Below are 55,602 nucleotides of genomic sequence, written 5' to 3'. Positions count from 1 at the left end.
TAACCATGCCCGCGTGCGTCCGGTCGGCTTCGCTCTCCCGGCGGCGCCACGCACGCGAGGAGCATGCCATGAGAGGTGCGGACAAGGTGATCTGCCAGGCGGTCGCCGTGCTGCTGCTGTTTTCGGTCGCGAGCTCGCCCGCGAAGGCGCAGTTCGCAGGCTTCGGCGGCGGCGGAGGTGCCGGCGGCGAGGACATGATGACCCAGATGGCGCCGATGCTGGAGATGATGAAGGCGAAGATGGGCAAGCGCCGCTTCGCCATGCTGATGCAGACCATGGGCCCGATGATGAGCCGCATGATGGAGAATGGCGGCGGCGGCATTGGCGGCCTGGCCGGCGGCGGCTTTGGTGCGCCCAATTACGGCGGCTACGCGCCGATGGGCGGAGGCGGCACCATGCCGACCGGGATCGGCGGCATGGGAGGCGGCGACATCATGGGCATGCTGGGTGGTTCCGGCGGCGGCGACATGATGGCGATGATCCCGCAACTGATGCGGCTCGCCAATGTCGGCGGCGGTGGCGGCCATCGCCGCCACAAGCATCGCTAAGGCGCGCCGGCTTACCGTCGCCGCGTTTTAGCTTTTTTAGTTGATGCGTCGCCGATATCAGATCCGATCGTTGATCAGGACCCCGGAAATCGATGGGTCGTTTGGCTTCGTCTGGTCGCCTGGTCGCGTCGCGCTGTAGGTCGAATCCGCGAGCGAGCTCTTCAGCGACTGAAGGAACTGTTCAAGCAGGTCCGTCGCCGAATTGCCGCTTGACGAGCTGCCCGTGGCGCTGGCCGAAGAATTTTCGCCGGCATTCGTCGTGTCGCCTGATCCCGTCGCGCTGGAGGAGGTCGAATCCGTGAGCAGGCTTTTGAGCGAATCGAGAAATTGTTGAAGCAGGTCCACCACCGAATTGCCGCTTGATGAACTATCCGTGCCGTTGACGGGAGCAGGCCCGTCGGGCGGCGGCGGTCCACCTGCTCCACCCGATGCATCGGGTCCATGGGAGAACGCCGCCTTGAAGATACCTTGCAATTCGGTGGCCTGCTGGTCGGTCAGCTTGCCAGCCGAAACTTCCTGCTGGATCAGACCATCGATCTTTGACTTGAACGCGTCAGGCGATGATCGGCTGCCGCTGGATTGATCGCTCGCCCCGCTCGGTTGCAAGGCGGTGTCGATGTCGCTGAGTGCGGACGACAGCGCCGACTGATCGGACGAATTAACCGCGCCGGAACTGACTTCCGCCTGCAGTTCATCCTGTAGTCGCTGCAATGGTGATGCGTGGTGGTGGGAGGAGAGCGCCGAAATCGAGGTCATGGTGGCTGTCCGTGCTTTGGTGAACTCGAGGTGACGTTGCCCCCAGGAGCTGGCGCGGAGCCTTCGGCAAGGAGCAGCTCAGGTTGCTCAATATTGCCAATTGAGCGGCAAGAAACATTCAGAAACAAAAATCTGACGGGTGCGCCTAGTCCGCCGCGGCTGACAGAGCCGGCCTGATTGCGGACTTGCTCTCGCACGGACCCCAGCGCGTCAGCACCACGCTGGAGCAGGACAGCAGGCCGAGCAGGACCATCGAGCTCGCAGCGAGCCAGAAGAAATTTTGTGCGGTGGCCTCATACATCGACAGCCACCAGCCGCATGTCGCGATGTAGGCGAGCCGCGCGGTCTGCGCCAACACCGGACCGATCACCTTCGCCGCACCTTGCGAGGAGAAATACATCGTCGAGGCGAGGCCAATGAAGGCGTAGAACGGCGCCACCGTCGACAGATATTGATGGCTGGTCGCGCGCACGGTGGCGCTGTCGGTGAAAATGTTGACCCAGAGATCGGGGAAGATCGCAACCAGGCACGCCGGCGCCCCGACGGCGACGAAGGCGCTCGCACCCGCGATCCAGGCGATGCGCCGCGCCCGCGCGATGCGGCCGGCGCCGACCGCCATGCCGATCATCGGCACCGAAGCGATGCCGAACGAGAACGCGATCGAGGTCAGCAAAAATTCGAGCCGCGCGCCGATGCCATAGCCGGCGAGGATCGCGGTGCCGAATTTCGCCAGCATGTGGGTGAAGATCGAGATCGTCAGCACCGATTGCAGCGGCGAGAAGCAGGCGATGGCGCCGACCTTCAGGATGTCGAAGAACATCGCCCATTGAATGCGCAAGCCGCGCAGTTTCGGCACGATTCGGGCGCGGCCGGAGAACAGGTACCAGCCCATCACGCAGATGTTCATGGAGTAAGCAATCCGCGCGCCCGCGGCGACACCACGCATGCCGAGCTGCGGCACGGGCCCGAGTCCAAGGCCCAGCGTGCCGCCGAGCACGATCTGCCAGACCGCGGAGTTGAGGATCAGCAGCGACGGCAACTTCATGTTGCCGGTGCCGCGCAGCACGCCGGCCATGGTGTTGAGCAGCCACGGCAGCACCGCGCCACCGAAAAACACCTGCGTGTAGGCGATCGCATGCGTCAGCACGTCGCCGCGTCCGCCGAGCATTTCCAGGACCTGCGGTCCGAAGATCAGCATGCCCAGCATGAAGACGACGCCAAAGGTGATACCGATCAAGAGCGCATGCGCCGCGAGCGTGCCGGCGCGTTCGCGGTCGCCGGCGCCAAGCGCGCGTGCGATGGCGGACGCCACCGCGCCGCCCATGGCGCCGCCGGACATCGTCATGGTCAGAATCACGGTCGGAAACACCAGCGCCATCGCGGCCAGCGCTTCGACACCGAGACGGCCGATATAGGAGGTCTCCGCGATCACCACGCAGGTGCCGGCGGAGAGCGCAACCACATTCGGCCAGGCGAGCCCGAGCAGCGTGCGCAGGATCGGTCCGTCGGTCAGCGCGCTCCTCACCGGCCGCGGAGGCGGCGGCAGCGGACGCTCCTGTTCATCGACCGGGATTTCGGCGATGTCGGACATTTCTTCTCCCGGGCACGGATCGCCAAAACGGCGCGGCAATAAATGCGTGTGCCAATCGAATTATTCGCGCGAAGGGCGCGTCATGCGCTTGTTAGCACGGCAGCCCCCGATTCCTCCTGCGTCAGGCGCAGGCGTCCCCTGCGGCAGCGCATTTCAATAGGTGGAATTACCCGATGGTCCAAACCAGCGGCGGCCTGCCGCCCTCGGAGGGGTGCAGATGCACGCCGATGTGCCGGCCGCAGCCCGCAGCCAGTCCTTCGAAAAGCCCCTCCAGCACCTTGGCGCAGGCGCGGTGATAGTCGGCGACGTCGTCCATCAGCTTCCAGCTCTGCTGGCGAATTTCGAACGTACCTTCGGATCGCGTCGTCTCGGCCGCATCGTCCTGCGCGGCAAACAGCGCGTTGAGGAAAGATGCGAACTCGCGCGCACCGCCGCGCGTCGCTGTCAGAGCGGCCGCGACTTCATCGAAATATTGCATGCCGATCAACTTGCCGGTGAGATGCAGGAGATAGCCGGCATCCTCAGGCCCAAACAGTTGCACCATCACGGGTGCGGCGGTGCGCACATATTCCATGGCGTAGTTGCGATAGGCTTTTTCTAACCGCGGCTTCGGCCAGCTTGAGATCGGCAAAGCCGGCGCGGTCTTCGCATCGAACAGCGGCGCTTCGAGATGGCGCGCGAACACCAGGCGCTGGTCGAGCTCGAGCGGGTGCTCGTACTGATGGTAATAGCCTTCGAGCCCATCCTGGCCGTCGACGCTCTGCTTGGTGCAGACGAAACCGAGCCTGAGATCGCCGAGCGCGACGCCGTTGTTGGCGTGCCAGCCCCGCAGCATCGCGCGCGAGACTTCGCCCGGCACGCCGCAGATCGCAGTACCCTTCCAGATCCAGCGCGGCGGCGGATAGCGGATCCAGGCTTTGGCGTCGTTCTCATACATGTATTCGACATGTACGCCGCCGATCCAGTTGGAGAGGTAGTGATATTGCGCGGCGGCCACCGCCGGCGGCAGATGGCTAAGGCCGAGCTTCTCGAGCCCGGGCAGGAAGCGCTCCTGCTGCTGCCGCCGAAACACGCGAAAGACGAACTCCGCCGCGTCAGTCGTGCCGCGCCGCGTGACGACAGTGAGGATGAGGCCGGTGAAATAAGCGTGATAGAGATCGGCGACCGTGCGCCAGCGTTTCCATTGGGCTTCCTGCGTGGAGTTTGCTGCGGCGGTCATGTTCGCTCCCGGCTTGTTGTTATCGTTGATGCCGCAACACACTACCCCGTCGTCCCGGGCAAGCGAAAGCGCAGACCCGGGACCCATAACCACAGGATTGAGTTTGACGAAGACTGGTAACCAGGATTTCGCGCCAAAACTACTCCCTGGGGTTATGGGTCCCGGCCTTCGCCGGGACGACACCTGAGGGCGGAGTTAGCAGCTACACGCGAAAATGCTTCGACAGCTTCAACCCCTGCGCCTGGTAGTTGGAGCCGATGCGCTGACCATACATCGCGTCGGGGCGCGCCAGCATCTTCTCGTAGACGAGGCGGCCGACGATCTGGCCGTGCTCGAGGATGAAGGGCACTTCGCGCGAGCGCACTTCCAGCACGGCGCGCGAGCCCTGCCCGCCGGCGCCGGCATAGCCGAAGCCGGGATCGAAGAAGCCGGCATAGTGCACGCGGAATTCGCCGACCAGCGGATCGAATGGCACCATCTCCGCGGCGTAATCGGGCGGCACCTGCACCGCCTCTTTCGACGCGAGGATGTAGAACTCGCCGGGATCGAGGATCAGGCTGCCGTCGGGACGTGCCGAGATCGGCTCCCAGAAGTCTTGCACCGAATAGCCCGAGCGACGATCGACGTCGATGACGCCGGTGTGGCGCTTGGCGCGGTAACCGACGAAGCCGGACCCCTTCTCGCCGGAAAGATCGACGGAGACGGCGACGCCGCCGGAGAGATCGGCATCGTCGATATCGACGAGACGCTCGGACGCATGCAACGCGTCGAGCTCGTCGGCATTGAGGATGGCGTCACCGGTGCGGAAGCGCACCTGCGACAACCGCGAGCCCTCGCTGACCAGCACCGGAAATGTCTTCGGGCTGATCTCGGCATAGAGCGGGCCATGATAGCCGGCGCCGATCATGTCGAAGCGGCGGGTGCCGTCGGCGATCACGCGGGTGAAGACGTCGAGCCGGCCGGTCGAGCTCTTCGGATTTGCGGCCGCGACGATCTCCGGCGGCAGCGCAAGACTTTCCAGCAGCGGCACGATGTAGACGCAGTTGGTCTCGAGCACCGCGCCGTCGGCGAGGCTGAATTCGTGCAGCTTCAACTCGTCAATACGCTCGGCGACGGTGGCGCCGGGGCCGGGCAGGAAGCTTGCACGGACGCGATAAGCGATGTCGCCGAGGCGAAGGTCGAGGCTCGCCGGCTGGATCTGGCTTTCGACGAAGTCATAGGCGGGCAGGATAAGCCCCGCTGCCGCCATCGCCGCGATCATGCGGTCGGGCAGGATACCATTGGCGTCGGCGGCGACCGTGAACGTCAAACTTGGGTCCTCGTCAGGGGGCAAATGTATCCGGACATGCGGAAAATACAGTTTTTTACGGCTATCCGATGGACGCCTTGACGAAAAGGGCATTGCGGAATATGAGCATGACTTATCCCGTGGTGATTTGAGCCGGCCGGCTTGCAGCCACGTTAAATAAGTCGCTAAACAGGCCGGGGACCTCTGTGATCCCGGCCCGTGGAGATATCCAGGCCGGTTTTTTTGTGACCGTTTTCGACGAGACGGTCATGCGGAGGTACCTATGTCGAAGTCGCCTGCCAACTACCGTCCCGAAACCCGTCTGGTCCATTCCGGCACCCTGCGCTCGCAATATGGCGAGACGTCGGAGGCGCTGTTCCTGACCCAGGGCTATGTCTACAACAGCGCCGAGGAGTGCGAGGCGCGGTTCAAGGGCGAAGATCCCGGCTTCATCTATTCGCGCTATTCCAACCCGACGATCGCGATGTTCGAGCGCCGCATGATCGAGCTGGAGGGTGCCGAAGCCGCTCGCTCCGCGGCGACCGGCATGGCGGCAGTGACGACCGCGATCCTGGCGCCGCTCAAGGCCGGCGATCATTTGGTGGCCTCGCGGGCGCTGTTCGGCTCGTGTCTTTACGTCATCCAGGATCTTCTGCCGCGCTATGGCGTCGAGACCACGCTGGTCGACGGCTTCGATCTCGACCAGTGGCAGCGCGCGCTCAAGCCGAACACCAAGACGTTCTTCCTGGAGAGCCCGACCAATCCGACGCTCGACGTGCTCGACATTCCAGCGATCGCCGAGATCGCGCACGGCGGCGGCGCGCGGCTCGTCGTCGACAACGTGTTCGCCACGCCGATCTGGCAGAGCCCGCTCGCGCTCGGCGCCGACGTCGTGGTTTACTCCGCGACCAAGCACATCGACGGCCAGGGCCGCTGTCTCGGCGGCATCATCCTGTCCTCGGAAGCCTTCATCGCCGAGCACATCCACAATTTCATGCGCCAGACCGGCCCGTCGATCTCGCCGTTCAACGCTTGGGTTTTGCTCAAGGGCCTGGAGACGTTGGCCGTGCGCGTGCGCGCGCAGACGGAGACCGCGGCGCGGATCGCGGACGTGCTGGCGAGCCATCCCAAGATTTCGCGGCTGGTCTATCCCGGCCGCGCCGATCATCCGCAGGCGGCTCTGGTCAAGAAGCAGATGCGCGGCGGCTCGACGCTGGTCGGCTTCGAGGTCAAGGGCGGCAAGCAGGGCGCGTTCCGCGTGCTCAACGAACTCAAGCTCGCCAAGATTTCCAACAATCTCGGCGACGCCAAGAGCCTGGTGACGCATCCGGCCACCACAACGCATCAGCGCCTGAAGCCGGAAGATCGCGCAGCGCTCGGCATCAGCGAGGGTTTTATTCGCTTCTCGGCGGGGCTGGAGCACGCGGATGATCTGATCGAGGATCTCACCGCGGCGCTGGAGAAGGCGTAGCCACGATGTCGTCCCGGCGATGGGGAGAGGCCACTTACATCGGCCGATACGTCCGCACATCCGCCGGCACATTCACCCCTAACTTGATCTGGCCGACGGAGCGGATGATGTCGTCGCCGAGGAGCTGGGCGAAGCAGGCGTAGCCCCAATCGTTCATGTGCAGACCGTCGGCGATGACGAAGCTCTCGACCGGGAGCGCCTGCTTCTCATGCCAGTCGCGCATCACCTCGAAGCGCGGGAAGATGCCGACGTGACGGAGCTCGGCGACCTTGCCGAGCAGCTTCACCATCTTGCCGGCGCTTTCGGCGCGTTGCGTCACCTGCGGCGAATATTGCGGATCGACCAGCACGACGTCCGCACCGCCGCCAGCTTGGATGCGTGAGATGCCGTCCTCGACCATTTTGGCCGTATCGCCGGGATCGAGGTTGCGGAGCACGGCATTGGTGCCGACCTGCCAGATCACGAGATCCGGATGCACGTCGATCACCTGCTTCTGGAGGCGCTTCATCATCTCGGGCGCGTCCTCGCCGCCGACCCCGGCATTGATGACGGAGATGTCGGCGGTCGGATATTGCCGGCGCAGCTGTGCGGCGAGACGGTTGGGATAGTTGAAGTCCGGCGAGCTCGCGCCATAACCCGCGGTCGACGACGAGCCGAACGCGACGATCACGACGGGCTGGCCGGCGACGAGCTTGTTCGCGACATGCGGCAGCGATCCCATCGCCTTCGCGCTGCCCTTCGGCGGCAGGCAGGGTACGCGGCTAAAGATGTCGCCGGCGGATTTCGCGACCTGCTTCACCTTGTCGACGGCACGCGCGGTGATGCCGCGCTGCTCGGCGGGCGGGTGGGTCGCCGCGACCGTGGTCTGGGAGGGCGATGCGGGAGCGGGATTAGCAGCCTGCTGCGGAGCGGGCGTTGCCTGCGCGGCTTGCGCAAGCACCTGAGACGCGGGCGTCAACACCAGCAGCGCCGCCGCTGCGGACGCGGCCAGCCATGCCGTCAGGCAAAAAGGGCGGAGAGAACTCATTAACGCTAGACCTCAATTTTGCTGCTGGGCCGGCCCCAGATGGGCAGCGTCGATCACGAACTGTGCCAACGCCCGGCCAAGGCAATCATGGACCTGTTTCGCCAGTTCAGGGCCGCGGGACGGGCTGAACAGGTCGAACTGACCCTGATCATTCCATTGCCGCATGATCGCGAAGCGATCGAACAGCGGGATGTCATGCTCTTGCGCCACCACCCGCATATTGTCGAGATAAGGCGGCGCCGAGATCATGGTTTCGGTACGCGGGCTGTACTGCAAATTCATCAAGACGACGTCAGCCCCTGCATTTTGCAACGCAGCAACCCCATCGGTCACCGCGCCGCGAAAGTCGTCGGGATCGATGGATCGGATAGCATCCACGGTCCCGGTCTGCCAGATGACCAAAGTAGGTGCTTTTGCTTCCATCAGCTTAACGAAGGTGGTGGCGGCCTCCTCCGCCGTTTTCTTGCTCTGTATTTCTACGGAGACGTGCACAACCTCCGACGGGGGCAGCTTTTCCTTCAAAATTGCCTGCATCCGCGCCGGATAGGAGCTGTCCTCCGAGGCCGGAATGGTCGTTGACCGGCTGCCGATGACCAGAATTTCAAGCGGTTTGCCGGCTTTGACGGTGTCGGCGACCTTGTGGAGCTGGCTTTCGGTGGTGAGCAGATAGGACGGCAATTCGCAGGCTGGGGGGGCCGCAGGCACAGCATCGCCCGCGCGCGCCGGGGGCGCGGCGAGGTTACCGCACAGCAGGATCAGGCTCAGGAAAACCTTCGCCTTCATCAGCCCCCTCCCGCCATATCGGCGCTGCCGACGGCGTTTTTGGTTTTCGAACCGCTCTTGTCAGCTACGCGCTTGTACCACGAAATCACCCAAGCCACGGCCCACATGATCAGGATTCCGGAGAGACTAATCAGCGCATGCATGCCCGGGCCGCCCGAGACCTCGGCCAGGATGAAGTGGCCGGCGAAGGCCAGGAAGACGCCGAGGCAGAAGATCTCGAGGGAATGCTGGCCGCACAGGATCAGCGGCCGCAGCCAGGGCGATTTCAGGCCCGGCCAGTCCCGCGGCAGGAAACGCACGGTGAGCGCGGCCAGCGCCAGGAAATGGGTGAAGCGCAGCACGTCGAGATCGGTCTTGTCGATCGGATACATCCATTGCTCGATCCGCTTCGGCATGAAGTGGCCGAGCTGCGGCACGTACCAGGTTAGCGTCACGCAGAACGCCGCGGCCAGATAGGCGATCGAGATCCACATCGTCACCGGTGAAGCCAAAATGCGCGACATGCGTCGCGCACCTCCGAGCGCACACCATGCACCGAACACGAAAAGCAATTGCCAGGCCAGAGGATTGAACGCCCAGAAGCCGTTCGGATAGGCCGAGAGATAGAGGTCGTATTCCCAGGTGACGGCGTAGAGCAGGACCGAGAAGCCGAGCGTGACGTCGGGCTTCCACTTCATCGACCACAGGATCAAAGGCAGCGCCAGCATCAGAACGATGTAGAGTGGCAGCACGTCCATGTTGACGGGACGAAAGCGCAGCAGCAGCGCCTGCACGATGGTGACGTCGGGCTGCTTGAGGAAATCCATGATGCCCATCTCTTCGGTGTAGAGCGGGTTCTCGAAACTGGTCGCGACGTAGGAGATTTCGGCAAGGAAGATCGTGAACAGGAAGACGTGGGCGACATAGATCTGCCAGACCCGGCGCAGGATGCGCGCGGCGCCAATGACGAAGCCGGACTCCAGCATCGCGCGGCCATAGACGAAGGCGGCGGTGTAGCCGGAGATGAAGATGAAGATCTCGGTGGCGTCGCTGAAGCCGTAATTGCGGATCGTGAACCAGGTCAGAAGATTCGGCGGCAAATGGTCGATGAAGATCAGCCACAGCGCCAGGCCGCGGAACAGATCGAGCCGCAGCTCGCGTTCACCGATGACAGGCAGCGTGATGGCCGGCGCGGCCGCACGCGGCTTTGCCTCCACGGGCTTGGCACCCGCGGTTCCCGCAATCGTCGATCCCGTCACTTGATCGGCAATGGTCATCGGGGCCCAAAAACCCTTCGGCAAATCGCGACGTTCAAAGGAGTGTACCGGTCCGGTCCCCGCCTCGCAAAGCGGCCGGATCACATCGAGGTGTATTTCCTTGGGGGTGTACTTCCTTGTCAATTCTGGCGGCACGATGTCGCGAAAGCCGCCTGCGGCGTTTGGTTCCCGGCCAGATTTCGTTATGATGGCAACCATGTACCGCGCCGTGACCCGCCAGATTGAAGTGACCGTCGAGCCGAACTTTGTTCCGGAGCAGTCGTCGGCCGACCGCTCGCGCTATTTCTGGTCCTACACCATCGTCATCACCAATTCCGGCGACGAGACCGTCCAGCTCAAGACGCGGCACTGGATCGTCACCGACGCCACCGGCCGGCAGCAGGAGACCAAGGGCGAGGGCGTGGTCGGCGAGCAGCCCACGCTGGCCCCCGGTGAGCGCTTCGAATACACCTCCGGCGTCCCGCTCTCGACCGCCTCGGGCTTCATGACCGGCCGCTACCAGATGATCAGCGAAAGCGGCGAACGTTTCGAGATCGACGTGCCGACGTTCTCACTGGACAGCCCGGACAACAGGCGGGTGTTGAATTAGGGCTGCCGTGCAGCCTCGTCATAACACCCACAACTGTACCGCACTCCCTCTCGTGTCCCGGACGCGCTGCAACGCCCCATAACGCGTCGAAGACGCGCGTAAACGCGCTTATGGCGTTGGACCCAGAAGGCAACGCGGTACCGCGCGGGTATATGGGCCCCGGCTCTGCAGCGCACCGCTGAAGCAGCGCTGCGCTGCGTCCGGGGCACGAGAGCGGAATCCATCTTTGCGTTCGTTTTCGATCGCAGACATGGCTTCGTAGCCTCGCGGCGCATTTCGCCCGAGCTTTGCCTCGTCTCTCCACCCTCACAATCAAGAGGGCGCAGGGAAGGCCGGGTGCCGGCTGGCACCCGCGGTCTGCTGCGCGAAATGGTGCGCAAAAAGACCGCACAGCAGCATACAGGTGTAGCCAATCACACGGCCTTCCCTGCGCAGTGGGTTGACGGCTTATGCCGCGCTCTCCCGGGAGCCGAATTCCTTCTGGCCTCCCTCGCCTCACGAATTGATGGCGTAGCTCACCCGGTCGAGCTCGCTTACGCCTCCGCGAAAGCTTGGCCGTAGCGACGACGGCCAGGACCACACGGTTTTGCCGTACGCGCATTCGCTGACCGCCACAGGGTTCTCCCGCACTGTCGACGTAGCGGGAAAAATGTTGGCGAGACGAACCTTCAGCGTCGCTCATCCGCACGAAGCCTCGGGCTCACGGAGAGCAATCCGCCCTGCCCTTAACCTCTCGTGCCGACGCTGCCGCGTCCACCGCAACCCGGCTCGCGAAAAACGACGACACATGATCGCCCCTCAAGGTCGAGCCGGGATGGGCGACACATACGACAAATCCGAATTTCGGTAAAGTGGAATATTTTTGGGATGGCGGATTGACAGAGGGGCGAAACAGGCGCTGCCGTAGGGTGGGTTAGCCGAAGGCGTAACCCACCAAGGTCTATCCTCGCCGAAGCAGAGGGTGGGTTACGCTTCGCTGACCCACCCTACGATCAACCACCACTTACGCGTCCTCCACACCCGCATCATGCGGCGTGAACTCATACACCGACGAGCAGAACTCGCAGGTCACGACGACCTTGTCGTCCTTGACCATGGCGGCGCGGTCGTCGGGCGAAAAACTCTTCAGCATGGACGCGACCGCGTCGCGCGAGCAAGAGCATTGCGCCTTCAGAGCCAGGGGATTGAACACGCGTACGCCGCGCTCGTGGAAGAGGCGGTAGAGCAGCCGCTCGCCGGAGAGATCCGGATCGATCAGCTCGACGTCCTCGACGGTTTCGATCAGCGAGCGCGCCTCGACCCAGGCATCGTCCTCGGCAACAGCGTGCACTTCGGTGCCTTCGGGCGCATCGCCGGGATGCAAATCGGCTTGCTGCGCGCGCTCTGGCGCCTTCGGCAGGAACTGCATCAGCATGCCGCCGGCCCGCCAGCGATGCTTGCCGCCATCGCTCGAGCGCCACTCCTCGCCGACCGCGAGGCGGACGCGCGTGGGGATCTGCTCGGAGCGCAGGAAATATTCATGCGCGGCCTCTTCCAGACCGCCGCCGTCGAGCGCGACCAGGCCCTGATAGCGGCTCATGTCGGGACCCTGGTCGATGGTCATCGCGAGATGGCCACGGCCGAGCAACGCGCCGGAATCCTTCGCCTCGCCAAGGCGCGACGCGTCGTAGCGGGCATAGGCGCGCAAGCGATCCGGCGCATTGTAGTCCACCACCAGGAACGACACCGGACCGTCGGTCTGGGCCTGGAGGATGAAGCGGCCCTCGAATTTCAGCGCCGAGCCGAGCAGCGTCGTCAGCACGATCGCTTCGCCGAGCAGCTTGCCGACCGGCGCGGGATAATCGTGCCTGGTCAGGATCTCGTCGAGTGCAGGACCAAGCCGCACCAGGCGCCCGCGCACGTCGAGCGCGTCGACCTCGTAAGGCAGTACGGCGTCATCGATCGGAACCGCTGATGGCGCGCGAACCGGGCCTTCGGGCCCGGTTTTCATGTCAGGGGATTGGGAAACCATGGCACTTTATCTGGGGTCGGAGGTTGGAAATGGAAGGGGGGTGCGAGGCAGCGTGTTCCGGATTCAGTTAGGGTTGCACAACGATACCGCAAATTCGGTGTCGTCCCGGCGAAGGCCGGGACCCATCACCACAGGCTTGAGCTTGGCGAAGACCATTGGCCTCAACCATCCTGCCACACGAGAGATTCCGCGGTATGGGTCCCGGCCTTCGCCGAGACGACGAATGGCTAATTCGTCGCGTTACTTCACCGCGTCAAAGCACCAGGCCAAGATGCCCTTCTGCGCGTGCAGGCGGTTTTCGGCCTCGTCGAACACGACCGATTGCGGGCCGTCAATCACCTCGTCGGTGACCTCCTCGCCGCGATGGGCCGGCAGGCAGTGCATGAACAGCGCGTCGGGCTTGGCCAGCGACATCAGCTTGGCATTGACCTGGTAGGGCTTGAGCACGTTGTGGCGATGCTCGCCTTCCTTGTCGCCCATCGACACCCAGGTGTCGGTGACGACGCAGTCGGCGCCGCGCACGGCGGCCTCCGCATCGGTGCCGAGCATAATCGGCGCGCCGGTGGCCTTGATCCAGTCGCGCATCGCCTTCTTCGGCGCGAGCTCCGGGGGCGTAGCGACATTGAGCTGAAATTTGAAGCGTTCGGCCGCATGCGCCCAGGACGCCAGCACGTTGTTGTCGTCGCCGGTCCAGGCCACTGTCCTGCCCTCGATCGGGCCGCGATGCTCCTGATAGGTCAAGAGATCGGCCATCACCTGGCAGGGGTGCGAGCGCCGCGTCAGGCCGTTGATGACGGGCACGGTCGCGTTGGCCGCGAGCTCCAGCAGCGCCTCGTGGTTGAGGATGCGGATCATGATGGCGTCGACATAGCGCGACAGCACGCGCGCGGTGTCGGCGATGGTCTCGCCGCGGCCGAGCTGCATCTCGGCGCCGGTGAGCATGATGGGCTCGCCGCCGAGCTGGCGCATGGCGACATCGAACGACACCCGCGTCCGCGTCGACGGGCGCTCGAAGATCATCGCCAGCGTCTTGCCTTCGAGCGGCCTGACCGGCTGATGCGCCTTCTGCTTCGCCTTCATGGCGGAGGAGGCGTCGAGCATGCTCTTGAGCTCCGACAGCGGCAGCTCGTTGATGTCGAGAAAATGCTTGGGCGTCTTGCTCATCAGCTTGCCGCCCGCTTGGTCCGACTGGCCGAGATCGCGGCGCAGGCGCGTTCGAGCCGCGCGACGCCGTCCTCGATCTCCGCCTCGGTGACGATCAAGGGCGGCAGGAAGCGCACGACATTGTCGCCGGCCCCGACGGTGAGCAGCTTTTCATCGCGCAACGCCGCAACCAGATCTCCCGAGGGCACCACCGCCTTGATGCCGATCAGAAGCCCCTCGCCGCGGACCTCGCTGACGACATCGGGATGACGGTCGATCACGGAGGCGAGCTTCTGCTTGAGCAGCAGCGACATCTTCTGCACGTGGTCGAAGAAGCCGGGCTTGAGCATGACGTCGAGCACGGCGTTCGCCGCGGAGACCGCGAGCGGATTGCCGCCGAAGGTCGAACCGTGCGAGCCGGGCGTCATGCCGGAGGCCGCTTCCGCGGTCGCAAGGCAGGCGCCAATCGGGAAACCGCCGCCGAGCGCCTTGGCCAGCGACATCACGTCCGGCGCGACGCCGAAACGGCGATGCGCGAAGAGATCGCCGGTGCGGCCCATGCCGGTCTGCACCTCGTCGAACGCCAGCAGCATCTCGCGCTCGTCGCAGAGCTGGCGCAGCGCCTTGAGGAACGCCGGCGTCGCCGAACGCACACCGCCCTCGCCCTGGATCGGCTCGATCAGGATACCGGCGGTCTGCGGGCCGATCGCCTTCTTCACAGCATCAAGGTCGCCATGCGGGACCTGGTCGAAGCCGTCCATCGGCGGACCGAAACCTTCGAGATATTTTGCCGAGCCGGTCGCAGCCAGCGTCGCCAGCGTACGGCCATGGAAGGCACCCTCGAAGGTGATCATGCGATAGCGATCGGGATGGCCTTTCATGGCCTGGTAGCGGCGCACGACCTTGATCACGCATTCCAGCGCTTCGGCGCCGGAATTGCAGAAGAACACGAAGTCCGCGAAACTCTCGTTGCAAAGGCGGGCCGCGAGCTTCTCGCCGTCCGGGCTCTGGAACAGGTTCGACATGTGCCAGAGCTTTGTGGCCTGCTCCTGCAACGCCTTGACCAGCGCGGGATGGGCATGGCCGAGCGCATTCACCGCCACGCCCGAGGTGAAATCGAGATAGCGATCACCATTGGTCGCAATCAGCCAGCAGCCCTCGCCGCGTTCGAAACCGAGATCGGTCCTGGCGAAAACGGGGAGCAAATGCGGCGCTGCGCTGTTGGTCATGACGGTCACTTGGGTGTTGAGGACAGCCTGTACGTGCTTCACGCAGCGCACCATTGACTGGCCCGGAAAACGAAACGTGCCGCCTTTTAAGGGCGGCACGCACCACCATCTTATGCTTGGCACCACGGGTGTCAATGCCGCCCGGAAAGCCTCGCGAAACGCTGAATCCGTAGTCTTGCGGTGACGAATTTGCGGGGTTTTGGCCACGGAACATGTGGAAGCGAGTCGGCGGACTCTTGCGCGCGAGTCACGCCATATTGTAGCGTTTGGCTTGTCAGATACGACATCTCGTGCAGCAGTTCTGATCCTCTAGGTCCTCATGTACCGGCGTAAACGTTCGGGCGTTATTGGCGCGCCCGGCGAGCCTTAAGGGATTCTGACGGCACGGGTTTTTCGAGGCTTAGGCATTCGTTGTGCAGCCCCAGAATGGCAGGCGCGCGACGAAGGAAAGGGTGCAATGACGGTTTTGACCTGGTCCGACGATCGCGTCGAACAGCTGAAAAAGCTCTGGGAGGCCGGACTTTCGGCCAGCCAGATCGCAGCCGAGCTCGGCAATGTGACCCGCAACGCCGTGATCGGCAAGGTGCACAGGCTCGGGTTGTCCGGCCGCGCCAAGAGCCCGTCTTCGGCGGCGCCGAGGCCGCGCAAGGCGCGTCCCGCGCAGCACATGATGCGGGTGACCCGGCCGATCGCGCGCGGCAACACCGCGCTGGCGCAGGCCTTCGAGGTCGAGGTGGAGCCTGATCCGGTCACCTACGACAACGTGGTGCCGATGAGCCAGCGGCTGTCGCTGCTCGAATTGAACGAGGCGACCTGCCACTGGCCGGTCGGCGATCCTTCGAGCCCGGATTTCTTCTTCTGCGGCGGCAAGGCGCTCTCCGGCCTGCCCTATTGCGCCCAGCATTCGCGCGTCGCGTACCAGCCGGCGGCGGATCGCCGACGGGCGGCACCGAAGCCCGCGCGGTGAGTCAGTTCTGAAATCAAGATGGAGCCGTCACACGATGACGGCCCAGCAAACTCGATGTCGTCCCGGACAAGCGCGCCCTAAGCGCGCGCAGATCCGGGACCCATAGCCACTGCAAGATGTGGCTACGGAGACTCGGGGTTACCTTCTTCGCGCAACAACTACGCCCTGTGGTTATGGGTCCCGGATCTGCGCTTACGCTTGTCCGGGACGACACTGAGAACGTGGCTGCAATCCGCTAACACAACGCCCCCAGCCTTACGCCTGCTCCGCCTTCGCAAAGCGATCATCTAGCGCATAGCCCGCGCCGCGCACGGTGCGGATCGGGTCCTGCTCGCGGCCGAGATTGAGCAGCTTGCGCAGGCGGCCGATATGCACGTCGACGGTGCGCTCGTCGATGTAGATGTCACGACCCCAGACACTGTCGAGCAACTGCTCGCGCGAGAACACGCGGCCGGGATGCTCCAGGAAGAACTCGAGCAGGCGATATTCGGTCGGGCCGAGATCGATCGGCCGGCCCGAGCGCGCCACGCGGCGTTTTTCCCGGTCGAGCTCGATGTCGCCAAAAGCCAGTACGGTGGCGAGCCGCTCGGGGCTTGCGCGCCTGAGCAGTCCCTTCACGCGTGCCAGGAGCTCCGGCACCGAGAACGGCTTGACGATGTAGTCGTCGGCCCCGGTCGCAAGTCCGCGCACCCGCTCGCTCTCCTCGCCGCGCGCGGTGAGCATGATGATCGGGAGCTGCTTGGTGTCGGACCGGGCACGCAAGCGCCGGCACAACTCGATCCCGGAGAGGCCCGGCAGCATCCAGTCGAGCACGATCAGGTCGGGGATGTGCTCCTTGAGGCGGGTGTCGGCGTCGTCGCCGCGCATCACCGTCTCGACGTCATAGCCGTCGCCTTCCAGGTTGTAGCGAAGCAGCTCGGTGAGAGCTTCCTCATCCTCAACCACCATAATGCGTGCGCCCATCGGGTCGTCGCTCCTTAAGTGTTCAAGTATTCGGAACCGTCGTGGCGAAGGTCGTCATATCACCCTTCGGGCGTTTGTCGGTCATCGCCTGACCTTCGATCATGTAGAACACGGTCTCGGCGATATTGGTGGCGTGGTCACCGATCCGCTCGATGTTCTTGGCGCAGAACATCAGGTGGATACAGAACGAGATGTTGCGCGGATCCTCCATCATGTAGGTAAGGAGCTCGCGGAACAGCGAGGTGCAGATGGCGTCGACTTCCTCGTCGCCCTTCCACACCGCCATCGCCGCCGGCAGGTCGTGCGCGGCATAGGCGTCCAGCACCGATTTGACCTGCTGCTGCACGAGGTCGGTCATGTGCTCGAGGCCGCGGAACAGCTTGAGCGGATGAAAATCGGTCTCCAGCGCCGCGACGCGCTTGCCCATGTTCTTGGCGAGGTCGCCAATGCGCTCGAGATCGGTCGCGACGCGCATCGCACCGACGATCTCGCGCAGGTCGATCGCCATCGGCTGGCGGCGCGCGATGGTGAGCACGGCGCGCTCCTCGATCTTCTTCTGAAGCGCGTCGATCTCGACGTCGGTTGCGACCACGCGCTGGCCGAGCGGGACGTCGCGGCGGATCAGCGCATCGACGGAATCGACGATCATGCGCTCGGCGAGGCCGCCCATCTCGGCGACCAGCCGAGTGAGTTCCTGGAGGTCGGTGTCGAAGGCCTTTGCGGTATGTTCGGAACCCATGTCCTGTCTCCTCAGCCGAAGCGGCCGGTGATGTAGTCCTGCGTGCGCCGATCGGTCGGCGAGGTAAAGATCTTGCTGGTGTCGTCGAACTCGATCAGCTCGCCGAGATACATGAAGGCGGTCTTGTCGGAGACGCGTGCCGCCTGCTGCATGTTGTGGGTGACGATCGCGATCGTGTAGTTCTCGGACAATTCCTGAATCAGCTCCTCGACCTTGGCGGTCGAGATCGGATCGAGCGCCGAGCAGGGCTCGTCGAACAGAATCACCTCGGGCCGCACCGCGACCGTGCGGGCGATGCAGAGGCGCTGCTGCTGGCCGCCGGAGAGCGACAGCCCGGAGGCGTTGAGCTTGTCCTTGACCTCGTTCCAGAGCGCGCCGCCCCGCAGCGCCTTCTCGACACGGCCGTCCATCTCCGACTTCGAGATCTTCTCATAGAGGCGGATGCCGAAGGCGATGTTCTCGTAGATCGTCATCGGGAACGGCGTCGGCTTCTGGAACACCATGCCGACCCGCGCGCGCAGCAGATTGAGGTCGAGCTTGGTGTCGAGGATGTTGGTCTGGTCGAGCATGAGCTGACCGGTGGCACGCTGGCCCGGATAGAGATCGTACATCCGGTTGAAGATGCGCAGCAGGGTCGACTTGCCGCAGCCCGACGGGCCGATGAACGCCGTGACGCGGTTGGTGCCGAGCGCCAGGTTGATGTTCTTCAGCGCATGGTGCTCGCCGTAATAGAAATTGAGATTGCGCACCGTCACCTTGGCCGGCGCCTCGGGCAGCGTTGGCGTCTGGGGAAGCCCGCCGGCCGCGCTCATTGATACGGAAAGATCACTCATTTTGCGGTCCTCTCGGCGCCAAGGATGCGCGCGCCAATGTTAAGGGCAAGCACGGTCAGGGTGATGAGCAGCGCCCCGCTCCAGGCCAGCTGCTTCCAGTAAGCGTAGGGGCTCTGCACGAAGTTGTTGATGGTGACCGGCAGGTTCGCCATCGTCTTGTTCAGGCTGAGGCTGAAGAACTGGTTCGACAGCGCGGTGAAGAGCAGCGGCGCGGTTTCACCGGCGACGCGGGCGGTTGCGAGCAGCACGCCGGTGATGAGGCCGGAGCGCGCAGCGCGATAGGCGATGCGCTTGATCACCAGCGAGCGCGGCAGGCCGAGCGCGGAGGCCGCCTCGCGCAGCGCGTTCGGCACCAGGAGCAGCATGTCCTCGGTCGTGCGCAGCACCACCGGGATCACGATGACGGCGAGCGCCAGTGCGCCCGCGATTGCCGAGAAGCCGCGCATCGGCACCACCACGGCGCCATAGATAAACAGGCCGATGATGATCGAGGGCGCCGACAAGAGGATGTCGTTGATGAAGCGGATCACCGAGGTCAGCTTGTCGTTGCGGCCGTACTCGGCGAGATAGGTGCCGGCGAACATGCCGAGCGGCGCGCCGATGCCGACGCCGAGCACCGTCATGATCAGCGAGCCGACGATGGCGTTGAGCAGGCCGCCCTCGGTCGAGCCGGGCGGCGGCGTGTTCTCAGTAAAGAGCTGGACGTTGAGACCGGCCAGGCCGTTGTAAAGCAGCGTGATCAGGATCAGCGCGAGCCAGGTGACGCCGAAGGCGGCGGCGGCGATGCAGAGCCCGCGGACGACGATGTCCTTGCGGCGGCGGCGTGAATAGATCGGGTTCATGGCGTCAATTCCCCGCCTTCTTTTCCAGCCGCATCAGCATCAGCCGCGCTGCCGCGAGCACGAAGAACGTCAGTACGAACAGCAGCAGGCCGAGCAGGATCAGGCCGGACTGGTGCAGGCCGTCGCTCTCGGCGAACTCGCTGGCGATCGCCGCCGAGATCGTGGTGCCCGGCGCGAAGATCGACGACGAGATGCGGAACGAGTTGCCGATGATGAAGGTCACCGCCATGGTCTCGCCGAGCGCGCGTCCCAGCGCCAGCATGACGCCGCCGATGACGCCGACGCGGGTGTAGGGGATGACCACGCTGCGGACGACTTCCCAGGTGGTGCAGCCGACGCCGTAAGCCGCCTCTTTCAGCACCGGCGGCACGGTCTTGAATACGTCGACCGAGATCGAGGTGATGAAGGGCAGCACCATGATGGCGAGGATCAGCGCGGCGTTGAACAGGCTGAGATAGGACGGCGGACCGGCGAAGATCGCACCCAGCACGGGGATGCCGTCGAATATCTTGATCATGAAGGGCTGGAAGGTGTTGGCCAGGAACGGGCCCAGCACAAAGAAACCCCACATGCCGTAGATGATCGAGGGGATGCCGGCGAGCAGCTCGATCGCCATGCCGATCGGACGGCGCAGCCATTGCGGGCAGAGCTCGGTCAGGAAGATTGCAATGCCCAGACCGACCGGAATCGCGATCAGCATCGCGATGAAGGAGGTGACGAGCGTGCCGTACATCGGCCCGAGCGCGCCGAGCACGGGCGGATCGGCCGATGGCGCCCAGCGCTGCGTCCACAGGAACGCCAGGCCGTATTCCTTCATCGCCGGGAAGGCGCCGACGATCAGCGAGATGATGATGCCGCCGAGGATCAGCAGCACGGATATCGCGCTCAGCCGCGTGATCCAGTAGAACGTGACGTCGCCGAGCTTGAACGCGCTCAAGGCCTTGGCGCGATCATACGGTCCGGCGTCGTCGATTGCATCGCTCTGAACGGCCATCTCTGCCACGCCGATCCCCTGTACCAAAATCATATACGCTTGTTGTGGGTCTCGCGCCCCGGATGCGGCGCAGCGCGAGCGGTGCGGCGCTGGTCCGGGGCCGAATTATTGTGGTCCGCAATGCAGCCGCTTGAGGCTGCATTGCGCTTGGAGAGAAGAGCTTAGCTCTTGATCTCGGCAGCCCAGGTCTTCTCGATCAGGGTCACGACGCCCTCGGGCATCGGGATGTAGTCGAGCTCTTCAGCCGCCTTGCCGCCGTTCTTGAAGGCCCAGCGGAAGAACTTGATGGCTTCCTGCGAGGATGCCTTGTCGGTGGCGTCCTTGTGCATGAGGATGAAGGTCGCCGCCGTGATCGGCCAGGACTTGTCGCCAGGCTGGTCGGTCAGGATGACGTAGTAGCCCGGAGCCTTGGCCCAATCGGCGTTGGAGGCGGCCGCCTGGAAGGCTGCGACCGTCGGCTGCACCGTCTTGCCAGACTTGTTGACGAGGCCGGTGTAGGTCAGCTTGTTCTGCTTGGCATAGGCATACTCGACATAACCGATCGAGTTCTTGGTCTGGCCGATGTTGCCCGACACGCCCTCGTTGCCCTTGGCGCCGACGCCGACCGGCCACTCGACCGCGGTACCCTCACCGACCTTGCTCTTCCAGTCCGCGCTGGCCTTGGAGAGGTAGTTGGTGAAGTTGAAGGTGGTGCCCGAACCGTCCGAGCGGCGCACGACGGTGATCGCGTCCGACGGCAGCTTCACGTTCGGATTGAGCTTCTTGATCGCAGCGTCATCCCACTTGGTGATCTTGCCGAGATAGATGTTGGCCAGCGTCTCGCCGTCGAACACCATCTCGCCCGGCTTCACGCCCTCGAGGTTGACGACAGGAACGATGGCGCCCATCACCATCGGCCACTGGACGAGACCGTCCTTCTCGAGCTGCTCGGCCTTGAGCGGCGCGTCGCTGGCGCCGAAGGTCACGGTCTTGGCCTGGATCTGCTTGATGCCACCGCCGGAACCGATCGACTGGTAGTTCAGACCGTTGCCGGTCTCCTTCTTGTAGGCATCAGCCCACTTCGAATAGATCGGGAACGGGAACGTTGCACCTGCACCCGTAATGTCGGCAGCGAAAGCCGACGTCGATGCGGCGACCAAGCCAGCAGCGACTATAGTTTTGAGGAAATTCATGCTGGTCTCCATACAGGGGAGCGAAGCGCCATCCGCGCCCGATCGCGCTCCCCGTGCCGCCCCTTTAGGAGCAGTCGGCTGTGCTTTTACGAAGGTTTCATGACAGTCGGATGACAGCATCAAGCGATTGAAATCGCTTGGATTTCAGGCCGGAACCGCAGGCTTCCCCTGGGGAAAACAGGCGGTGAAAGTGGCGCCCTGTTTGGGCACGCTTTCGATCAAAAGCCGGCCGCGATGGCGGTTAAGGATATGTTTCACCAGCGATAATCCGAGTCCGGTTCCGCCCTGCGATCGGCTGTCGCCGACGTCAACCCGGTAGAACCGCTCGGTCAGCCGCGGCAGGTGCTCAGGCGCGATGCCAGGCCCGAAATCGCGCACCATGACGCGGATTTCCTGAGTTCCATCAGTCGCCGTTGCCCCGGTCAGCGACACGATGACGCGTCCGCCCGAAGCGCCGTATTTGAGCGCATTCTCGATCAGGTTCTCGAACAGGCGGAGCAGTTCCTCGCGGTCGCCCGCGATCATCACCGGCGCCTCCGGCAGGTGGGTCTCGACTTCGACCTGGCGTTCCCGCGCCAGGGGTTCGAGACCGTCGGCGACCTGGAAAATGATCGGCAGCAGGTCTACCAGGGTGTCAGGCCGCACATGCGCCGACAGTTCGACCCGCGACAGCGACAGCAGATCGTCGATCAGGCGCGCCATGCGGGTCGCCTGGTTGTGCATGATGCCGAGGAAGCGCTCGCGCGCCTTGGGATCGTCCTTGGCCTGGCCCTGGAGCGTATCGATGAAGCCCGAGAGCGCGGCGAGCGGTGTGCGCAGTTCATGGCTGGCATTGGCGACGAAATCGGCGCGCATCTCCTCGACCCGGCGCAGCGGCGTCTGGTCGTGGAAGGTCATCAGCATGCATTTGTCGGCGCCGCCGAAAGTGGTCGGCACCGGCACCGGCGTGATTGTCAGCTCCATCCAGCGGTCGACAGGCACATGGTCGAGATAGGTCGTGCGACGCGGCTCAGTGGTCGCGATCGACTCGCGTAGCGCCATGATGATCTCGGGCGAGCGCAGCGCGAACTGGGCGAGCTCGTTCCTGCGCAGCGCCGGCGCGAGCTGGGCGGCGGCGGCATTGAGATGGATGACGCGGCCGGCACGGTCGAGCAGCACGGCGGGATCCGGCATGCCGGCAACCACCGCGGCCACCGCGGCGCTCTCGACCGGATTGACGCGGCGGGTGTCCTCGCGCGAGGCAGCGGTATCATGCAGCCGCCAAGGGATCAGCGCCGCGGCCGCGATGCAGAGGAACACCGTCGCCGCCCGCATCACCGACAATTCGCCAAGCGACACCACCACCGACAGCGCCAGCGCCGCGGCGATCAGGATGATGGTCGAGTGCCGCAGCCGGTCGGACCAGGGCTGGGCGGAGGGAGAAGATGGGGCGTCGATCGCCATCGGGGCGGGCTTCTCCTCAAGGATTACGCCGATCAGGCGCCGCTGTCGCTGCGCTCTCTCACATAGGCGGCTTCGGGCGCCGGCCCGGGGTCGAGCTTGAGCGCCGCCTGTTGCAGACGCTTCGATCGGGCGCCGATTATAACTTCGCGAAACGTCAGCAAGATTACAGATATGACGAACGGGGAAAGATAGTAGAGGACCCGGAACAGGAGCATGCCGCCCAGCAGTTCCTCGCGGTCCATCTGCCAGAGGCCGACCAGCATGGCGGCGTCGAACACGCCGAGCCCGCCGGGCGAATGGCTGGCGAAGCCGAGCAGCGTCGCCGAGACGAAGATCACCGCCACCACGACGAAGCCGAGATTGGGCTCGTCCGGGACCAGCACGTACATGGCCAGTGCACAGAAGCCGAGATCGATGATGCCGATCGCGATCTGGAGCAGCGTCAGCGGGCCGCCCGGCAGCACCACGGTCCAGGGGCCGCGTCCGACCACCCGCGGCTGGGTCCAGACCCAGACCACATAAGCCACCAGCCCCACGATGATCATCATCGCGAACGTCCGGTTCAGCCAGGGCGGAAGCTGGTCGATCGAGGTGGCCGCCTCCGGATGGTAGGAGATGCCAAGGCCCAGCACGGCGGCGTTGCCGAGCCAGAAGGTCAGACCGGCGAGGAAGCAGATCTTGGCGACATCGATCGCGTTCAGGCCGTGGGCCGAATAGATGCGGTAGCGCACGGCACCGCCAGTGAAGACGCTGGCACCGACATTGTGGCCGATCGAGTAGCTGGTGAAGGCCGCGAGCGCGTTGATCCGATAGGGCACGTGGGCGTGGCCGATCGCGCGCACGGCGAACAGGTCGTAGAAGGTCAGGGTGAAATAGCCCGCAGCCACGAACAGCGCCGCCATTCCAATCTGGCTCGGCTCGGTGCTCTTGATCGCTTCGATCACCTCGTTGAAGTTGATGCCGCGCAGCATGTGGTAGAGCACATAGCAAGCGATACCGATGACCGCGACGCTGATCACAACTCCAAGCTTATGCAGGATTTGCTTCTGGCGCAGAAACGACATCGCCCTGCGTATGGCTTCCAGCATCTAGACCTCGAACAACGCTTCAGCGGCCAGGGTGGCCGGCGAACAGGCGGACGACGCACAGGCACTCAACGAACCCTCGCCGCCGGCTCCGGCATCGCGCATGCCCCCCGTCCCTCCACTAGCGCGTTTTCGGGCGGAGTGGAATTCGACAATGTGAACAAAAACACGTGCCTTCAATATTTTAGGCAGGTTTGCGAGCTCAAGATGCACGGTTTGGCGCTTTCGACGGCAAGGCTGACACGAATCTCCATGGTGATCCTGCGCAGGGGCCATGAAGTTTTGATGATTTCGGCCGCGCAATGTTCCGTCACGCCTTAAGCCGACGTCAATCTATGGGCCGCACCGGCCTGTTGAAAGAGGGGCGATCCGGTCGTTCCTGACGGATTTTCCGATGCGCCGAAGGGGCGCGGAGGCTCCCCAACCCCAGCCTCCCGCAAGCGCAGGGGAAGCGCTTATGAAGAGAACGCGGTGGGACGGTCTCTTTGTGGCCATCCTTCGAGACGCCCGCCTTGAGCGGGCTCCTCAGGATGAGGCCTCGTTTTGCGGCGAAGTCTTAGATCTTCATGGTGAGCCCGCCAAAAGCGGCATCTCGAACCATGAAGGCCGAGCATTGCCGCACGGGCGGCAATGGATGACACCTCCGGCGTTTCGCCCTCCGCTCAAGCCGCAAGCTGCGGACGCACCGCTTCGATGCCGGCGATCCAGCCGGCGACGGAGCGGCCGATCGCCTCAGGGTGATCCTCCTGGAGAAAATGCAATCCGGCTCCCAGGCGAACGAGCGCGCAATGCGTCAGCGAGGCCGCGAAGCGCTCGGCGAACTCCGGCGCGACGAGCGCCCCGGGCTCGCCCGTGAACAGCAGTTTTGGATAGGAGGATGTGGCCAGCGCCGCATGGGCGGATTGCAGCGTCGAATAGACATCGGTGGGCTCGCCTGCGATCGGCAGTTCGCGGGGAAATGCAAGAACGGGACGGCGGCTCTCAGGCGTCGGAAACGGCGTGCGATAGGGTGCCATCTCCTCGTCGCCGAGCTTGCGGACGATTCCACCGGGCAGCACACGCTCGACGAACGCATTCGCCTCGAGGATCATTGCCTCGCCCTCGCCCGGCGTCCTGAACTTGCGAAAGACCGCCCTCGCCGCCTCGGCATGGTCTTGCTCCTCCGCGACCTCGGTATGGTGGAAATCCTGCCAGGTCGGCATCGGACGGATGAATTCCATGAAGGCCAGTCCGCGCACGAAATCCGGCCGGCGCGCGGCGAGATGAAATGCGAGCGCCGTGCCCCAGTCCTGCGCGACGAGATAGGCGGATTTGATGCCGCGCTGTTCGATGAATGCGTCGAGATATCGGACGTGGTCGAAGAAGCGGTAGCCGATATCGGGCTTGCCGGATTGGCCGAAGCCGATGAGGTCGGGCGCGACGCAACGCGCAACCGGTGACACCAAAGGCAGGATGTTGCGCCAAATGTGCGAAGAGGTCGGATTGCCGTGCAGGAACAGCGCAACCGGTGCATCATCCGCACCCGTCTCGCGATAAGCCATTGTGCTTCCCAGGACGGGCGCGTTGCGGATCTCGATCTCGGCTTGCTTGGTCATGTCGGCTCCCTGAACACGGTTTGAAAGGCGATGGTCTTGAAACGTTCGAGCGCTTTCGGATTGCGGTCGACCTTCATGCGCAGGATCGCCCCCTGCCAGGACGCGAGCAGGAAGTCGGCAAGCTCCTCAGGCTCGAAATCTGAAGCGATCTCGCCATGCGTCTGGGCCTCTGCGATGCAGGCCGCGAACGGCACGCGCCATTCGGCAAAGATCTCTGTGAGACGAGCGCGCAGCATTTCGCTGCTGCCGGTCGCCTCCAGGCTGAGATCGCCGATCAGGCAGCCGCGGCCATAGCCGTCGGCCTCAAGCCGGCCGGTGATGATGTCCAGGTAACGCTTGAGGCGCGCGCGCGGCGTCAGCGAGGTATCTTCGAGCGCCTCTGCGACGAGCCCCCTTGTGACGTCGAAGTAGCGGTCGAGCACCTCGGAGGCGAACGCCTCCTTGGAGCGAAAATGGTTGGTGAAGGAGCCCTGCGGTGCGCCCGCCGCAGCAGTGACGTCGCGCACGCTGGTACCGTGATAGCCGGTGCGGAACATGACCCTGAGGCCGGCGTCGAGGATGGCGTCTTTGAGGGAGGGCTTTGGCATAAGCGATATAATACGTACGTACGTATTATAGTCAAGCGAACTTTCGCCGCTGGGCAATTTGCTTGCCGATCAAGCCGTTATGGCGATGACGGACAGAAGTTGGCCTGCAAGCGGTCCCGAGACTTAGGCGGCCGGCATGTTCCGCGAGACCACCCGGTCGCGCAGCCACGCGCCGATGGTGCATCCGACCAGATAGCAGGCGAACATGATCAGCCCGAGGTCGAGCCAGTAGCCGAAGCGGCCCGGAACGACATGTGCGAACGAGGCCGCGACGAGGCCTGCGACGAGCACCGCCAGCCAGCGCGCGGTCACCTTCGAGGTGCCGTTGCCGCGCTGGACCACCGAAATCCAGCCCATCGCCAGCCCCAACAGCAGCGAACCCATCAGCCAGCCCAAATGAAACGAGACGAGATAGAGCATCGTCACCTCACCAGAAATTCGATGCGACGGTTCTGCGCCTTGCCGTCATCTGTCTCGTTGCCGGCGACGGGCTGAGTGCTGCCATAGCCGACCGCGGTGAAGCGGTTGGCGGGCAGGCCGGCCTTGACCAGATAGTCGATCACAGCCTGCGCGCGCTTCTCGGAGAGTGCCTGGTTGAAGGCGTCCTCGCCATCGGAATCGGTGTGGCCCGCGACCTCGATATTGGTGGTGGGGCAGCGCAGCGCCGTCTCGATGAGATGGTCGAGAATGCCGGCAGAGTCGGGATCGATATCGGCGCGCTTGGGCTCGAAGCGGATCTTGCCCTTGGCCAGCAGCTCCGAGAACAATTGCTGGCAGACGGTGCCATCGACAGGCCCCGCCGCAGGCTTCACCGTGATCTCGGGCTTGTACTGCCAGGTCTTTGAAAAGTCCTTGCCGAGACCTGCGCGGATGTCGTTCGCCGCACCTTCGTACAGCGCATCGCCCGACAATTTCACCTCGCGATCGGACACGACGAGCGTGCCCGTCGACAGCCGCGACAGCGCGCTGAGCGCGGCGAGCACTGTCGTGTTGAAGGCGCTGGGGGCACCGATGCTGGCCTTGAGATTGTCGACGACTTTCTCGTTGAAGAATTTGCGCGACGCGCTGGTGGCGATCGTCGCGTGGACATTGTTGTCGGGCACGTAGCCGGTCAGCGTCACGGTGGCTGCGACCGGATCCTTGTAGGCCTGGAAGATGTAGGGCGGCGCCTTGATGTCGTTAGCCGCGATCGAGAAACCTTCGGGCAGGTTCTTCAGCGCGGCCGCAATCGCCTCGCGGCCGCCGAGATCGCGCGCCATGCCGGATAGATTGACCTTGGTATCGGAGATCGTGATCTTGCCGTCCTTCAGCTTGCCGATCTGGTCGAGCAGCAGCATTGCAGCGGCCTCGAAGCGCGGCGGCGCGCCGCGCGCCAGGCCCATCTGATCGGCCACCTCGACGCCGCCGACCTCCTTGCGCGCCGCCTCCGTCAGCCGGGCCTTCATCGCCGGCAGCGGTGCGGAGCCCGACAGCGTCACCCGCACGACGTCACGCTCGGCGTTCCAGACGAAAGGCTTGGCCTCGGCGACCAGGCGAGTCCCGTCATCGACGAGACGCACGCCGGGAACATTTTCGACCGCCATGACCGCATCCCGCCGCCCCTCCTCGGAGAAGGCATCCGCGGCCAAGCTGACGTCGCGTCCGTCAACCGCGATCCGGGTCTTGTCCAGAACGGTGTCCTTGAGCGCGGCGGCGCTGCGCGCCGAGAGATCGGCCTCGACCGGCAAGGTGTTATTCCAGGCCGCAAATCCCCACATGACGGCCAGGGGGATCAGCCCTGGCCACCATTTGCTGGCCCACCTGAAAAGCTTTTGCATTCGACGACCCGAACTCTGGAACCGGAGACAAAACAAACCCCTGGCAGGCTGTCAAACCGGAAATGCCGCCCCTTCGAAGGCCATGTGTGAGCAATTGGAATAACTTTTTCTTCAAGGGTGTCACCCTAAGTTGAGGGCGGGATGCCCAGGGGGCGGCCAGGCGGTCATGAAACAACTCCGTAACAACGTCATCCGCGCCGGGCTGGGAGCACTCTATTTCAGCGGGGCGCACCACCTGTTGCGGCCGCTTCTGTCGGGCGTCGGCGCCATCTTCATGCTGCACCACGTGCGGCCAGCCCGTGAGGCCACGTTCCAGCCCAACCTGCATCTCGAAGTCACCCCCGACTTCCTGCGCGCCACCTTGTGCCATTTGCGCTCGCGCGAGATCGACATCGTTAGCATGGACGAACTGCACGAACGGCTGGTGCAGGGACGGTTCACCCGCCGTTTCGCCGCCTTCACCCTCGACGACGGCTATCGCGACAATCAGGACCATGCACTGCCGGTGCTGCGCGAATTTGACGCGCCCGCGACCGTCTACATCGCCAGCGATTTCGCCGAGGGCACCGGACGGCTGTGGTGGGCCGCGCTGGAGGCCGTGATCGCCAGGACCGAGCAGGTCGACGTGCAGATCGGCAACGCCGCGCTACGGCTCGACGCTACCACGCCCGCGGCAAAGCAGGCGGCATTCGACCGCCTGCACGACTGGTTGCGCGCGCTGCCGGGCGAGCACGATCTCAAGCGCGAGATCGAGGCGCTTTGCGCCAAGTACGATGTCGACATGGCGGCGCTGTGCCGCAGCCTCTGCCTGTCCTGGGACGAGATCAGGCAACTGGCCGCCGATCCGTTGGTCACGATCGGCGCGCACACCATCAGCCATTGCAATCTCGCCAGGCAGAGCGAGGAGCTCGCCGCGCAGGAGATGGCGGCGAGCCGCGTGCGGATCGAGCACGCGCTGGAGCGCCCCGTTCTGCATTTCGCCTATCCCTATGGCGACCGCGAAGCCGCCGGCGAGCGCGAATTCGCGCTGGCCGCATCCGCCGGTTTCAAGACCGCGGTGACGACGCGGCCCGGCATGCTGTTCGTCGAGAACGCCGGCCATATGACGGCGCTGCCGCGCGTCTCGCTCAACGGCAACTACCAGGACGCCCGGATCCTGCCGGTGCTGACCTCGGGAGCTGCGACCGCGATGTGGAACGGCTTTCGCAGGTTTGCTGCGGCCTAGCTTCGTTCTCCGCTGTCGTCCCGGACAAGCGTCAGCGCAGATCCGGGACCCATAGCCCCAGGGAGCGGTTATGGCACGAGCTGGTAACCGCGAGTCTTCGCCAAACTTGATCCTGTGGCTATGGGTCCCGGATCTGCACTCCGCTTCGCTGCGTATGTCCGGGACGACGAGCCGAGATTGACTCCCCTCCCCGCCCCGCTCAAAACATCGCCAACCAAAGGGAGGCATCATGTTCAACGACCTGTTCTCGCTCAAAGGCCGCGTCGCGCTCGTGACCGGCGGATCGCGCGGCATCGGCAGGATGATCGCGGCGGGGTTTCTCAGCGCAGGTGCTGCGAAGGTCTACATCACCGCGCGCAAGGCGGGACCATGCGAGGCGACCGCGAACGAGCTCTCCGCGCAATATGACGGCGAGTGCATCGCGCTGCCGATCGATATCTCGACGCTGGCCGGCGCCGAGTTGCTGGGGAGTGAGTTCACGAAGCGCGAGCCAAAACTCGACATCCTCGTCAACAATGCGGGGGCTGCCTGGGGCGCGGAGTTCGACGAGTTTCCGGAGAGCGGCTGGGACAAGGTGATGAACCTCAACGTCAAGGCACCGTTCTTTCTGACCAAGGCTCTGGCCGCGCCGCTGCGTGCGGCCGCGAGCGCAGAGCGGCCGGCGAAGGTGATCAACATCGCTTCGATCGACGGCATCTTCGTCAACCCGAGCGAAACCTATTCCTACGCGGCGAGCAAGGCCGGCCTGATCCACCTGACACGGCGGATGGCAGCTCGACTGATCAAGGAGAATATCAACGTCACGGCGATCGCACCGGGCGCGTTCAAGTCCGACATGAACCGCGCGGCGCGCGATCACGCCGACGAGGTTGCGAAACGCGTGCCTGCCCGGCGCATCGGATCAGATGAGGATATGGCTGGTATTGCGATCTATCTCGCTTCGCGCGCTGGCGACTATGTGGTCGGCACCACGATCGCTGTCGATGGCGGTGTCGCCTACGCCACCACCGGACTGGAGATCGCGGGATAGGCAGCGCCGGCCGGGGGATTAGGGAGAGCAGGCGGCGGCGCCCACACTCCGCTGTCATGCCCCGGACTAAACACTTCGCCGGTGATGACAGTCTTCGATATGGCAACCACCAGAGCGCCTCAGATGAAGTCGCTCACGACTCGATCTTCACGTACTCGAAATCGCCGGGCTTGTTGTCGATGCCGACCTTCGGCGGCGATATCCAGGAGGCGAACTGGCCGGTCTCGGTGACGGGCTGCATCAGCGAGCTGATGAAGTCGCCGTCTGCGGTCGAAGGCAGCCATTCGTCCTTGCGCCTGGCCCAGATGGCATCGTCGATCAGGATGCCGTCGGGCGTCGCGTGGACATCCTTGAACTCGCCGATGTGGCGATGGAAGGCGACGTTGGGCAGCTTGAGCTGGAAGTCGTAGCCCGCGGTCGAGATCACCTTATTCCAGCGCAGCATGCCCTTGACGCAATCCTGGCTGTAATCGTCGCGCAGGCGCATGTTGAGCGCGGTCAGCGCCGGCTCGTCGACCAGCTTGATCTCGCCATTGATGAACTTGAGCACCGGATAGGTCGCGTTCTTGAGCTGGTGATCGTCCTCGATCTGGGTCTCGTGATAGCGGCCCTTGATGCCGGTGTTGAAGGCGTTCGCCGCGTTGGTCGAGACTTCCGAGCCAAAGAGATCAAGCGACAGTGTATAGTGCAGATTCAGCTTCTTCTGGATCGTCGGCAGGTCGATGACGCCGAGCGCGCGGACCTTGGCGATGTCGGTCGGATCGGTGATGCCGGCTTCCTTCATCGCATCGCAGGTGCGCTGCACGACGCGGGTGATACCGGTCTCACCGACGAACATGTGATGGGCTTCCTCGGTCAGCATGAAGCGGCAGGTGCGCGACAAGGGATCGAAGCCCGACTGCGCCAACGAATGCAGCTGCATCTTGCCGTCGCGGTCGGTGAAGTAGGTGAACATGAAGAAGGACAACCAGTCGGGTGTCGCCTCGTTGAAGGCGCCGAGCATGCGCGGCGCGTCGGCATCGCCCGAGCGGCGGCGCAACAAATCGTCGGCTTCCTCGCGGCCGTCGCGACCGAAATATTTCTGGAGCAGATAGACCATCGCCCAGAGGTGACGGCCCTCCTCAACATTGACCTGGAACAGGTTACGCATGTCGTAGAGCGAGGGCGCGGTCTTGCCGAGGTGGCGCTGCTGCTCGACGGAAGCCGGCTCCGTATCGCCCTGGATCACGATCAGGCGGCGCAACATGGCGCGATACTCGCCCGGGACTTCCTGCCAGGCCGGCTCGCCAAAATGCTCGCCGAACGGCACGACGCGATTTTCTTCCTGCGGCGCAAGCAGAATGCCCCAGCGATAGTCGGGCATGCGCACGTAATCGAACTTGGCCCAGCCGCGCGGATCGACCGAATAGGCCGTGCGCAAGTACACCAGCGATTCCTGGAAGCCTTCCGGCCCCATGTCGCTCCACCAATCCATGTAGCCGGGATGCCAGCCTTCGAGCGCCTTCAGCACCTGGCGGTCTTCGGCGAGATTGACGTTGTTCGGAATCTTGGTCGAGTAGTCGACGTTCATGATGTTCATGTTCATGGCCGTGCTCCTTGGTCGGTCTCGTGTCCCGGACGCAGTGCGGCGCGAAGTGCTGCACTGCTGAGCCGGGACCCATTGTCTGGTCCGTTCTGGGTCCCGGTTCAGCGTCGCATCGCTTCGCGCTGCGCCGCGCCCGGGACACGAAAAACTACACCCGCGTCATATCGAATTTCGGTTTCTGGCCGCTGCCGTAGCGGCGGAGCGCGCCTTCTTCACCGACCGCGTTGGGGCGCTGGAAGATCCAGTTCTGCCAGGCGGTCAGGCGCGAAAAGATTTTCGATTCCATCGTCTCCGGACCGACGAAACGCAGGCTTGCTTCCATGCCGGTGAGGCTGTCGGGCGAGAAGCTGGCGCGCTCCTCGAGGAAGACGCGAACCTCGTCGTCCCAGTCGATGTCGTCGAGCGCGAAGGTGACGAGGCCGAACTCCTCGGCCTGTTCGGCATCGAGGCTTGTGCCGACGGTGTCTTCCGCGCGGTCCACATCAGACGGATCGGCCTGGAAGCGCGATTGCAGGCGCGTCAGGCCATGGCTCATCGGATACGGGCCGAAATTCATCGCGGAGAGTTCGATCGTGGGCGGCGGGCGGTTGTCGCCCTGGCGCGTGCCGATCAGCATGTAGGAGCGGTCGGCGGCGAAGACGAGCTCGGCGAGCGTGCCGGCAAAGCAGGAGCCGGGCTCGACCAGCGTCACCAGCGTGCGCGAGGTGACGTCGATGCGCTTCAAGACGCGCTTCCAGTAGTGCCTGATCTCGTTGACCAGCCAGTGCGCCTTGTTGGCTTCGAGGAAAATGTCGCAGGCGAGCACATGGGCGCGGTCGCCATGGCTCTTGAACACCAGCATCGCGATCTCGAGCTCGTTGATGCGCAGGTGCAAGATGGCGTCATCGAGCTCGCGCGCCACTTGCAACGGCCAGAACGACGCGCCCTGCGCCATCATGCCGTCGATGTCGGCGGGCGGCGCGGCCTCCGGCGCCTTGATCGAGATGGTGGCGATACGGGCAGTGCGGTCGATGTCGACGGTGACGAACCCGTAGCGCAGGCTGGTCTCGTCGATGATGCGCTTGAGCGGGGTGAGCGCGATGCCCTTGCCGCTGCCCTTGCGCTTCGAGTTGCCGGCGAATTCCCTGGCGCGCTCGGCCACCTTGGCCTCCAGCTTTGAATTCGGCGCAATCTCGTCGACCAGGCGCCACTGCACGGCGCGCTTGCCCTTCACGCCTTCCTCGATGGTGCAGAAGAAGTCGGCGTGGTCGCGACGCACCTTGCGCTTGTCGACGACGCGCGTCAGCCCGCCGGTGCCCGGCAGCACCGCGAGCAGCGGCACTTCGGGCAGCGCCACGGCCGAGGCGCCGTCGTCGGCGAGGATGATGTGGTCGGTCGCGAGCGCCAGCTCATAGCCGCCGCCGGCGGCCGAGCCGTTCACTACCGTGATGAAGCGCTGGCCGGAATTCTCAGAGGAGTCTTCCATGCCGTTGCGGGTCTCGTTGGTGAACTTGCAGAAGTTCACCTTGTGGGCATGCGTCGAGCCCGCGAGCATGCGGATATTGGCGCCGGCGCAGAACACGCGGTTCTTGGCCGAACGCATCACCACCACCTTCACCTCGGGATGCTCGAAGCGCAGGCGCTGGACCGCGTCCGCGAGCTCGATATCGACGCCGAGGTCGTAGGAATTGAGCTTGAGCAGATAGCCCTCGAACAGGCCGCCATTCTCGTCGACATCCATGGTCAGCGTCGCGACGTCACCGTCGACCGCGAGCTTCCAGTGCCGGTAGCGGGATGGCTCGGTCTGGAAATCGATGAATGTCGCACCGCCTGCGAGGCGCCGATCTTCCCCGGCCATGGGCCACCCTTGATTTTGGACTTCGGTCTTTACCGTTAGATGCACAATAATGCATATAACGGAGTTCGTCTAGTCCATAAACGCCAATACATGCACTTTGTTTCATGATGACTACTGGGACCGCACGATGGCGCCGAGCGGGAGATGTGCCTCCGCAAGCTCATGCGGCGGGTACCCCGAGTCCCTGATCGTCGCGCAGGGCCGCCTTTGCAAATTGCTCAATCGCGTCAAGCGTCGCTCCCGGCGCTTCACGATGCGGGGAATGTCCCGCGTCTGAAATGACTCTCAAATCGACCGGGCAATAGCATTCTTGCTGCGCGATCTCGGCCTGACGCAGTGTCCCATATTGGTCGTCCACACCTTGCAGGACCATGACAGGAACGCGGATGTAGGCGAGATATTCCGAGATGTCCCAGTCGCGGAATTTCGGGTCGAGCCAGGCGCGGTTCCAGCCATAGAAGGCGTTGTCGACGTCCTTGTGCCAGCGCGCGAGTTTTGGCTTGAGGTCCGTGGTTTCGTAAGCCGTCTTGATGGCGGCGATCGATGCCACCGAGATGTCCTCGACGATGAAATGCGGCGCCATCAGCACGAGCCCGTGCAGGCGGTGATCCTGATGCGCACCGGCGTAGATCGCCGCGATCGAGGCGCCATCGGAATGGCCGAGCAACAGGCCGCGCTTGAAGGGAATCGCGTCGAGAATCTTCGAGAGTACGTCCAGCGCCTCGCGTTGCATGTAATCGAGCGGCCGTGGCAGCGCCACCGCGCTCGACTGCCCATAGCCCGCGCGCGAATAGACGAAGATGCCGGCGCCGGTGGCCTCTCGAAGCTTCTCCGGGAAGTCGCCCCACAGCCCGACGGAGCCGAGGCCTTCATGCAGCATGACGATCGTGGGGGCGTCAGCGGATTCGGGCGCGAGCCATTTGTATTCGAGGCTGGCGTTGCCGATGCTGAGAAAGCCGGTGGGGGTGAGATTGGTCATTTCTTCGCTCTTCTCTCTCCGTCGTCATGCCCGGGCTTGACCCGGGCATCCACGCCTTTGCTCAATCGCGGATGCACGTGGATGGCCGGGACAAGCCCGGCCATGACGGCTTGTCGCTAGTTCGTCCCTTCCCGCAATTTGAACCGCTGGATCTTGCCCGTCGCCGTCTTCGGCAGGGACTCCACCACGTCGATCCAGCGCGGGTATTTCCAGGGGCCGATCTTCTGCTTGACGTGATCCTTCAACATCTCCTGCAAGTCTGTTGTCTTCACGCCCGGACGCAGCACCACGAAGGCCTTTGGCTTCAACAGGCCTTCCGGATCGGCCTCGGGCACGACGGCAGCCTCCAGCACGGCGGGATGCGTGATCAGCGCGCTCTCGACCTCGAACGGCGAGACCCAGATGCCGGAGACCTTGAACATATCGTCGGCACGGCCGCAGAAGGTGTATCGGCCCTCGGCATCCCGGACATATTTGTCGCCGGTGCGCGTCCACGGGCCTTCGAACGTGCGGCGGCTCTTGTGGCGCTGGTTCCAGTAGCCCTCGCCGGCGGAGGGCGCGTCGACCAGGAGCTCGCCGACCTCGCCATCGGCCACATCCTGGCCGGCCTCGTTGACGAGCCGCACCGCATAGCCCGGCACCGGCTTGCCGGAAGAACCATATTTGATGTCGCCGGGCGCGTTCGACAGGAAGATGTGCAGCAGTTCGGTCGAGCCGACGCCATCGAGAATGTCGACGCCGAAGCGCGCCTTCCAGCTGTTGCCGACGGATTCCGGCAGGGCCTCACCCGCGGAGGTGCAGATGCGCAGCGACTTCCCGCCACGCTCGCTCTTCATGGTCTCGTCGTTGAGCATCGCCGCGAACAGCGTCGGCACCCCGTAGAAGATCGACGGGTTGTAGCGGTTCATGAGGTCGAACATCCGCGCCGGCGTCGGGCGTTCGCTGTTCAAAATCGTGGTGGCGCCAACCGACATCGGGAAGGTCAGCGCATTGCCGAGGCCGTAGGCGAAGAACAGCTTTGCCGCTGAGAGGCCGACGTCGTTCTCGCGGATGCCGAGCACCTTGCTGGCGTAAGTATCGGCGGTTGCCTGCAGGTTCGAATGCAGATGCCGCACCCCTTTGGGCATGCCGGTCGAGCCCGACGAATACAGCCAGAATGCCGGCTCGTCCGGATGCGTCGCGGCGGTCGTGAATTGATCGGTCTCGCGCGCGAGCTCCTCGGCGAGCTGCTTGTGGCCGTTCATCTTGCTGCCGGAGACCACGACATGCTCGAGATCGGGCATGCGGCCGACCACGTCCTTGATGACGGGATAGAGCGCTTCCGACACGAACAGCACGCGCGCGCGGCAGTCGGCGAGGATGTAGGCGTATTGATCGGCGGTCAGTAGCGTGTTGAGCGGCACCGGCACGATGCCGGCGCGGATCGCGCCCAGAAATACGATCGGGAAATCGACCGTATCCAGCATGATCATCGCCACGCGCTCCTCGCGGCGGACGCCGAGCCGGCGCAGCATGTTGGCGGCGCGCCGCGTTTGGTGCTGGAGCTCGCGATAGGTGAGCCGCGAGACGGTGTCGTCGAACACGGTCTTGCTGCCGCGGCCCTCCTCGACGTTACGGTCGAGCAGCCAGATCACCGCGTTATAGGATCCCTCGCTCACGGATTTCTCCCCGAATTTAGAATTATAATTCATAGAAAGACACCGCGGCCGCTTGCTGTCAATGCCAGCAGGCATTATGTTTCATTAAAACGCGCCGCAGGACCTTGTTTAAAGAAGGCATCCGCTAAAGAAGGCTCATGACCGACAGTCCCGACGCCGAATCCCGCTTTCTCGAACAGCTCGGCCAGCGCGTGCGCACCATGCGCGCGCTGCGTGGCATGTCGCGCAAAGTGCTCGCCAAGGTATCAGGAATTTCGGAGCGCTACATCGCGCAGCTCGAAAGCGGCAAGGGCAACGTCTCCATCGTGCTGTTGCGCCGCGTCTCGGACGCGATGGGCGCGCATCTGGAAGACCTGCTGCCCTCGGCCGATCCGACGCCGGACTGGCAGATGTTTCGCGATCTCCTGCGCAAGGCGACGCCTGCCCAGATCGCGCAGGCCAAGGATTTGCTCGCCGGCGGCAGCGCATCCGCGCCGCGGCGCGCGCCGTTCTGCGGCATCGCGCTGATCGGCCTGCGCGGGGCCGGCAAGTCCACGCTTGGCAAGATCTTGGCAAAGAAAGTCGGCTGGAGCTTCGTCGAACTCAACAAGGAGGTCGAGCAGCAGAACGGGCTCTCGGTCGCCGAGATCATCGCGCTCTACGGTCAGGAAGGCTTTCGCCGCATGGAGCAGGCCGCGCTGCAACAGCTGCTCGCGCGCAACGAGCTGATGGTGCTGGCGACCGGCGGCGGCATCGTTTCGGAGCCGCTGACCTTCGACCAGATCCTGTCATCGTTCTACACGATCTGGCTGAAGGCCGAGCCCGAAGAGCACATGGCCCGCGTCCGCCGCCAGGGCGACCTGCGTCCGATGGCGGATGATCGCTCCGCGATGGCGGAATTGCGCAATATTTTGCTGAGCCGCGAGCCGCTGTACTCGCGTGCGACGGCCGTGGTGGATACCGCGGGGCTCTCGGTCGACGCCGCGGCGGCGCGGCTGATCGATGCAGTGCGCCCGGTGCTGCAGAACGAGGCCCGGAGCTTCGGTCTGCGCAGCGTGGCGCTGTAACTCTCCGCCGTCGTCCCGGACAAGCGCAGCGAAGCGGAGCGCTGATCCGAGACGACAGCGGAGTTTGTGCGCGGGCTTCAACGACATATATCAACGCCCCGCAAGCAAGCGTTGGGATAGATGATGACCGACAGCGACGTCGCAATCTCCATGTTCGAGCGGATCGGCGGCAGTGCCACGATCAATCGGCTGGTCGAGCGCTTCTACGAGCGCATGGATACGCTGTCGGAAGCGCAAACCATCCGCGCGATGCATGCCGCCGATCTCGGCCTGATCAAGGACGTGCTAAAGCGCTACCTCACCGAATGGACCGGCGGCCCAAAACTCTACTCTGTCGAAAAGGGCCATCCGCGGCTGCGGCAGCGCCACATCGGCTTTGCCATCGGCGATGCCGAGCGCGATGCGTGGCTAACTTGCATGCGCGGCGCGCTGGAGGAAACGGTCATCGATACCGCCGTGCGGCAAGATCTCGACAAGGCGCTGTCAGGTCTCGCCGACTGGATGCGCAACCGTTAAACGCAGCTCACAACAATTGCGACCGCACCGACTCCGCGCCGTCGCGCAACGATGGCAAGAATCGCTCGATCAATTCCTGCTCCGGCACGCGATCGACGTGGGCGCCCATGTTGACGGCGGCGACGATCACATTGTCGTAACGGCGCACGGGAACGGAGATCGAGCGGAAATGCGGCTCGGCCTCGCGGTCGACGAGGGAATAACCTTGCGCGCGGTCCGCCGCGATACGCGTGAGAAGCGCCTTTGGATCGGTCACCGTCTGCGGCGTCAGCACTTCGCGCTTCATCGTCGTCAGGCGCGCGGCGAGATCGGCGTCGTCGAGCTCGCCGAGCATGGCGCGGCCGACCGAGGTGCAGAACGCTGGCAGCCGGTAGCCGATCTCGAGCCCGCCTGAAAACATCCGTACCGGGCTGCTGCGCGCGACGAACACGACGTCATCGCCATCGAGCACCGCGAGCGAGGAGATTTCCTGGGCAGCGGTCGCGATCCGGTCGAGCACAGGCTGAAGCACGGCGACGAGCTGATTGGACCGCAAATACGACGCCGCGAGCGTCAGCACATGCGGCGTCAGCGAGAACAGCTTTCCATCGCCAGAAACGAAGCCTCCGCGCTGGAGCGTGAACAGCATGCGGCGCGCGGTGGCGCGCGGAAGCTCTGCGGCGCGGGCGAGATCGCTCAGCGTCATCGGACCGGTGGTCGCGCCAAAACATTGCAGCAGGCGCAGGCCGCGATCGAGGCTCTCGACCCAATCCGTCGCGCGCTCTTCGGTCTCGCTTCGTTTCAGCTTCGGCATGGGCCGGGGATAGTCCTGCAAAATAGTGCTTGCTGCCGATCCAAGGCATGGCATAATTCGCCCATTCGTTCAATAGGCGAACAAAACGCTCTCCAGGAAAAGGACGCGACCGCCATGATGAGCCAGGAGCAGAACGACCTGATCACCCGCACCGGGGCGAATGACGCCTGCGGGAAGCTGATGCGGAGCTACTGGCAGCCGGCGGCGTTGATCGATGAGCTCGAAGGCGAGCGGCCGATCCGCCCGGTCAAATTGCTCGGCGAAAGCCTGGTGCTGTTTCGCGACGAGACCGGACGCTACGGCCTGATCGACCGCCATTGCGCGCATCGCGGCGCCGACCTCGCCTTCGGGCGGCTCGAGCATGGCGGCCTGCGCTGCGCCTTCCATGGCTGGCTGTTCGACGCGACCGGCCAGTGCATCGAGACCCCGGCCGAGCCGAAGGACTCAAAACTCTGCCAGAACATCCGCCAGCGCTCCTATCCGGTGGTGGAGAAGAGCGGCATCCTCTGGGCTTATCTTGGCGAAGGCGAGCCGCCGGCCTTTCCGGAACTCGACTGCTTCGTCGCGCCGGGCACGCATACGTTTGCGTTCAAGGGCCACATGGCCTGCAACTGGCTTCAGGCGCTCGAAGTCGGCATCGACCCCGCGCACGCGTCGTATTTGCACCGCTTCTTCGAGGACGAGGACACCTCTACTGCTTACGGCAAGCAGTTCCGCGGCGCGTCGGCGGGCAGCGACCTGCCGATGACGAAGATCCTGCGCGAATACGACCGTCCAATCATCAACGTCGAGCACACCGAATACGGCCTGCGGTTGATTGCGCTGCGCGAGATCGACGAGGAGCGGACGCATGTGCGCGTCACCAACCAGCTCTTCCCGCACGGCTTCGTCATCCCCATGAGCACGGAGATGACGATCACGCAGTGGCACGTGCCGGTCGACGACGAGAACTGCTACTGGTACGCGATCTTCACCAGCTACGCGAACCCCGTCGACAAGAAGAAGATGCGCGACCAGCGGCTCGAGCTCTACGAGTTGCCCGACTACAAATCGCGCAAGAACAGCAGCAACGATTACGGTTTCGATCCGCACGAGCAGCAGACCGCGACCTATACCGGTATGGGCAGCGACATCAACGTCCACGACCAATGGGCGGTGGAGTCGATGGGCGCGATCCAGGACCGCACCAAGGAGCATCTCGGCCAGAGCGACAAGGCGATCGTGCAATACCGCCGGCTGCTGCGGCAAGAGATCGAGAAGGTTGCGGGTGGCGAGAAGCCGATGCTGCATCTCGACGAGGCCAACGCGCGTTCGATCCAAGGGCCGGCGACCATGGACGGCATCGGGCCGACGCGTAGCTGGGAGACCTACTGGATGGAAGTCGACGTCAAGCGCCGCCGCGGCGCGCCGTGGACCGCCCCGGTGCCGAAGGAGATCGCGGATAACGTGCACCGGCTGACGGCGGCGGAGTGACGTTCATGTGCGGAACCCATAGGGTGGGCAAAGGCGCGAAGCGCCGTGCCCACCATGCTTCCATGCGGACGACAGACGCGGTGGGCACGCTTCGCTTTGCCCACCCTACGGCAGTTGAAGGAGTGATGAAGTGACTTTCGTCGCGCGTCATGCGCTGTGGTCGGATGAGCAGAAGGACGCCGCGACGCGGCTCCGCCGCATCGTCGAGGAGAAGAACCTCGAAGTCATCCGCCTCGCCTTCCCCGACCAGCATGGCATCTTGCGCGGCAAGACCATCATCGCCTCCGAGGCGATTGCGTCGCTGGAAAGCGGCTGCTCCATCACCACCACCATGCTCGCCAAGGACACCTCGCACCGCACGGTGTTTCCGGTGTTCACCGCCGGCGGCGGGTTCGGCATGAAGGAAATGGAGGGCGCAGCCGACGTGCTGATGGTCGCGGATCCCACCACGTTTCGCGTGCTACCATGGGCGCCGACGACAGGCTGGGTGCTGTGCGACCTTTATTTCAGTGACGGCCGTCCCGTCCCGTTCGCGACGCGCAGGCTTTATCGCAAGGCTCTCGATGAGCTCGGTAGCCGCGGCTATGATTTCGTCGCAGGGCTCGAGGTCGAATTCCACATCTTCAGGCTCGACGACGCGCATATGCGGCCAGAGGACGCCGGCCAGCCCGGCACGCCCCCCTCGGTCAGCCTGCTCAGCCACGGCTATCAATATCTCACTGAACAGCGCTTCGACCAGATGGAGCCGGTGCTGGAGATTTTACGACGCGACATCGTCGCGCTTGGGCTTCCCTTGCGCTCCGTCGAGGTCGAGTTCGGGCCGAGCCAATGCGAGTTCACCTTCCAGCCGAAGAAGGGCCTGGAGCCCGCCGACAACATGGTGCTGTTTCGTAGCGCCGTGAAGCAGATCGCGCACCGGCACGGCTATCACGCCACCTTCATGTGCCGGCCGAAGCTGCCGAATGTGTTCGCGAGCGGCTGGCACCTGCACCAGTCGATCGTCTCGCACGCGAGCGGTGAGAACCTCTTCATGGCGAAGGAGGGCAGCGAACCGCTCAGCGCCTTCGGCCGCGCCTATCTCGCTGGTCTGCTCGCCCACGCTCGCGCAGCGACCGTGTTCACCACGCCGACCATCAATGGCTACAAGCGCTACCGCTCCTATTCGCTGGCGCCCGACCGCGCGATCTGGGGCCGCGACAATCGCGGCGTGATGATCCGCGTGCTCGGCGGCGCCGGCGACGCAGCCACGCGCCTGGAAAACCGCGTCGGCGAGCCCGCTGCCAATCCCTATCTCTACATGGCCTCGCAAGTTCTTTCGGGTCTCGACGGCGTCGACCGCAAGCTCGATCCTGGTCCCTCGGCCGACACGCCCTACGAGACCAAGGCGCCGCTGCTGCCGAAATCGTTGCGTGACGCGGTGAGCGCGCTGAAGGACGATCCGTTCTTCCGCGAGAAATTCGGCGCGGAGTTCGTCGACTACTACACCCACATCAAGAACGCCGAGATCGACCGCTTCCTGTCTGAGGTGACTGACTGGGAACATCGCGAATATTTCGAGATGTTTTGAGCGCGTTGCCTTATGCCGCCTTCGGCCTCTGCTTGAGGTAGAAATAGGTCGGCAGCAGGCCAAGCGCGACGATCGCGACCATCACCCACCATCCGCGCTGGAACGCCACGAGGCGCTCCGGCAAAGATGAAGGCGAGCCGATGATGGCCACGAAGATCGCTACTCCCACCGCGAGCGAGGCTTGACGGATCATGTTGATCACGCCGGAGCCCGTCGCGAAGGACGACGGCGGTAATCCCGCGGCACTGACGCCCATCAATGTCGGAAACGTCAACCCGACGCCGATGCCGGTCGGGATCATGCCCATGATCACGAACGCCGTGCTTGGCTCCGGGCCGATCAATGTCGCCCATGCGATCAGGCCGGCGGCGAAAACCACGATGCCGGCGGTGACGACAGGCGCGGCGCCGAAGCGCGCGATCAGGCGTCCGGCGAACAGCAGCGAGGTGATCGGCACCATCAGCGGCCCGGGCGCAATCGCAAGGCCCGTCTGCAACGCCGACCATCCCCACCCGGTCTGCTCCCACAGGGCAACCGAAAGCAGCATGGCGCCGAACGCCGCCGAGTAAGGCGCCATCACCAGGGCCGCGCCCGTGAATGGACGGATGTGAAACAGCGCCGGATCGACAAAGGGATTCTCGAGGCGGAGACAGCGCCAGACGAACAGAGTCAGCAGGATCGCAGCCGCCGCAAAGCTGTAGCCGATGGCAGGCGTACGCAGGCCCCAGTCGCTGACCTTGACGATGGCGAAGACGAGCGCGCCGATGCCGCCGGTCACCAGAACTGCATCAAGGAATTTGGGGCGGGGCGCATCGTGGCCGGCAATCTCCGGCAGCTTCCGCCAGCCGATCACCATGGCCGCGAGGCCGATCGGGACGTTGACGAAGAAGATCCAGCGCCAGTTGACGGCGACCAGCACGCCGCCGACGACGGGTCCGAGCGCTGCGGCAAGGCCACCGATCGCTGTCCAGGTCCGCACCGCACTACCGCGCTTCTCGGGGGCGAACACTGCCAGCAGCAATCCGAGCGAGGTCGGTGTCATCAGCGCAGCGCCCGCTGCCTGCACCAGGCGAAATGCGGTCAGCATTGCGACACTGTTGGCGGCAGCGCAGGCCGCCGAGGCGGCGGTGAAGAGGCCGACACCGAGCAGGAAGCTGAGATTCCTGCGATGACGTTCGGCCAGCCGGCCGAAGAACACCAGCAGCGCCGCATAGGCGATGGCGTAGCCGTTGAGGACCCACGACATGTCGTCGAGCGAGGCGTCCTTGAAATCGTGTCCGATGTTGGGGAGCGCGACGTTGACGATGAAGAGATCGAGATTGGCGAGGCAGATGCCGACGCACACGATCGCCAGCACGGTGTTTGGCGACGTCGCCGGACGGGGAGGCTCGGGCGACAGCGAGAGATCATCAAGCAGCACGGCGCGGGCCAATGCGCCGCGTTCAATACTGTTCATTGGTTACGCCTTTTCAATCCGCAATTGATGTCGTTCGGCGATCAGCGACTGGTCGCCGGCGATGCCGGCTAAAATATTTCGCAAGTCGGCAGCGGCGCGCTTGCCGAATCCATTTTCGAACTTCTCCTGCGCCGCGCGCCACAGCGGCTGTGCGTCGGCAAGGCGTGAGCGCCCTGTCCGCGTCAGCTTGACCAGGCGGCTCCGTCGATCGGCCTCATCGCGCTCCAGCATGACCAGACCGTCGCGCTGGAGCGGGCGAAGGTTCTGGCCGATGGTCGACTGGTCCATGACCAGCGCCTCGGCAAGGTCACGGATCGAGGGTGCAGACTCTCCGCGGCGATGAATCTCGGTCAGCAGAGCGTACTGCGTGGAACGAAGCCCCGAAGGCTCCAGCGCGGCGTCGTAGAACAGCGTCATGTGGCGCGACGCCCTGCGCAGGGCCGCGCAGTTGCAGCGGTTTCGCTCCACCACAGGCAGCTCTTGCTCGGCCATGACGCTCCCATTATCGGGATATCCCGATATATCAAATAGAGGGATATCCCGATATTGAGCCTGCGTCAACCGGAGACGTTTCCGGCTCGGCGGGGTCACGTCTCACACATTGGTGAAGCCGTTTCGCGGGGCATGATCCGACGACATCGAGAAGCGGCCGGACGAAGCCATTTCCGTCATCCCGCGAAAAACGCCGGAAAGACTGACGGCCTATGATGTGCCGATGATCAACAATGGAGTTCGGTCATGTTGGGTCAATTGTTCAGCCTGATCTATCGCCTCTCCTGCCGGACCACCCTGATCGAGATCGGCACGCACCGCCTCGCACGCTAGCGGCCGGCGGACGCGGCTTGGGTAAGACGGATTGACCAGATAAAAGGGGATTTCCATGCACAAGCTGATCCTGATCGCGACGGTGTCGCTGCTGGCCACGCAGGCCTATGCCGGTGGTCCGCGCAGCCTGAGCTTAGCTGCCCAGCCGACGACCGAGCAGCCGGCCACAGCGGCGGCGCCACAGGTCACGCAGGCTCCGCCGGCCACACCGCCTGCGAGTGTCCAAACGGCGACCACCGCACCCGCTTCCACTCCGCCGGCAACGACAGTGCCGGCTGCAACAGCTCCGGCCGTCGCGCCCGCTCAGTCCACCGCCACGCCGGTGACAAGCACGACCGGAACGACCAAGCCAAAGCGCCGCCAGCCGTCCACCGAGGCGCGCGTGATCCGCGAACTGCATCGTCACGGGATTTATTGGTAATCGCCCCGCTGTCGTCCTGGTCGTTCGCCAGGACGACGCCGAGGGGGGCGGCGACATAGCCGCGCCCCTCACCTAACCTCAAATCCCCAAATATTTGTGTTGCAGATCCGGCTCGGCCATCAGTTGATCCGAGCTGCCGCCCCAGACCGTCTTGCCGCGTTCGATGATGTAGTGGCGGTCGCAGATGCGGGCGAGGTGGTCGACGTTCTTGTCGACGACGAGAATCGACTGTCCCCGGCTCTTCAACATCGACAGGCAGTTCCAGATCTCTTCGCGGATCAGCGGCGCCAGCCCCTCGGTTGCTTCATCCAGGATCAGGAGTTTTGGGTTGGTCATCAGCGCGCGGCCGATCGCAAGCATCTGCTGCTCGCCACCGGAGAGTTGATTGCCCATGTTGGCGGCGCGCTCGGCGAGCCGCGGGAACAGGGCGTAGATCGCGGCCAGCGTCCAGGGATTGGCGCTGTTGAAGCGGTCGGCGGCGGCCGCGACCAGATTTTCGCGCACGGTGAGGTTCGGAAAGATCTGGCGCCCCTCCGGCACCAGGCCGACACCGAGCTTGGCGATCCGGTAGGACGGCTGCGTCCGCACCTCCGCGCCTGCGAAGCGGATCGTGCCGGCGCGCGCCGGCGTCAGGCCCATGATGGAGCGGATGGTGGTGGTCTTGCCCATGCCGTTGCGGCCCATCAGCGAGACCATCTCGCCCGGCTTGATCGACAGCGACAGGCCGAACAGCACCTGGGAGAGGCCGTAGCAGGTCTCGATGCCGTCGACGTCGAGCAGGGTGTCAGCCATCACTTTTTCAGACATGGTGCGTCACCACATGCTGATCGCCGAGATAGGCGCGCTTGACCTCGTCGTTGGCGCGGATCGCGGCCGGGTCACCGGAGGCGATGACGCGGCCATAGACCAGCACCGTGATGCGGTCGGCCAGCGCGAACACTGCCGGCATGTCGTGCTCGACCAGCACGATCGAGACCTCTTTGCGCAGCTCCTGGAGCAGTTGCACCATGCGCTGGGATTCGGTGACGCCGAGGCCCGCCATCGGCTCGTCGAGCAGCAGCAGCTTCGGCTTGCTGGCGAGCGCGACTGCAAGCTCGATCTGGCGACGCTCGCCATGGCTGAGCCTGGACACCAGGACGTCGGCACGATGCAACAGGCCGACGCGGTCGAGCGCGGCGTGCGCTGCATCGCGCAGGCCCTTTTCCTTGCGCGCATTGGCGAAGAAGCGGAACGAGTGGCCTGCATGCGCCTGCGCGGCGAGTGCGACATTGTCGGCGGCGGTGAAGTCGAACAGCAGCGAGGTGATCTGAAACGAACGCGCCAGGCCCAGCGCGCAACGGCGATAGGCCGGCAGGTGCGTGATATCGAGGCCGCCGAGCGAAACACTGCCGGAATCCGGAGCGAGATGCCCGGTGAGCTGGCTGATCAGCGTGGTCTTGCCGGCGCCGTTCGGGCCGATGATGGCATGCAGCTCGCCGCTCGCGACATCGAGCGAGACGTTATCCGTCGCCGTGATGCCGCCGAAGCGGCGCACCAGTTTTTCGACACGAAGCAAGGGTTCAGCCACGGTTGAGCCTCCCGAGCAGGCCCATGATGCCGCCGCGGCCGAACAGTACGATCAGCAGCAGAAGCGGGCCCATGATCAGCGCCCAGTATTCGGTAATCTGCGACAAGAACTCTTCCAGCAACAGATACACCACCGCGCCCATCACCGGGCCGAACAGCGTGCCCATGCCGCCGAGGATCACCATCACCATGAGATCGCCGGAGCGGGTCCAGTACATCACGGCCGGGCTGATGAAGTCGGTGTTGTTGGCGAGCAATGCACCGGCGAGGCCGCACATCATGCCGGAGATGACGAAGCAGACGAGCTGGTAGCGCTTCGAGGGAAAGCCGATCGCCTGCATGCGCTGCTCGTTGGAGCGCAAACCCTGCACGACGAGGCCGAAGCGCGAATTGACGATACGCCAGATCAGGAAGATCACGCCAAACAGGCAGGCGAGGCAGAGATAGTAGAACTGCGTGCGGTTGCCGAGATTGATCAGCCCGGAGAAGTCGCTGCGCTTGTAGACGGTGAGGCCGTCATCGCCGCCGTAACGCGCCAGCCCCGAGGCGACGTAATAGGCCATCTGCGCGAAGGCGAGCGTGATCATGATGAAATAGACGCCGCGCGTGCGCAAGGAGAGCGCGCCGATCACCAGCGCGTAGATCGCGGACGCTGCCAGCGCGACCGGGAACTGGATGAAGCCGGAGCCGACACCTTCCTGCGCCAACATGCCGACCGCGTAGCCGCCGATGCCGAGATAGGCGGCGTGGCCAAAGCTCATCATGCCGCCATAGCCCATGATGAGGTTGAGGCTCGCCGCCGCCAGCGCCAGGATGACGATGCGGGTGAACAGCGTCAGGATGAAGATGTTGCCGGAGAGGGACGAATAGAGCGGCAGCAGCACGAGGCCCGCCAGCATCAGGGCCGTGACGGCCTTGCTCACAGTGAAAGCCTTCATCGACGGTTGGCCGGAAACAGCCCCTCCGGCCGCACCACCAGCACGATCGCCATCAACAGATAGATCAGCATGGAGGACAGTGCGGGCGCAGCGGTGGAAGCCGCGGAAGAGCTCAGGATTTGCCGCAGCAAATTGGGCAGGAAGGCGCGGCCGAGTGTGTCGATCATGCCGACGAAGATCGCAGCCAGGAATGCGCCGCGGATCGAGCCGATGCCGCCGATCACGATGATGACGAAGGCGAGGATCAGGATGTTCTCGCCCATGCCGATCTGCACGGTGAGGATCGGCGCCTGCATGAGGCCGGCAAGGCCCGCGAGCGCGGCACCTAAGCCGAACACCAGCGTGTAGAGCAGCTTGATGTTGATGCCGAGCGCGCCGATCATCTCGCGGTTGGAGGCGCCGGCCCGGATCAGCATGCCGATGCGGGTGCGCATCACGCCGAGATAGAGCAAGAGCGCCACCAGCAGTGCCACCACGATGATGGCAAGGCGATAAGCAGGGTAGTGAATGCCGGGCAGGATCGGCACCGGCACCGTGAGCCAGGTCGGCAACGGCAGCGCCAGCCCCGCCGGACCCCAGATCAGCCGCACGGCTTCATTGAAAAAGAGGATCAAACCGAAGGTCGCGAGCACGTGGTCGAGATGGTCGCGCCCATAGAGATGCCGCAGCGCCGCCATTTCGAGCACGATGCCGAGCACTAGCGTCGCGCCAAGCGCCAGGAGTGCACCGAGCAGGAAGCTGCCGGTCCAGGCCGCGAAGGTCGCGGCGAAATAGGCGCCCATCATGTAGAGCGAGCCGTGCGCAAGGTTGACGAGATCCATGATCCCGAACACCAGCGTCAGGCCGGCGGCGAGCAGAAACAGGAGCAGGCCGAACTGCAATCCGTTCAAGAACTGTTCGACGACGAGCAGCATCAAGACTCTTTCAGGCGCACGCAGCGTCGCGCCGATGTTCGAACACAGTCGCCATCAGTGAAAGAGCTCCCCCTGCCTGTACAAGGCCGAAAAATGGGTAATGGCAGTATCGTTCCGAGGCAAGAGCGATTCCGCGCCGGACATGCACTTTGTTGCATCCCGGCGCATGCGGTCGAGCCCTCCTATAAGCCGTGCAAGAAGGCTGCCGCGGGATGGGTCAACCTGCCGCACCAAAACGATCACCCTCCCCCCGGCAGGCCGGGGAGAGGGTGCGGACCTCGTCGGAATGATAGAAAAGGACGCGTCTAGTGCGACGTCACCTGGTGGGGAAGATCATCGGGCTCGGCGAGCTCGCTGTTTGCCGTCGAGGCCTCCAGCGCCGCCATCCGGAACAGATAGGCAAGCGTTGCCAGTCCGCTGTCTTCCGCCATCTGCGCGAGCTCGAGCGCCATGTCGGACATGTAGCCGAGATTCTCGTCCTTGGTTTGCGCCATGATCTGGCTGTCCCGCATCATGTTCGACATCTCAGGCGCTCTTTCGTTGCGCGGCGGAAAGGCCGCAGAGGTTGGCGTGGGCGATGGCGTCCAGACGCGGGCCGTCCTGTTGCACGATCGAAGCCATGCCGATGCGATCATGCAGGGCATCGACCGTCTCCTGGCGAATATCGATGGTCGCCGCCATGGTCCAGGCGTTCTCGACCAGAGCCGGCAGACCAAGCGGCGTCACGACGAAGCCGGCCTCATGGAAGCGCGGCAACCACCAGGTCTCCATGATCGCACTGACCTGCGCGATTCCCTGGCCGAGACAGAACTCCTGCACCGCCGCCATCAGTTGCAGGTTGAGCGCGCCGTCGCGGCGACCACGTACGACGAAATAACGTGACCACTCCCAGACCAGCGGATCCGCAGGGCAGCCGCGCACGGACGCCAGATGCGGAAACACCTCGCTCATCATTGAGGGCTTGGTCGTCGGATAGAGCCGGTGGCCGCCAATGACGCGGCGGCCCTCCAGCGCAAGCAGATAAACGGTATCCTCGTTGTCGTAGGGGTCGATCTCGCGACCGTCCGGCTTGCGCAACGTCTCCCAGCGCCGCTCCTCGACGAAGATGTCGTGACGCAGCCGGAAATGTTGATCGAGCACGTCTTCGTAAAGGTGACGATTGACAGCGGAAATTGCATGAATCATGAAAACCCCATTCATCCCTCAATGGGGGGAGCCTCTGCGAAAAGAGGCAGGTTCGGTATTGGGAAATTTCCCAGTAGGTCGCTTAGGGATTGATGATCTTGTGGCGAATCGCCAGCGCGACCGCATGCGTACGGTTGACGGCACCCAGCTTACGCGCTGCAGTTGCGAGATGCTCCTCTGCGGTGCGCTGCGCGATGTGCAGGATCTCGCCGATCTCCCAGGCCGACTTGCCTTGCGAGGCCCAGACGATCACCTCGCGCTCGCGAGGGGTCAGGCGCGTCAACTGCTGCGGTGCCGGATCGAGCAGACGACGAATGTGATCGAAGCCATACATCGCCATCAGGTGCAGGGCCGGCTTGCTGCGGGCGTTGAGATCGAGATGGATGCCGCCGAGCGAGACGGCCGCCTCATATCCGGTAAGCCCGTGAATCGGGACGATGAAGCCGCGCGACATGCGAAAATCAGAGGCGCGGTTCATAACCTCCGCCGCACCCGGATCGAGCTCGGCATCATAGGGCGCTTCCGACCACTCAAACGGGTTGACCGATTGCCGGCACATCCGCACCACCGGGTCAACGCGATCATAATTGTTCTCGGTGTAGAGGCTGAACCATCCTGCCGGCCAGCGTTTGGCGAGCACCATCTGCGCGAACCGCTGATCGGGATTCGGCAGTCCCGTCACGATGATGGTTTCGAAGCCGAAGCGCCCGAAGGCCCCTTCGAGCGCATTCATGGCGTCCGGAACCTTACGATAGGCCTGCAGCCCTTCGACGAAGTCCAGCGCTTCCTGGCCATAATCCACGGCGGACATCGGTGCGTTCCCTGACCCTCGCCGCTCGGTATAGCACGTCTTTGGGGGCTGCCTCAATTCGCGCGTCCGTAGTTTCCCGGCGTGCGGCGTGCGCTGAAGATTTAATCTACTTGTGGAGGAAGTGACGTCAAGTTACACCTAAGGCGTCTAGAGCGGGAGAGCCACGATGGAAGATGAGAACATCGCCCTCAACAGCGTGCTCGGCCTGGAATTGAACCGCGTGTTTTTCGCGGTCCGCGATACGGCAAACAAGCAGAGGATCATCGAGTTCGCGCGCGAAGTGCTGCAAGGAGAGCGCGAGGAGCGGCCCGGCAACGTGTCACCAAAGGGACCGGCGGGCTAGAACGCAGCTGCAACAAACGCAGCACCGCGCTGAGGCGCCGTTGTCTCTTCTGGACGCGCCGCTTTGGCCGAAACAATCCGCCCGCGAAATCGAGTTTGCTGCTTCCGTCCATGTTGACCAGCATTTGCCGCTGGATGACCTCGCATCGCTCGTGAGATGATCGCCCTCGCGATTGCTTTCGGGATGCCCAAGACATGATGACGCTGCGCCAGGTTGAAGTGATCCGTGCCGTGATGGTGACGGGCACCATTGGCGGTGCGGCGAAGCTCCTGAACGTGTCGGCGCCGGGCATCAGCCGTCTCGTCAAATACACCGAGCGCTCGCTCGGCATCCGTTTCTTCCAGCGCCAGAACGGACGTTATTTCCCGACGCCGGAAGCCGAGAGCATCTTCGAGCAAATCAACGGCGTCTACAAGAAGGTCGACGACCTCTCCGAGATCATCTCCAAGATCGGCCGCGGCGGTCTCTCGGAATTGCGCATCGGCTCGGTGCCGAGCATCTCGCAGGTGATGGTGCCGCGCGCGATCGAGCGCGTCCGGCGCCGCTATCCGGATCTCGGCATCGACATCAACATCCTCAAGCTCGAGGAAGCCATCGACTATCTCATGCTCGGCCGCGGCGAGTGCGTGGCGATGAGCTACCGGCTCGAACATTCCGGGCTCGACTTCATGCCGCTCGCCTCGGGCGAACTCTATTGCATCGTACCGCCCGGCCACGAGCTTGCCGGCCGCAAGCAGGTCTCGGCCGCCGAAATCACCCGCTATCCGCTGATCGGCATCGATCCCAACGACCCCTACGGCCGGATCATGGCCGAGATCTTTGCGCGCCACCGGCTCGACTACAACATCACCATCCGCGCGCGCTTCGGCACCACGGTCTGCGCACTGGTGAAGGCGGGACTCGGCATCGCCATGATCGACCAGTTCACGGTGGCCCACGGCGGCTATCCCGGCATCGAGCTGTTGAAGATCACCGAGCCGACCCGGTTCGACACCTATGTCGCGGTGAAGCGCGGCGCGCCGCTGTCGCTCCATGTCGAGTATTTCATCGAGTCCCTGCGCGCTGAGATGCGCGCGGTCGAGCCGTCCCGCGGCAACGGCAAGGCCGCTCTGGCACGCGGACGAAAGAAGTAACATTAGGTTAGGTTTACCAGATAAATGGGTAATTGTGTTAGGCGGGGGAAAGACTATCGTGCCACTTGGAATTGCGCGAATTTCGCGGCTAATGGCCGGAAATCAACGCTCATCACCAGGTGATAGTGGATCATGTCAAAGCGCGGACCTGCCGCATCCAAAAAACTCCTCACCGGCCTGATCGGCGCGCCGATCGCGCATTCCGCCTCACCCGCCATGCATGAGCGCGCCGCCGAGGCACTTGGCCTGCGCGGACACTACCAGCTCATCGAGGTCGCCGGGGCGGACGCGACCGGACTCAGCATGATGCTCGAGGGCGTGCGGCGGCTCGGCTTTGCCGGCGTCAACGTCACCTTTCCCTACAAGGAAGCGGTGGTCCCGCTGCTCGACGCGCTGGCGCCGGGTGCCGCCGCCATGGGCGCGGTCAACACCGTCGTCGTCAAGGACGGCCGGCTGACCGGCCACAACACCGACACGACCGGCTTTGCGCGCGCCGTCGCACCGCTACTGGCACAGTCTGGCAACGCCGTCGCCGTGATCGGCGCCGGCGGCGTCGGCAAGGCGATCGCCTTTGCGCTGGCGAGCCTGGATGTCGCCGACCTCCGCATCTTCGACAGCGAGACCGCGCGCGCGGAAAAGCTCGCGGCGTTGCTAGCCAAACAGGGTGGCGCCAGGATGGCCGCAAGCATCGAGGATGCACTCGAGGGCGCGAGCGGCCTCGTCAACGGCACGCCGGTCGGCATGCTGCCGAACCGGGGTATGCCGGTCCCGGCGGCGCTGCTGCACGACAAATTGTGGGTCGCGGACGCCGTCTATTCGCCGTTGATCACGCCATTGCTCGCCGCAGCGCAAGCCAAGGGCGCGCGGATCATGACCGGGCGGGAGCTTGCGATCTATCAGGCCGCAGACGCCTTCGAACTGTTCACGGGCCTTGCCCCATCGACCGAGGTCATGGGAGAGGCATTTGACGAGGTGATGGCGGCACGAAGCTCGGCCTACCACGCAGCGTAACCGAAGCGGCCGGACACAAGGCCGTCGACAAAACTGAAGAAACCGAGGAGGAGTGAGATGAAATCGACGCTACTGGCAGGCGCCCTGCTTGCCTTCGCTGCTGCAACCAGCGCCCACGCGCAGGCGATCAAGCTCGCCGACGTCGCCGAGCTGTCGGGCGGCGGCGCCACCGTCGGCACCAACTGGAAGAACGGCATCGACCTCGCGATCGAGGAAATCAACGCCAGGGGCGGCGTGCTCGGCCGCAAGCTCGAAGTCACCCATGCCGACACGCAATCCAATCCCGGTGTAGCCCGCGCGCAGGTGCAGAAGGCGCTCGACGCCGAGCCTTACGTGTTGCTCGGACCCGGCTATTCCGGCTCGGTCAAGGTCACCGCGCCGCTCGCGGCCGAAGCCGGCATCGCGCAGATCATGGGCGGCGAAGCCGCCGAGCTGACGCAAGCTGGAAACAAGTTTCTGTTCCGCACCTCGTTCGGCCAGCAGTCCTCGATGCCGAAGGTCGCAAAATACATCCACGACGACATGAAGGCGAAATCGGTCGCGGTGGTCTGGGTCAACAATGATTTCGGCCGCGGCGGACGCGACGTCGTCGTCAAGGAGCTCGACCGCCTCGGCTCCAAGGTGGTCGCCGACCTCTCGACCGAAGCAGGCCAGGCCGATTTCGCCGCCGACGTCGGCAAGATCAAGGCTGCCAACCCCGACGCCGTGTTCGTCTATCTCAACGAGGAAGAGAGCGCCCGCATCCTGAAAGAGCTGAAGCGCCAGGGCGTGACCGCGCCGCTGATGGGCGAGACCACGCTGATCGGCCAGAAGGTGATCGAACTCGCGGGCGATGCCGCCAACGGCGCGCGCGGCCATGTCGGCCTCACTACCGACGCGCCGGTCGACCTGATCAAGGCGTTCCGCGACAAATTTGCGAAAAAGTACAACTACGTGCCCGACCACAACGGGTTGAAGGGCTATCTCGCCGTCTACATGGTGAAAGCCACCACCGAGAAGATGGGCAAGGTCGATTCCAAGGCGTTCGCCGACACGCTGCACGGCCTGACGATCAAGGCCACTGAGGAGCCGGGCATTTTGATGGATGTCACCTTCAGCGACACCGGCGACATCGACCGCCAGAGTTTTCTGGTGGAAGTCGTCGAAGGCAAGCAGGTCGTGAAGCAGGTGCTGCCGAAGGAGAAGTGAGGCTTTCGCCTCTCCCCGCCGCTCTTCCCCCTCTCCCCGCCCTTCGCGGGGAGAGGGAGAAGAAGAACGGGGAGAGGGAGACGAAAGAGCGGGACGAGAGACACGAGAAGGGAAAATGTCCAATCTGTTCGACCTTCTGGTCGCGGGACTTGCCACTGGCGCGATCTACGCGCTGGTTGCGGTCGGCTTCACGCTGTTGTGGCAGACCTCGCAGACCATTAATTTCGCACAAGGCGAATTCGTGATGCTGCCGGCGTTTTTGATGCTCGCGGCGATGCATGCCGGCGCGCCGTTCTGGCTCGCGATCATCCTGGGCATCCTGCTCTCGATGATGCTGCTCGGGCTGGCTTTCAAGATGCTGCTGGTCGATCCGATGATGCGGCACGGCGTGCTGCCGCTCGCGATCGCCACCATGGCGCTGGCGATCGGCATCAAGGAGGCCGTCAAACAGTTCTTCAGCGCCGAGGCTTCGCCCTTCCCCTCGATCGTGCCGACCGGTGACATCTCCATTCTCGGTCACGCGGTTTCGCTGCAAAGCATCGGCGTTCTCATCCTCGCCGTTCTGGCTGTCTTCGGCCTGACTGCGCTTCTCAACCGCACTTCGCTCGGCCACCAGATGCAGGCGGCGGCGCAGAACCCGACGGTGGCGCGCATCATCGGCGTGCCCGTCGAGCGGATGATCCTGCTGACCTTCCTGATCAACGCCCTTCTGGTGGCGCTGGCCTCGCTGCTGATCACGCCGATCTATCTGGCAAAATTCTCGAGCGGCGAGGTGCTGGGCCAAGCGGCCTTCATCGCGGCGATCGTCGGCGGCTTCAACCAGGTGCGCGGCGCCATTGCAGGCGGCCTGTTGATCGGCGTGCTCGACAATCTCGCGGCCGCTTACGTCTCCACGCAATATCGCGCGGCCGTGCCGCTGATCTTCCTGATCCTCGTTATCCTGTTCCGACCACAAGGATTGCTCGGTCGCGCCGAGGAGCGCACGGTATGACCGGATTTGCCAAACCGTTGAAGATCGTGCTCGGCCTCGTCGTCATCGTCGGCCTGATCATCGTCCCCATGAACTTCAACCGCTACGGCCTGTTCATCCTGAGCCAGTGGGCGGTGATGACGATCGCCGCGATGGGGCTCAACCTCACGCTCGGCTATGCCGGTCAGGTCTCGCTGGCGCAGGGCGCGTTCGTCGGCATCGGCGCCTATGCGGCGGCGATCATGACCACGCATGGCTGGCCCCTACCGGCGGCGATCGTGGTCGCGATTATCTTGAGCTTCGCGGTCGGCTGGGTGCTCGGCTACCCCGCGTTGCGGGTGCAGCACCATTACCTTGCCTTCGTCACGCTCGCCTTCTCGACGCTGGCTTTCCTGGTGTTCCGCAACGAGAGCTGGCTCACAGGCGGCATCTACGGCATCTCCAACATTCCGCGCCCCCACATCTTCGGGATCGCGACCAACAAGCCGCTGCCATTCTATTACGTTTGCCTCGGCGCGCTCGCGGTCGTATCGGTGGCGGTGTGGTGGCTGATCCGCTCGCCCTGGGGCCGCGCCTTCATGGCGCTGCGCGAGAATCCGCTGCGCGCGCAGTCGCTCGGCGTCGACACACGACGCTACACGCTGATAGCGTTCGCGATCGGCTCGGCGCTCGGCGGCGTCGCCGGCGCGCTCTATGCGCCGCTGACGCAGTATATCGATCCCGTGCCGTTCAACCTGTCGCTCTCGCTCGACCTGTTGATGATGGTGATCGTCGGTGGCGCCGGTTTCTTCCTCGGTCCGTTCCTTGGCGCGATGATTGCGGTGCTCTTGCCGGAATGGCTGCGCTTCACTGAAGGCTATTATCTGATGCTCTACGCGATCGCGGTGATGGGGCTCCTGATCTGGTCGCCGACCGGCATTTTGGGAATCCTCGACCGCCATCTCGCCGAGCGCCGCACCAAGGCAGCCTCCGCGCTGCGCGCCGTCGCAAAGTCCCGGCTGGAGACGGTGCAATGAGTGCGGTGCTCGAAGTCACGGACATCAAGAAGAGCTTTGGCGGCATCACCGCTGTCGACGGCGTCTCCTTCGACGTCCGCGAGGGCGAGATCCTCGGCCTGATCGGACCGAACGGCTGCGGCAAGTCTACTTTGTTCAACTGCATCCTCGGCCAGCTCACGCTGACCG

General features: G+C 64.1%; 54 protein-coding genes and 1 riboswitch (1 of these 55 only partly in view). Of the genes, 18 read left to right on the top strand and 36 right to left on the bottom strand.

The genetic code is table 11. The features are described 5' to 3' along the window. The first annotated feature begins 68 nt into the window (after positions 1 to 68). Positions 69 to 548: a hypothetical protein gene (locus ABIB73_RS21620; protein WP_354227130.1), complete on the top strand. Its 480-nt coding sequence runs from the start codon at positions 69 to 71 to the stop codon at positions 546 to 548. A 57-nt stretch (positions 549 to 605) separates the two neighbouring features. Here the strand turns inward: ABIB73_RS21620 and ABIB73_RS21615 are convergent, their stop codons facing one another. The 4 genes from ABIB73_RS21615 to ABIB73_RS21600 form a co-directional block, all read right to left on the bottom strand. Then, positions 606 to 1,304, bottom strand: coding sequence for a hypothetical protein (locus tag ABIB73_RS21615; RefSeq protein ID WP_354227128.1), 699 nt, complete (start codon positions 1,302 to 1,304; stop codon positions 606 to 608). A 145-nt stretch (positions 1,305 to 1,449) separates the two neighbouring features. After that, complete coding sequence (locus tag ABIB73_RS21610) at positions 1,450 to 2,895, bottom strand: MATE family efflux transporter (protein WP_354227126.1); 1,446 nt, start codon at positions 2,893 to 2,895, stop codon at positions 1,450 to 1,452. Positions 2,896 to 3,061: 166 nt separating this feature from the next. Then, positions 3,062 to 4,114, bottom strand: coding sequence for a hypothetical protein (locus ABIB73_RS21605; protein WP_354227124.1), 1,053 nt, complete (start codon positions 4,112 to 4,114; stop codon positions 3,062 to 3,064). 202 nt (positions 4,115 to 4,316) lie between these two features. Beyond that, complete coding sequence (locus tag ABIB73_RS21600) at positions 4,317 to 5,423, bottom strand: 2'-deoxycytidine 5'-triphosphate deaminase (protein ID WP_354227122.1); 1,107 nt, start codon at positions 5,421 to 5,423, stop codon at positions 4,317 to 4,319. Positions 5,424 to 5,532: 109 nt separating this feature from the next. Beyond that, a riboswitch (SAM riboswitch) is annotated at positions 5,533 to 5,612 on the top strand. A gap of 73 nt (positions 5,613 to 5,685) precedes the next feature. Here ABIB73_RS21600 and ABIB73_RS21595 point away from each other — a divergent pair. Beyond that, positions 5,686 to 6,873 carry an O-succinylhomoserine sulfhydrylase gene (locus ABIB73_RS21595; protein WP_354227120.1) on the top strand — a complete coding sequence of 396 codons (1,188 nt, stop codon included), beginning with the start codon at positions 5,686 to 5,688 and terminating at the stop codon, positions 6,871 to 6,873. 34 nt (positions 6,874 to 6,907) lie between these two features. Here ABIB73_RS21595 and ABIB73_RS21590 read toward each other — a convergent pair whose 3' ends face one another. From ABIB73_RS21590 to ABIB73_RS21580, 3 genes are read right to left on the bottom strand one after another with little or no spacing between them, the layout of a single operon-like run. Then, entirely contained in the window at positions 6,908 to 7,900 is a 993-nt protein-coding gene (locus ABIB73_RS21590) for an SGNH/GDSL hydrolase family protein (RefSeq protein ID WP_354227119.1), read from the bottom strand. A gap of 12 nt (positions 7,901 to 7,912) precedes the next feature. After that, entirely contained in the window at positions 7,913 to 8,683 is a 771-nt protein-coding gene (locus ABIB73_RS21585) for an SGNH/GDSL hydrolase family protein (RefSeq protein ID WP_354227117.1), read from the bottom strand. Continuing rightward, positions 8,683 to 9,939, bottom strand: coding sequence for an OpgC domain-containing protein (locus tag ABIB73_RS21580; RefSeq protein ID WP_354227115.1), 1,257 nt, complete (start codon positions 9,937 to 9,939; stop codon positions 8,683 to 8,685). Before ABIB73_RS21580 ends, ABIB73_RS21585 begins: the two co-directional genes overlap by 1 nt. Before the next feature lie 184 nt (positions 9,940 to 10,123). On the opposite strand from ABIB73_RS21580, the gene apaG reads away from it, so the two are divergent. Further along, entirely contained in the window at positions 10,124 to 10,528 is a 405-nt protein-coding gene (apaG, locus tag ABIB73_RS21575) for a Co2+/Mg2+ efflux facilitator ApaG/CorD (protein WP_354227113.1), read from the top strand. A gap of 1,003 nt (positions 10,529 to 11,531) precedes the next feature. On the opposite strand, the gene ABIB73_RS21570 is transcribed toward apaG, so the two are convergent. The 3 genes from ABIB73_RS21570 to ABIB73_RS21560 form a co-directional block, all read right to left on the bottom strand. After that, positions 11,532 to 12,539 (bottom strand): Hsp33 family molecular chaperone, encoded by a 1,008-nt coding sequence (locus ABIB73_RS21570; RefSeq protein WP_354227111.1) that lies wholly within the window; start codon positions 12,537 to 12,539, stop codon positions 11,532 to 11,534. Between the two features lie 240 nt (positions 12,540 to 12,779). Further along, positions 12,780 to 13,703 (bottom strand): ornithine carbamoyltransferase, encoded by a 924-nt coding sequence (gene argF, locus ABIB73_RS21565; RefSeq protein WP_354227109.1) that lies wholly within the window; start codon positions 13,701 to 13,703, stop codon positions 12,780 to 12,782. Further along, complete coding sequence (locus ABIB73_RS21560; protein WP_354227107.1) at positions 13,703 to 14,911, bottom strand: aspartate aminotransferase family protein; 1,209 nt, start codon at positions 14,909 to 14,911, stop codon at positions 13,703 to 13,705. Before ABIB73_RS21560 ends, argF begins: the two co-directional genes overlap by 1 nt. Positions 14,912 to 15,368: 457 nt before the next feature. Here ABIB73_RS21560 and ABIB73_RS21555 point away from each other — a divergent pair, with 457 nt between their 5' ends. Continuing rightward, complete coding sequence (locus ABIB73_RS21555; RefSeq protein WP_354227105.1) at positions 15,369 to 15,878, top strand: GcrA family cell cycle regulator; 510 nt, start codon at positions 15,369 to 15,371, stop codon at positions 15,876 to 15,878. Positions 15,879 to 16,133: 255 nt separating this feature from the next. On the opposite strand, the gene phoB is transcribed toward ABIB73_RS21555, so the two are convergent. The 12 genes from phoB to ABIB73_RS21495 form a co-directional block, all read right to left on the bottom strand. After that, entirely contained in the window at positions 16,134 to 16,841 is a 708-nt protein-coding gene (phoB, locus tag ABIB73_RS21550; RefSeq protein WP_027533133.1) for a phosphate regulon transcriptional regulator PhoB, read from the bottom strand. A gap of 22 nt (positions 16,842 to 16,863) precedes the next feature. After that, a complete protein-coding gene (gene phoU / locus ABIB73_RS21545) occupies positions 16,864 to 17,580 on the bottom strand; it encodes a phosphate signaling complex protein PhoU (RefSeq protein ID WP_354227102.1) in 717 nt (238 codons plus the stop codon). An 11-nt stretch (positions 17,581 to 17,591) separates the two neighbouring features. Beyond that, on the bottom strand, positions 17,592 to 18,413 hold the full coding sequence (pstB, locus tag ABIB73_RS21540; protein ID WP_354227101.1) for a phosphate ABC transporter ATP-binding protein PstB: 822 nt from the start codon (positions 18,411 to 18,413) through the stop codon (positions 17,592 to 17,594). Then, positions 18,410 to 19,255 (bottom strand): phosphate ABC transporter permease PstA, encoded by an 846-nt coding sequence (gene pstA, locus ABIB73_RS21535; RefSeq protein WP_354227099.1) that lies wholly within the window; start codon positions 19,253 to 19,255, stop codon positions 18,410 to 18,412. Before pstA ends, pstB begins: the two co-directional genes overlap by 4 nt. Before the next feature lie 4 nt (positions 19,256 to 19,259). Further along, the gene (pstC, locus tag ABIB73_RS21530) at positions 19,260 to 20,249 is read right to left on the bottom strand and encodes a phosphate ABC transporter permease subunit PstC (RefSeq protein WP_354227377.1); all 990 of its coding nucleotides are present in this window, start codon (positions 20,247 to 20,249) and stop codon (positions 19,260 to 19,262) included. A 161-nt stretch (positions 20,250 to 20,410) separates the two neighbouring features. Continuing rightward, entirely contained in the window at positions 20,411 to 21,421 is a 1,011-nt protein-coding gene (gene pstS / locus ABIB73_RS21525; RefSeq protein WP_354227097.1) for a phosphate ABC transporter substrate-binding protein PstS, read from the bottom strand. A 144-nt stretch (positions 21,422 to 21,565) separates the two neighbouring features. Then, complete coding sequence (locus tag ABIB73_RS21520; protein ID WP_354227095.1) at positions 21,566 to 22,864, bottom strand: ATP-binding protein; 1,299 nt, start codon at positions 22,862 to 22,864, stop codon at positions 21,566 to 21,568. A gap of 32 nt (positions 22,865 to 22,896) precedes the next feature. Continuing rightward, positions 22,897 to 23,952 (bottom strand): lysylphosphatidylglycerol synthase domain-containing protein, encoded by a 1,056-nt coding sequence (locus tag ABIB73_RS21515; protein WP_354227094.1) that lies wholly within the window; start codon positions 23,950 to 23,952, stop codon positions 22,897 to 22,899. Positions 23,953 to 24,611: 659 nt separating this feature from the next. Then, on the bottom strand, positions 24,612 to 25,544 hold the full coding sequence (locus ABIB73_RS21510; protein ID WP_354227092.1) for a haloalkane dehalogenase: 933 nt from the start codon (positions 25,542 to 25,544) through the stop codon (positions 24,612 to 24,614). Further along, the gene (locus ABIB73_RS21505; protein ID WP_354227090.1) at positions 25,541 to 26,131 is read right to left on the bottom strand and encodes a TetR/AcrR family transcriptional regulator; all 591 of its coding nucleotides are present in this window, start codon (positions 26,129 to 26,131) and stop codon (positions 25,541 to 25,543) included. Before ABIB73_RS21505 ends, ABIB73_RS21510 begins: the two co-directional genes overlap by 4 nt. Positions 26,132 to 26,254: 123 nt before the next feature. Continuing rightward, positions 26,255 to 26,551, bottom strand: coding sequence for a hypothetical protein (locus ABIB73_RS21500; protein ID WP_354227088.1), 297 nt, complete (start codon positions 26,549 to 26,551; stop codon positions 26,255 to 26,257). 2 nt (positions 26,552 to 26,553) lie between these two features. Next, positions 26,554 to 27,948 carry an OmpA family protein gene (locus ABIB73_RS21495; protein WP_354227087.1) on the bottom strand — a complete coding sequence of 465 codons (1,395 nt, stop codon included), beginning with the start codon at positions 27,946 to 27,948 and terminating at the stop codon, positions 26,554 to 26,556. A 166-nt stretch (positions 27,949 to 28,114) separates the two neighbouring features. Between ABIB73_RS21495 and ABIB73_RS21490 the strand changes: the two genes are divergently transcribed. Continuing rightward, on the top strand, positions 28,115 to 29,173 hold the full coding sequence (locus ABIB73_RS21490) for a polysaccharide deacetylase family protein (protein ID WP_354227085.1): 1,059 nt from the start codon (positions 28,115 to 28,117) through the stop codon (positions 29,171 to 29,173). A 229-nt stretch (positions 29,174 to 29,402) separates the two neighbouring features. Then, entirely contained in the window at positions 29,403 to 30,203 is an 801-nt protein-coding gene (locus ABIB73_RS21485) for an SDR family NAD(P)-dependent oxidoreductase (protein WP_354227083.1), read from the top strand. Between the two features lie 133 nt (positions 30,204 to 30,336). Here ABIB73_RS21485 and boxB read toward each other — a convergent pair whose 3' ends face one another. The 4 genes from boxB to ABIB73_RS21465 form a co-directional block, all read right to left on the bottom strand. Further along, a complete protein-coding gene (gene boxB, locus ABIB73_RS21480; protein WP_354227082.1) occupies positions 30,337 to 31,788 on the bottom strand; it encodes a benzoyl-CoA 2,3-epoxidase subunit BoxB in 1,452 nt (483 codons plus the stop codon). 148 nt (positions 31,789 to 31,936) lie between these two features. Further along, positions 31,937 to 33,625, bottom strand: coding sequence for a 2,3-epoxybenzoyl-CoA dihydrolase (gene boxC, locus ABIB73_RS21475; protein ID WP_354227080.1), 1,689 nt, complete (start codon positions 33,623 to 33,625; stop codon positions 31,937 to 31,939). Between the two features lie 160 nt (positions 33,626 to 33,785). Then, complete coding sequence (locus ABIB73_RS21470; RefSeq protein ID WP_354227078.1) at positions 33,786 to 34,604, bottom strand: alpha/beta fold hydrolase; 819 nt, start codon at positions 34,602 to 34,604, stop codon at positions 33,786 to 33,788. 116 nt (positions 34,605 to 34,720) lie between these two features. Next, the gene (locus ABIB73_RS21465) at positions 34,721 to 36,262 is read right to left on the bottom strand and encodes a benzoate-CoA ligase family protein (RefSeq protein ID WP_354227076.1); all 1,542 of its coding nucleotides are present in this window, start codon (positions 36,260 to 36,262) and stop codon (positions 34,721 to 34,723) included. Between the two features lie 137 nt (positions 36,263 to 36,399). Here ABIB73_RS21465 and ABIB73_RS21460 point away from each other — a divergent pair, with 137 nt between their 5' ends. Then, a complete protein-coding gene (locus tag ABIB73_RS21460; protein WP_354227074.1) occupies positions 36,400 to 37,308 on the top strand; it encodes a helix-turn-helix transcriptional regulator in 909 nt (302 codons plus the stop codon). Positions 37,309 to 37,431: 123 nt separating this feature from the next. Next, positions 37,432 to 37,824 carry a group II truncated hemoglobin gene (locus tag ABIB73_RS21455; RefSeq protein ID WP_354227072.1) on the top strand — a complete coding sequence of 131 codons (393 nt, stop codon included), beginning with the start codon at positions 37,432 to 37,434 and terminating at the stop codon, positions 37,822 to 37,824. Between the two features lie 7 nt (positions 37,825 to 37,831). Here the strand turns inward: ABIB73_RS21455 and ABIB73_RS21450 are convergent, their stop codons facing one another. Then, positions 37,832 to 38,617 (bottom strand): IclR family transcriptional regulator domain-containing protein, encoded by a 786-nt coding sequence (locus ABIB73_RS21450; protein WP_354227070.1) that lies wholly within the window; start codon positions 38,615 to 38,617, stop codon positions 37,832 to 37,834. A gap of 114 nt (positions 38,618 to 38,731) precedes the next feature. On the opposite strand from ABIB73_RS21450, the gene ABIB73_RS21445 reads away from it, so the two are divergent. Together ABIB73_RS21445 and ABIB73_RS21440 are read left to right on the top strand one after the other, a co-directional pair. Further along, positions 38,732 to 40,090, top strand: a complete 1,359-nt coding sequence (locus tag ABIB73_RS21445) for an aromatic ring-hydroxylating dioxygenase subunit alpha (protein WP_354227068.1) — start codon at positions 38,732 to 38,734, stop codon at positions 40,088 to 40,090. 130 nt (positions 40,091 to 40,220) lie between these two features. Then, positions 40,221 to 41,657 carry a glutamine synthetase family protein gene (locus ABIB73_RS21440; RefSeq protein ID WP_354227066.1) on the top strand — a complete coding sequence of 479 codons (1,437 nt, stop codon included), beginning with the start codon at positions 40,221 to 40,223 and terminating at the stop codon, positions 41,655 to 41,657. Between the two features lie 10 nt (positions 41,658 to 41,667). On the opposite strand, the gene ABIB73_RS21435 is transcribed toward ABIB73_RS21440, so the two are convergent. Then, positions 41,668 to 43,113, bottom strand: coding sequence for an MFS transporter (locus tag ABIB73_RS21435; protein WP_354227064.1), 1,446 nt, complete (start codon positions 43,111 to 43,113; stop codon positions 41,668 to 41,670). Positions 43,114 to 43,116: 3 nt separating this feature from the next. Further along, a complete protein-coding gene (locus tag ABIB73_RS21430; RefSeq protein WP_354227062.1) occupies positions 43,117 to 43,605 on the bottom strand; it encodes a MarR family winged helix-turn-helix transcriptional regulator in 489 nt (162 codons plus the stop codon). Between the two features lie 388 nt (positions 43,606 to 43,993). On the opposite strand from ABIB73_RS21430, the gene ABIB73_RS21425 reads away from it, so the two are divergent. Next, positions 43,994 to 44,359, top strand: coding sequence for a hypothetical protein (locus ABIB73_RS21425; protein WP_354227060.1), 366 nt, complete (start codon positions 43,994 to 43,996; stop codon positions 44,357 to 44,359). A gap of 78 nt (positions 44,360 to 44,437) precedes the next feature. Here the strand turns inward: ABIB73_RS21425 and ABIB73_RS21420 are convergent, their stop codons facing one another. From ABIB73_RS21420 to ABIB73_RS21390, 7 genes are all read right to left on the bottom strand, one after another. After that, the gene (locus ABIB73_RS21420) at positions 44,438 to 45,166 is read right to left on the bottom strand and encodes an ABC transporter ATP-binding protein (RefSeq protein WP_354227058.1); all 729 of its coding nucleotides are present in this window, start codon (positions 45,164 to 45,166) and stop codon (positions 44,438 to 44,440) included. After that, positions 45,159 to 45,926: an ABC transporter ATP-binding protein gene (locus ABIB73_RS21415; RefSeq protein WP_354227057.1), complete on the bottom strand. Its 768-nt coding sequence runs from the start codon at positions 45,924 to 45,926 to the stop codon at positions 45,159 to 45,161. Before ABIB73_RS21415 ends, ABIB73_RS21420 begins: the two co-directional genes overlap by 8 nt. Beyond that, positions 45,919 to 46,863 carry a branched-chain amino acid ABC transporter permease gene (locus tag ABIB73_RS21410; protein ID WP_354227055.1) on the bottom strand — a complete coding sequence of 315 codons (945 nt, stop codon included), beginning with the start codon at positions 46,861 to 46,863 and terminating at the stop codon, positions 45,919 to 45,921. The genes ABIB73_RS21415 and ABIB73_RS21410 overlap by 8 nt, the downstream gene beginning before the upstream one ends. Further along, positions 46,860 to 47,777: a branched-chain amino acid ABC transporter permease gene (locus ABIB73_RS21405; protein WP_354227054.1), complete on the bottom strand. Its 918-nt coding sequence runs from the start codon at positions 47,775 to 47,777 to the stop codon at positions 46,860 to 46,862. Before ABIB73_RS21405 ends, ABIB73_RS21410 begins: the two co-directional genes overlap by 4 nt. Before the next feature lie 305 nt (positions 47,778 to 48,082). Beyond that, positions 48,083 to 48,301 (bottom strand): hypothetical protein, encoded by a 219-nt coding sequence (locus ABIB73_RS21400; protein WP_354227052.1) that lies wholly within the window; start codon positions 48,299 to 48,301, stop codon positions 48,083 to 48,085. 1 nt (position 48,302) lies between these two features. After that, on the bottom strand, positions 48,303 to 48,962 hold the full coding sequence (locus ABIB73_RS21395) for an acyl-homoserine-lactone synthase (protein WP_354227050.1): 660 nt from the start codon (positions 48,960 to 48,962) through the stop codon (positions 48,303 to 48,305). A gap of 82 nt (positions 48,963 to 49,044) precedes the next feature. Next, entirely contained in the window at positions 49,045 to 49,773 is a 729-nt protein-coding gene (locus ABIB73_RS21390; RefSeq protein ID WP_354227049.1) for a helix-turn-helix transcriptional regulator, read from the bottom strand. Positions 49,774 to 49,939: 166 nt separating this feature from the next. Here ABIB73_RS21390 and ABIB73_RS21385 point away from each other — a divergent pair, with 166 nt between their 5' ends. From ABIB73_RS21385 to ABIB73_RS21355, 7 genes are all read left to right on the top strand, one after another. Next, on the top strand, positions 49,940 to 50,116 hold the full coding sequence (locus tag ABIB73_RS21385) for a hypothetical protein (RefSeq protein WP_354227047.1): 177 nt from the start codon (positions 49,940 to 49,942) through the stop codon (positions 50,114 to 50,116). A 194-nt stretch (positions 50,117 to 50,310) separates the two neighbouring features. Beyond that, entirely contained in the window at positions 50,311 to 51,249 is a 939-nt protein-coding gene (locus ABIB73_RS21380) for a LysR family transcriptional regulator (protein ID WP_354227045.1), read from the top strand. A gap of 132 nt (positions 51,250 to 51,381) precedes the next feature. Beyond that, positions 51,382 to 52,260, top strand: a complete 879-nt coding sequence (locus ABIB73_RS21375; protein ID WP_354227044.1) for a shikimate dehydrogenase — start codon at positions 51,382 to 51,384, stop codon at positions 52,258 to 52,260. A 57-nt stretch (positions 52,261 to 52,317) separates the two neighbouring features. Further along, positions 52,318 to 53,448 (top strand): ABC transporter substrate-binding protein, encoded by a 1,131-nt coding sequence (locus ABIB73_RS21370; protein WP_354227042.1) that lies wholly within the window; start codon positions 52,318 to 52,320, stop codon positions 53,446 to 53,448. Between the two features lie 115 nt (positions 53,449 to 53,563). Continuing rightward, entirely contained in the window at positions 53,564 to 54,439 is an 876-nt protein-coding gene (locus ABIB73_RS21365; RefSeq protein WP_354227040.1) for a branched-chain amino acid ABC transporter permease, read from the top strand. Further along, the gene (locus ABIB73_RS21360; RefSeq protein ID WP_354227038.1) at positions 54,436 to 55,434 is read left to right on the top strand and encodes a branched-chain amino acid ABC transporter permease; all 999 of its coding nucleotides are present in this window, start codon (positions 54,436 to 54,438) and stop codon (positions 55,432 to 55,434) included. Before ABIB73_RS21365 ends, ABIB73_RS21360 begins: the two co-directional genes overlap by 4 nt. Then, positions 55,431 to 55,602 carry the start of an ABC transporter ATP-binding protein gene (locus ABIB73_RS21355; RefSeq protein ID WP_354227036.1) on the top strand. The gene runs 572 nt beyond the window's last position, so only the first 172 of its 744 coding nucleotides appear in the window; the start codon lies at positions 55,431 to 55,433; the stop codon falls past the right edge of the window. Before ABIB73_RS21360 ends, ABIB73_RS21355 begins: the two co-directional genes overlap by 4 nt.

Origin of the sequence: Bradyrhizobium sp. F1.4.3 (genome assembly GCF_040548375.1) — a bacterium.
Lineage (GTDB): Bacteria > Pseudomonadota > Alphaproteobacteria > Rhizobiales > Xanthobacteraceae > Bradyrhizobium.
This window is presented reverse-complemented; position numbering and strand designations above follow the sequence as displayed.

Excerpts from the sequence above, each read along its gene's own strand:
- ABIB73_RS21560 (WP_354227107.1), bottom strand. The coding sequence starts at position 14,911 with ATGACCAACAGCGCAGCGCCGCATTTGCTCCCCGTTTTCGCCAGGACC.
- phoU (WP_354227102.1), bottom strand. The coding sequence starts at position 17,580 with ATGGGTTCCGAACATACCGCAAAGGCCTTCGACACCGACCTCCAGGAA.
- ABIB73_RS21605 (WP_354227124.1), bottom strand. The coding sequence starts at position 4,114 with ATGACCGCCGCAGCAAACTCCACGCAGGAAGCCCAATGGAAACGCTGG.
- ABIB73_RS21435 (WP_354227064.1), bottom strand. The coding sequence starts at position 43,113 with ATGAACAGTATTGAACGCGGCGCATTGGCCCGCGCCGTGCTGCTTGAT.
- ABIB73_RS21405 (WP_354227054.1), bottom strand. The coding sequence starts at position 47,777 with ATGCTGCTCGTCGTCGAACAGTTCTTGAACGGATTGCAGTTCGGCCTG.
- ABIB73_RS21370 (WP_354227042.1), top strand. The coding sequence starts at position 52,318 with ATGAAATCGACGCTACTGGCAGGCGCCCTGCTTGCCTTCGCTGCTGCA.
- ABIB73_RS21455 (WP_354227072.1), top strand. The coding sequence starts at position 37,432 with ATGACCGACAGCGACGTCGCAATCTCCATGTTCGAGCGGATCGGCGGC.
- ABIB73_RS21555 (WP_354227105.1), top strand. The coding sequence starts at position 15,369 with ATGACGGTTTTGACCTGGTCCGACGATCGCGTCGAACAGCTGAAAAAG.
- ABIB73_RS21410 (WP_354227055.1), bottom strand. The coding sequence starts at position 46,863 with ATGAAGGCTTTCACTGTGAGCAAGGCCGTCACGGCCCTGATGCTGGCG.
- apaG (WP_354227113.1), top strand. The coding sequence starts at position 10,124 with ATGATGGCAACCATGTACCGCGCCGTGACCCGCCAGATTGAAGTGACC.
- argF (WP_354227109.1), bottom strand. The coding sequence starts at position 13,703 with ATGAGCAAGACGCCCAAGCATTTTCTCGACATCAACGAGCTGCCGCTG.
- ABIB73_RS21610 (WP_354227126.1), bottom strand. The coding sequence starts at position 2,895 with ATGTCCGACATCGCCGAAATCCCGGTCGATGAACAGGAGCGTCCGCTG.
- ABIB73_RS21395 (WP_354227050.1), bottom strand. The coding sequence starts at position 48,962 with ATGATTCATGCAATTTCCGCTGTCAATCGTCACCTTTACGAAGACGTG.
- ABIB73_RS21620 (WP_354227130.1), top strand. The coding sequence starts at position 69 with ATGAGAGGTGCGGACAAGGTGATCTGCCAGGCGGTCGCCGTGCTGCTG.
- pstB (WP_354227101.1), bottom strand. The coding sequence starts at position 18,413 with ATGAGTGATCTTTCCGTATCAATGAGCGCGGCCGGCGGGCTTCCCCAG.
- ABIB73_RS21595 (WP_354227120.1), top strand. The coding sequence starts at position 5,686 with ATGTCGAAGTCGCCTGCCAACTACCGTCCCGAAACCCGTCTGGTCCAT.
- ABIB73_RS21390 (WP_354227049.1), bottom strand. The coding sequence starts at position 49,773 with ATGTCCGCCGTGGATTATGGCCAGGAAGCGCTGGACTTCGTCGAAGGG.
- ABIB73_RS21490 (WP_354227085.1), top strand. The coding sequence starts at position 28,115 with ATGAAACAACTCCGTAACAACGTCATCCGCGCCGGGCTGGGAGCACTC.
- ABIB73_RS21385 (WP_354227047.1), top strand. The coding sequence starts at position 49,940 with ATGGAAGATGAGAACATCGCCCTCAACAGCGTGCTCGGCCTGGAATTG.
- ABIB73_RS21500 (WP_354227088.1), bottom strand. The coding sequence starts at position 26,551 with ATGCTCTATCTCGTCTCGTTTCATTTGGGCTGGCTGATGGGTTCGCTG.
- ABIB73_RS21360 (WP_354227038.1), top strand. The coding sequence starts at position 54,436 with ATGACCGGATTTGCCAAACCGTTGAAGATCGTGCTCGGCCTCGTCGTC.
- ABIB73_RS21450 (WP_354227070.1), bottom strand. The coding sequence starts at position 38,617 with ATGCCGAAGCTGAAACGAAGCGAGACCGAAGAGCGCGCGACGGATTGG.
- ABIB73_RS21445 (WP_354227068.1), top strand. The coding sequence starts at position 38,732 with ATGATGAGCCAGGAGCAGAACGACCTGATCACCCGCACCGGGGCGAAT.
- ABIB73_RS21400 (WP_354227052.1), bottom strand. The coding sequence starts at position 48,301 with ATGTCGAACATGATGCGGGACAGCCAGATCATGGCGCAAACCAAGGAC.
- ABIB73_RS21515 (WP_354227094.1), bottom strand. The coding sequence starts at position 23,952 with ATGCTGGAAGCCATACGCAGGGCGATGTCGTTTCTGCGCCAGAAGCAA.
- ABIB73_RS21570 (WP_354227111.1), bottom strand. The coding sequence starts at position 12,539 with ATGGTTTCCCAATCCCCTGACATGAAAACCGGGCCCGAAGGCCCGGTT.
- pstA (WP_354227099.1), bottom strand. The coding sequence starts at position 19,255 with ATGAACCCGATCTATTCACGCCGCCGCCGCAAGGACATCGTCGTCCGC.
- boxC (WP_354227080.1), bottom strand. The coding sequence starts at position 33,625 with ATGGCCGGGGAAGATCGGCGCCTCGCAGGCGGTGCGACATTCATCGAT.
- ABIB73_RS21485 (WP_354227083.1), top strand. The coding sequence starts at position 29,403 with ATGTTCAACGACCTGTTCTCGCTCAAAGGCCGCGTCGCGCTCGTGACC.
- ABIB73_RS21460 (WP_354227074.1), top strand. The coding sequence starts at position 36,400 with ATGACCGACAGTCCCGACGCCGAATCCCGCTTTCTCGAACAGCTCGGC.
- ABIB73_RS21510 (WP_354227092.1), bottom strand. The coding sequence starts at position 25,544 with ATGACCAAGCAAGCCGAGATCGAGATCCGCAACGCGCCCGTCCTGGGA.
- boxB (WP_354227082.1), bottom strand. The coding sequence starts at position 31,788 with ATGAACATGAACATCATGAACGTCGACTACTCGACCAAGATTCCGAAC.
- ABIB73_RS21495 (WP_354227087.1), bottom strand. The coding sequence starts at position 27,948 with ATGCAAAAGCTTTTCAGGTGGGCCAGCAAATGGTGGCCAGGGCTGATC.
- ABIB73_RS21420 (WP_354227058.1), bottom strand. The coding sequence starts at position 45,166 with ATGTCTGAAAAAGTGATGGCTGACACCCTGCTCGACGTCGACGGCATC.
- ABIB73_RS21520 (WP_354227095.1), bottom strand. The coding sequence starts at position 22,864 with ATGGCGATCGACGCCCCATCTTCTCCCTCCGCCCAGCCCTGGTCCGAC.
- pstS (WP_354227097.1), bottom strand. The coding sequence starts at position 21,421 with ATGAATTTCCTCAAAACTATAGTCGCTGCTGGCTTGGTCGCCGCATCG.
- ABIB73_RS21470 (WP_354227078.1), bottom strand. The coding sequence starts at position 34,604 with ATGACCAATCTCACCCCCACCGGCTTTCTCAGCATCGGCAACGCCAGC.
- ABIB73_RS21580 (WP_354227115.1), bottom strand. The coding sequence starts at position 9,939 with ATGACCATTGCCGATCAAGTGACGGGATCGACGATTGCGGGAACCGCG.
- ABIB73_RS21375 (WP_354227044.1), top strand. The coding sequence starts at position 51,382 with ATGTCAAAGCGCGGACCTGCCGCATCCAAAAAACTCCTCACCGGCCTG.
- ABIB73_RS21505 (WP_354227090.1), bottom strand. The coding sequence starts at position 26,131 with ATGCCAAAGCCCTCCCTCAAAGACGCCATCCTCGACGCCGGCCTCAGG.
- pstC (WP_354227377.1), bottom strand. The coding sequence starts at position 20,249 with ATGGCCGTTCAGAGCGATGCAATCGACGACGCCGGACCGTATGATCGC.
- ABIB73_RS21615 (WP_354227128.1), bottom strand. The coding sequence starts at position 1,304 with ATGACCTCGATTTCGGCGCTCTCCTCCCACCACCACGCATCACCATTG.
- ABIB73_RS21425 (WP_354227060.1), top strand. The coding sequence starts at position 43,994 with ATGCACAAGCTGATCCTGATCGCGACGGTGTCGCTGCTGGCCACGCAG.
- ABIB73_RS21585 (WP_354227117.1), bottom strand. The coding sequence starts at position 8,683 with ATGAAGGCGAAGGTTTTCCTGAGCCTGATCCTGCTGTGCGGTAACCTC.
- phoB (WP_027533133.1), bottom strand. The coding sequence starts at position 16,841 with ATGGGCGCACGCATTATGGTGGTTGAGGATGAGGAAGCTCTCACCGAG.
- ABIB73_RS21380 (WP_354227045.1), top strand. The coding sequence starts at position 50,311 with ATGATGACGCTGCGCCAGGTTGAAGTGATCCGTGCCGTGATGGTGACG.
- ABIB73_RS21590 (WP_354227119.1), bottom strand. The coding sequence starts at position 7,900 with ATGAGTTCTCTCCGCCCTTTTTGCCTGACGGCATGGCTGGCCGCGTCC.
- ABIB73_RS21365 (WP_354227040.1), top strand. The coding sequence starts at position 53,564 with ATGTCCAATCTGTTCGACCTTCTGGTCGCGGGACTTGCCACTGGCGCG.
- ABIB73_RS21430 (WP_354227062.1), bottom strand. The coding sequence starts at position 43,605 with ATGGCCGAGCAAGAGCTGCCTGTGGTGGAGCGAAACCGCTGCAACTGC.